Below are 57,671 nucleotides of genomic sequence, written 5' to 3' on the forward strand. Positions count from 1 at the left end.
TCCAGCCGAATCGGGCTGCGTTTCCGTCAGGGTCAGGCCACTGCGAAGCGGCAGGTCTACACGGTGGTGGACCGGCGGCAGCCTGTCCTGACCGTCGGCATCCAGCCGGCGGACAAGCTCGCCCATCGCCCGGCTGCGAAACAGGCCGGCATTGGGCAAGGCGAGATAGGGCTCCTCCCAGAAAAGCACCGTCTGCATGGTTCGTTGGACGGCCGCGTAGTCGAGTTCGCCGGGGCGAACCGGCACGATGACGAGATCGGCGGCGTTCATGGCCTTTGCGATGTACTCGCTGTGGCCCGGCGGCGTATCGATGAAGACGTATCGCACGCCCTTGCGGTTGAGGGCGTAGAGCCTAAGGGAAAGTGTGCGCAGCATCGGGGCAACGAGGATCGGACCGTCCCGCTGGCGGGCGTTGTACCACGCCGTCAGGCTGCCTTGCGGGTCGAGGTCGAACATGGCGACCTTGCCCTTGCCGGCCTCGCCCTCCTCCGTCTCGCAGTCCTGCTGCGCCAGCACCGCCAGCGAGGCGGTCAGCAACGTCTTGCCCACGCCGCCCTTGTGGGCGGCAAGGCTGATTATCTTCATGTCGGGAACTCCGCGCTCGGTTGCGCACCCGCGCAAAGCGCGCGCGGATGCTCAATCGAGTGTTCGCGAGAGGCTCACTGGAGCGGCGTGGATTGTCCGATAACGGACTCCGTTCCTAAAATTCCCGACACTTAACAATGATCGACAAACCGAACCAAGCGACCAAGTGTTAAGTTTTACTGAGTGGCGTCGTCCCAACCGCACTCGTTACATTTTATCAGATACCACTGCTTATCGCGTCCATCGACATGCGACCCGCGCTTGAAATCATCCGATCCGCAACTTGGGCAGATGATGATTCCGAATGGATCGTAAGGATGGATGTTGGCGGCCGTAATCTCCTGCAGCCGTGCTTGCAGGCGCTTGGCAAGCTCGACGTCTCGGGGGTGACCGGTCATCTCGTTCACCACATCGTCGAGTTCCATCTCGCCCCCGCTCAGGTCGAAGCCCCGGAAGTCCGCGACGAGGGTCGGCAACGGTGTGCCGTCCATGATCAAAGGAATGATCCGCAAGCTCTGGTCATCAACCCGGCGCCTGACCGTGGCCCGCAGTTCCATCCCCACCCAATTGGACTTATGCGCGTGTTCGGACCAGATCAGCACGAACACGTCCGCGCCATTTAGGCCTTCTTCAATGCCGCCGGTCAGCGAATCTCCCGGCTTGATGTCCCATTCGTCAAACCAGACGCCTTCACCTTGCTCTGTCAGCATCGTCGCGAGGGTTCTAGCGGTGAACTTGTCCGCTTTGTTGTGGCTAATAAACGCTTTCATGAGACCTCAGAATGGAATGTCCTCATCTATCGACCATGGGGCGACAACGTTTGGTTCGGCCGGGCTCGGTAGGTCAAGTCGATGTCCGATGTAGAGCTTCTAAACGTGCTCGCGATCCATGAAAATGATCAGTTACGCGCGCTGGCGGCCCGTGCTCGAGCAATGATTAACCACGGCCAGCGCTGCCGCGATGCCCACCCGGAATTGACTAACGACCGGAATTCAGTCGACATCTGCCGAGCCCGCATCGTCTTCTGCCGAGCATCGCAACTCGAGGATTGGATTGTCGCCCCATTCGAAGCATTGGCGGAAGGTGGCCACTAGCCGGCCCTGCAATCCGTCGTCGGTTGTCGGAGTCCAACCGAGCGCGATCCTGTCTTGATCGACTGGGAGGAACCCGATGCTCCTCAGGTGCCTACCCGAGAAGAGCCACGCGGTCCCGGCGGCCACATCGGTCGCAAAGACGTCTACCCCCTCAATCCTGGCGATGTGCCAACCACGGGAGCGAGGCAGCCGGTCGTAAACGACGTCGAGCCCCGCGAGCGGTCCGTCGCGCATGTGCCTGCGCCGAAGAAGGCCTTCGGATTCATCGCGGCTTACTAAGAGCGTTGGTGCCTCCCCCACCGGGGCCGCCATCGCTGGCAGCGACTTCCAGAAAGCGGGATCATCGAGCCATGCATCCACGGTGAGCCCCTCGCGCGGACGACGGGCGAACTGCCACACTGCGCGGCGACCGGCCTCGCCAAGCACACTATTCGAGAGGACGTCGTCCCAGTTCACACTCGGCGGCTCCATGATCGGGCGGACAAGACGGGCCTTCGGAACGTCATCGAAGCCGATCTCCCCCAACTCACCTTCGCCACCGTCGGGAGCGAAGACCTCGACTTCGGCGAAAAACGGGATGTCGGCAGGGGACCTCAGCAAGTCGTCTTCGATCCTTTGTCGCAAGGCCTCCATGGCGTCCACATCTACTGGCTTGGCCTTCAGCGTCTCGGTCCGGAAGGCTTCGATCGCGGCACTCGCCGCGTCGATAGAGCTGGTGAGCGCCTGGATTCCTGTCTGAGGATCCAACTGAGGAGCCAGCCCCAAGAGCGCCTTTTGCAGCGCGCCACCCTCCTCACCGACTACAGTCCGGTAGTGGTTGAGCTGGAACAGTACCGACCGAAGCGAAACGTCGCCATCCGGCGGTTCGACACGACCGCTGATCAGCTTGGTCACGATCTCCGGGGTGCCGCCACTGTCGCGGCCAGCGAGGGCGGCGAGTACCGCCACCTCTCCAACGATGAGCTCTTCGCGATCATTCATCGTGCTCGGCGCGAAGATCCGGCCTGGGACGACGCGGCGCTCCCGCATGCCATCCATTTGGCTGACGAGGCGGTCGAGCCAAGCTCCGTAAGTGGTGGTCTGAAAGCGCTCGCCCGCCATCTGGAGGCGAATAGCGGCCGTCATGGCCGCCTTGAAATCGAGACCGGCCGGTCTCTCGCCCAAATCCTCCGCTCCCGAGCCTGCGAGGAGTTCGCCCGCTGTCGTGGAAGCGAGCGCCGCTGCTGGTCCGTCAGCCGCGCCCCACAGTGCCAGCATGGAGGCAGTGATCAGCACTACATCGACCCGTGCTTCCTCGACGATTTCGCGGAACACCCCACCGGGCGTTCCCTCCGGCAAGAACTCGCTGTCCAGTGCTTGCGCCTTGTTGCGCGCCTCGGCCCAGCTTCCATCCATCAGGTCGGGAAACATCAGCCATGATGCGTCGTGATAGTCATGCGCGACGTTCATTAATGCCGAGGAAGGCCATCGTACGAGTGCTTCTCGGAAGAGGCGGGCTCCGGTGCGGTCTCCGTTCCATACTGACGCGGCAAGGCAGTAGGCTGTGTTGGCGAGATGCTGACGCAGAAAGGGCCATGCGGCCACGTATGTCGACCAGCCCGCCTCGTCGCCATCCGCCCGATCCCAACGGAAGAGGTGCGGAGCCCTATCAACCAAGGTTTCCCAAGCGCCCACGACACGGGGCATCACGTCGGCAAGGGCGCGGGCGTCCGACCCGCCTAACTCCCCAGGCTTCACTTCGCTACCTCGCGCCGCGATCGCAAGCGAACTGCGGGTTACCCAAGCCTCGATGGCGTGGACGAGCGACGGGCCCAAGTCGAGGATGCCCTCCAGCATCGCCCGTGAAAGCCGAACTCCGGGTTCCGGCTCGAGCAGACGAAGGGGAACGTGGGCCAGCTTCTCCAAGAATCGTGGTTCGTCTGGAATGAGTTCGGCCGCCCTCTCGTAGAGCCGACGATACTGTACCAACCAATCGCGGAATGGAGGACGCCAGCCAAGTCCGTCGACCTCGGCGTAGCTGAAGGCCGCACCTGTCCCATCGATCGCGGCATGCAATCCGATCAGGAGCCGGTGATAGCGGACCATCTCGCCCAAAGCCCCGTCGAATGCGACTGGTGCGCGCTTTCCGATGCGCGCCGCGACCCGTTCGGCCAGTTCCTCTAGGATCTCCTCGGGTGTCGGCAATTCCTCAGTCAATGCGAGACCTCCTGATCACGAAGGCGCGACGCAGGATCCAGCGCTCAAACGCGGTCAGCGGCACTCCGCCGCTTCGGCGACACCATACGATCCGGCCTTCCAGAGGCTGGTCGAGAAGTGGAGCGAACCAGAGTGTCGGGCCTACCGAGGTCATCGTTGTTCCGGCGGGCGCTGCACCGCACCTCTTTGACCACCGTGCGACTACCCAGGTCAGAAGGCCGGATCGCAGGTCGACCACCGCCGAGCGCGCGCGGAAGTCGTCCTCCAACTCCACCTGCCTAGCTAAGCCGGAGTCGAAACCGAAGCCGAAGCCAAGGAACGCCTTCGCGCCGTCGCTGCGGGTGGCGCCTCCGGCCGCTGCATAGAGGTTCGAGCGCACCCGCTGCAGCAGATCGCGGGGAACGACGACGTTGGCGGTGTAACGCTCGCGGAGTCGCTCCCGAGCGTCGCGTTGGACAAAGCCGAATGTAGTGGAGATGAAGTGCGCCACGGCCGCGAGATTGAGGACGAGCCAGACAACCTCGGCCGAGACCAGAACGGAGCGGTAGAAAAGCGATGTCGTTCCGCCACCTGCGGCGTGCAGGAGAGACTGCAATGGCCAGAGGAACTGGATCGAGACAACTGCCGACAGCGCGACCCCGCTAGCGGCGATTCCGAGGAACATCGACTCATGATAGTAAACTTTCACGTCGATGGCCGCCTCCTCGTTCTGCGCGACCAGGGTCACTAGTGCGAGAGCAAGCGATATGACGCCGAGAAGGCCGATTTGCGCACCGAGGACGTAGCTCGACAAATAGAGGATTACGTCCTCCTCGAACGATGGAAGCGCGAAATCCGTTGGCGGGAAATGCGGGCGAAGCGCCTCAACCATCACAACCACCAGATCCAGCACGACATACCAAGCGATGAACCGCGCGAAGGTGCCGCGGTGGAACAGCGCATGCAGAAAGCGGTGCAAGAGTGGGTAGCGGTTACGACACGCGACGGGGTTTCCCGCTAACAGCGCGCTGACTTCAGCGTTGGCGCTGCGTCCGACGCGTTTCCGGTATGCAAGCAACGCCTTGGCTAGCGAGCGCACATCACTCCACACCGCGGCGCACCGGGCCTTTACGACCCCACAGGTCCAAACAAGCACCTCATACCAAGTGACGAACCGCGCAAACAGCGCGCCGACTTTGGCCTTGGCGCTGCGCTCTACGTGTTCCCCGCACGCGCGCAACCTCTCGGCCAGCGAGCGCACATTACTGTACACCGCAGCGAGCCGGGCCTTCACGACCCCACCAAGCCGAACACGACAGGGCTCACTCGCGCGGCCACCAGGCTTTGTCGGCCGGAACGGTCCAGCTGAGACCGCTCGATCCAAGAGCGACGACGAAAAAAAGGAAGCAACATCAGGGACAACATTGCTCCTTTCTTAGCCCACGGCCCAACATAGGCAAGGGTGACTGACGCCATTTGGATGAACATCAGCTTTCGGAACTTCCCCTGAGACCGTCGTCCACCAAGCCGGCCGCAAGCCACCCAGCCATGATCCGCGAAAAAGGGGAATACGGTGGGAAGCGTTCTGCGCTTCCCGCTCATCTGTGCCAGAAATGTTGGAAAAGGTGGTGAGCCCTGCTGGGTTCGAACCAGCGACCTACTGATTAAAAGTCAGTTGCTCTACCGACTGAGCTAAGGGCCCCCGTTGCCGGGCGCGGCCGTGAAAGGCTGCGGAAGGGGTCACCTAGGGGTAGGGAAAGCCTTGGTCAAGCGGGCATGAAGCTGGTTTATCGTCAGACCCGTCAATGGATCGCGCCAGGTGCCCGCAATCCTGCGCGCGGGGCCCAGCACGAAGTCGCGCGAACGGAAGGCCGGATGCGGGATAACCAGGCTTTCATCACCTTCACCCGCGGCCCAGGGACCGCCATTCCACAGCACGATATCGAGATCGAGCACCCGCGAGCCCCAGGCTGCGCCGCGGCGCCGACGACCGAACTTGTGCTCGACCTTCTGTAACTTGTGCAAAACCTCGTCAGGCTCGCGCTTGGTGCGGATCAGCGCCACGCCGTTGGCATAGCGGCGCCGAGACGGGCCGAGCGGCGCGCTGTCGATCACCGGCGAGGCGGCCAGCACCTCGTACTTGCCGTTATCCAGCGAATCCAGTGCAGCGGCGAGCACCTTGCGCGGGGCGCCATGGCGCGGATGACGCATGTTGGAGCCGAGCGCAATCAGATAGGTGTGCTTCGCCAAGGTACCCGGCTCCCCCCGTGTTGTTCGGATGTGGCGGCTTAAATGTCCTGCACGATACGCGTGTAGAGCTGCGGGCGCCGGTCACGGAAAAAGCCCATGCCAGCCCGGTGCTTGGCGGCGCGTGCAAGGTCCAGCGTGGAAACCAGCACGCCGGTTTCGTCCCGTCCGAACTCGGCGACGTAATCGCCCCATTCGTCGGTGATGAAGGAGTGGCCGTAGAAGGTCTGCTCCGTCCCGCATTCCGATTCGATGCCGATGCGGTTGGCGGCGATCACCGGCATGCAGTTCGATACCGAGTGGCCCACCATCGCCCGGCGCCACATCCGGCTGGTATCGAGCGCGGCATCGTAAGGCTCGGAGCCGATGGCGGTGGGGTAGAACAGCAGTTCCGCCCCCATCAGCGCCATCACGCGGGCGCATTCGGGATACCACTGGTCCCAGCACACGCCGATACCGACCCTGGTGCCGAGAACGTCCCACACCTTGAATCCGTCGTTTCCGGGGCGGAAGTAGTACTTCTCCTCGTAGCCGGGACCATCGGGGATGTGGCTCTTGCGATAGGTGCCGATGATCTCGCCATCGGTGCCGATCATCGCCAGCGTATTATAATAGTGGTGGCCGTCGCGCTCGAAGAAGCTGGTGGGGATCACCACCTTCAGCTTCGCGGCCAGCGCCTTCATCGCGATCACCGAGGGATGCTCGTTTGTCGGGCGGGCGATCGCGAAGAGTTCCTCTTCCTCGGTCTTGCAGAAGTAAGGGCCAGAGAACAGCTCGGGCGGCAGCACGATCTGCGCCCCCTTGGCGGCAGCTTCCTCCACCAGCGTGGAGACGGCGGCGATGTTCTCGCCCTCATCGGCGGAATTGAGCGCGAGCTGGAGCGCGGCAACGGTAATTTCGGTCATGAGGCGGCCCCTATCAGCCTCGCTTGCGGAACAGAAGCGTCATCCGGTCGCTCTCGCCGATGGAGAGGTACTTGGCGCGGTCCTGGTCCTTCAGCGCCAGCGTGGGGGGCAGCGTCCAGACCCCGCCCGGCCAGTCGGCGCTGTCCTTGGGATTGGCACTGATCTCGGACTGGCCGACGAGGTCGAAGCCCTGCGCCTGCATGAACCGGATGACGTCCGCCTGCTTGAGATAGCCCTTCGATCCATCGGCATAGGCATCGGCCGCATCGGCCTTGGCGCGGTGCTGCTCGATGCCGATCAGGCCGCCGGGCTTGAGCAGATCGCGCATCGCCGCAAATTCGCTGGCGGCGATGTTCCAGCGCAGCAGGTTGTGCAGCATGCGCGGCACGATGATGACATCGAAAGTGCCCTTCTCGCCCGCCGGGATCGCACCGGTGGTATAGGCCGCGAAGCGATCCGCCGGCAGGCCGGTGAACTTCGCCACGTCTGCTGCGTACTCGCCTGCGTTCTTGCGGATATTCGCCTGAGTCTCGGGCTTGAAGGCCGGGCTGTCGGGATTGTAGAACAGGCCCACCAGATGGCCTTGCTGGCCGAGATAGAGCCCCAGCAGGCGCGAATACCACTCACCGCCCGGCGCATATTCGCCGACCTTCATGGTCGGGCCGACACGGAAGAAGCTGAGCGTTTCCACCGGATGGCGATACTTATCGCGCGCGCGGTCTGCCTCGCGCAACGGATTGGCGGCGGCGAGTTCCAGCAGCGCCTCGCAGCCCTTGCAGGCCTGCGCTTCGGTCTTTTCTTCCGCCGCAGTCGCAGAAATCGGTGCGGCAAGCACGCCGAGAAACGTCGAAAGGGCGATCAGGGCGCGGCGCATGGCGAGTCTCCGGTAACGAGGCTGTCGATGCCGGGAAGGTAGTTGCCTCTCGCACAATAACAAGGCGCCCAATGACAAGTCGTTCGAGCATGCCTATCTAGCGGCCAAACTTCCCCTCATGAGGATCAAGCTACCAATGGAAACGGCAATCGTTGCAGGCGGATGCTTCTGGTGCACCGAAGCGGTGTTCCGCGATGTCATCGGCGTCGACTCGGTCGAAAGCGGCTATATCGGCGGCACTGTCGCCAACCCCACCTACAAGCAGGTCTGCAAAGGCACTACCGGCCATGCAGAGGCGATCCGGGTGAACTACGACCCCTCGGTCCTGTCCTACGGCGACCTGCTCGACGTGTTCATGGGCACCCATGACCCGACGCAGCTCAACCGCCAGGGCAACGACGTGGGCACGCAGTACCGCTCCGCCATCTTCCCGCTGGACGACGCGCAGGCCACCGAGGCCGAAGCCGCCATCGCCCGTTCGAACGAGGACAACGGCGGCAAGGTCGTCACCACCATCGAAGGCTTTGCAGACGGCAAACAGAACGAGGCATGGTATCCGGCCGAAGACTATCACCAGGAATACTGGGACGGCGAAGGCCAGCGTAACCCTTATTGCCTGGCGGTGATCCCGCCCAAGCTGATGAAGCTGCGCAAGAGCTTCCAGAACAAGGTGAAGGGCTGAAACAGGCCCGCGCGGCTTCCCCGGTCATGCGCGGCCCGCCGCGCATCTGCGGGAAAGCATTGGCGGTCGCCATGTCTCATTTCGAGACATGGCGAAACCGTCGTTTCCCAACACGCCAAGTATAGCTAAGTAATTCTATGAAGTATTTTTCAACTTGGCGAATCTTACCATGACCCGTGTGCGCACCAAAATCGGCAAGTTCTCGCTGTCCGTCGCTGTCGCCGCCTTTGCGCTGACAGCCGCCCCCGTGCTGGCCTCATCGGACATCGCCGGGATCGACGTTTTGAAGACCTGGAACCTCGTGGTGCTGGGCGATCTCACCTCCTCCTCGGAAGTGGAGGGACGCACGTTTGTCGGCGGCAATCTCGACGGCAATGCCTCGAACTACCAGATCACCGCCCTGCCCGCGTCCAGCACCGGCACGCCGGGCCTGACCGTGGTGGGCGATGTCAACGGCGGCTACAAGAACCTCAACAACGGGTCTGGCGCGATCGTCGGCGGCAGCGTCAACAGCGGCCTCAACCTCAACGGCGCGGCGCAGACGGTGCTGGTGGGCGGCACGATCAGCAACACCAACGTCAACAACAACACCGTCACCTCGGGCCTTGCCGCCAGCGACCCGCAGTTCGTGCAGGACCTCAACCAGCAAAAGAGCCTGATCACCACCTCGATGGAGAGCCTCAGCCACTCCATGAGCACGGAGACGGCGAACAGCCAGCTCTCGATCAGCGGCAATACCGGCACGTTCAACGCGCAGCCCGATGCCAACGGCGTCGCCGTGTTCAACATCTCGGCGGCCGACCTCGACAAGATCGGCGAGATCAAGTTCAACCTGAACGGCGCGGATACCGCCATCGTCAATGTCTCGGGCAGCTCGATCAAGCTCGATGACAATTTCCTCGGCGGCACCAGCAACCTTGGCGAGCATGTCGTCTGGAACTTCTACGAAGCCGACGACCTGTCGCTGACCACGGCATGGGGCGGTTCGGTGCTGGCACCCGGCGCGGCGGCAACGACCGGAAACTACATCCAGGGTTCGGCCGTGTTCGGCAGCCTCGTCCAGAACGGCGAGATGCACGTAGGCACGTATACCGGAGGCTACACCCCGCCGAGCGGCTCCAATCCGCCCTCGAGTTCGGGCGGCAGCACCGACGTGCCGGAACCGGGCATGATGGCTCTCTTCGCGCTCGGCCTCGGTGCACTGCTGTTCTGGCGCCGCCGCAGCCGCACGGCCTGAAGATCCGCTGCGAAACCACGATCCGCGCATAAATAGCGCACCGACAGGGGCCGCCAGATTGCCTGGACGGCCGCGGTTGGTGCACTATTGGCAGGCCTCGTCCGGAGTCGCTGCCCATGCGCGCAAGCCACGCTATTCTTTCGCTTACTCTGACCGGACTGCCGGCACTTTCCGCCGCTGCGCCGCAGCCGCTCCTGCAGAGCGCCGGCGGAGAAATCATCATCACCGAGTGCCCGCCCGGCGGCGACGATGACCCGTTCTGCCGCGCGGTCGCCGCAAGCGGCCCGGAGGGACAAGTCCGCCTCGGCGGCGGCTACATGCAGGTCTCCCTGCTGTGGGCGCACAAGAGCGATCCCGGCCAGCCCGACGCCCTTGTCCTGGGCGACTACGGCGGCTCGGGCGGCAGGGCCGATCTCTATGCGGTGACGTTTACGCCGCATCTCAGCTACCGCCGTATCGGCGGCGAGCGTTTTGACAGCGTCACCGTCGACGAAACCCCCGGCCCCTTGCGCCTCAGCCTTCCCTTCGACGTCGAGTTCTTCAACGGCGCCCCGCACGCCGGCGCCATCGTCGTTCCGCTGCCGGTGATCTGGAGCGACGGGGACTTTGCCCTCGACTTCGCGCAGTTGACGCACCGGACCTACTCACCCAGCGAATTCGACTTCCGCGTCCTTGCCGTCGGCGCGGAACTCGCGGCCTGGCAGGACAAGGCATACCCTGCAAAGCACCTCTATCCGCCGGAAGCAGTCGGCGGGACGCCCGTCGCTGCCACGGCGCTTGTCGAGATGATGCTGACCGGCCACGCCGATCAGGCGCGCGACCTTTTGGACCGCAGCTGGCCCCGCGACCGGGAGCAGGCCGACAAGCCGGTGGAGGGCAAGGCAGCGTTCTGGGCCGCATTGTGCAAGGCCGTCGTGGAGGAACCATCGTGGAAGCGCTTCAGGCTCGATCGCCTGCCGCACGCGGACCTGATCGAATTGGCGGCACAGGCCTCGTGACCTGTGCCTTTAATAGTTCCTGCGCCACCTGGTGATTAGAAAACGCGCAAGACCAAAGTCGAACCACTAGAGCATTTTCTCGTCAGGGGACGTCACCTGCCCGGAGTCCGGCAACCAGTCCCGGCGCCAGACACCATGCTTCTCGCGCCGGACCGCCATCCCGCACGAACTGCAATGGCCGACAAAATGGCCACCGTCCCACGCCACGTGTTTTCGGTCGGGCTCATGGCGGCCAAGCCGGCATTGCAGGAACTGAGGTAAAAACCGCACCATCGCGACTGCTTCCACAAAGAGAGCAGCAGCCCGCGCGGCACTTTATTGCAGCGCGGAACCAGCCATGCTCGCATCACCCTTGATGCCAAGGATGCCTGAGACTTGCGAGTCGTTGCAATGCAAAACATACGTAGTTTACCGGAGGCACGGCACGCCTCCTCCGGCTGCGGTTAAAGGCATGGGACGGACCGTTTTTTCCGGCCCGCCCACATCCGCAAAACCGAACTTGTAGCAAGCTGCGTTGAGCCTGGGCGTTCAAGGCTGCTGATGCGTCCGCATCACTGCGGCTTGGTGTTACGCGCGGATCCAGCGCGCCACGAAGAAGCCGTCGAGACCGCCCTCACCCGCCAGCATGCCCGGATCGGTGCGCAGCCAGCCCTCCGCCGTCGGCGCGAGGCCGGCGGGAAGCTCCTCGGGCCTCACCGGTGCGGGAGCCAATGCAACCTTGGGAGCCTGCTCCTCACCCTCTTGCGGCTCCATCGAGCAGACCGCGTAGACCAGCGTGCCGCCCGGCTTCAGCCAGCCGGCCGCGCGTTCGAGCATCGCCGACTGGATCTCCACCATCTCATCGATCTGGCGTGCGCCGATACGGTGCAGCACGTCGGGATGGCGGCGTGCGGTGCCGGTGGCAGTGCACGGCGCGTCGAGCAGGATCGCATCGAACTTCTCTTCCGGCGCCCACTTGAGCGCATCGGCCTGGACGATCTCGGCAGCAAGGCCAGTACGCTTGAGGTTGTCGCCCAGACGTTCGAGGCGGCGCTTGGACAAATCGAGCGCGGTGACGTCCCAACCGGCAGCGGCCAGTTGCAGCGTCTTGCCGCCGGGCGCAGCGCAGAGATCGAGCGCCTTGCGCCCCTCGCCAGCCCCCAGCAGGCGGGCGGGAAGGCTGGCGGCCAGATCCTGCACCCACCAGGCCCCATCGCGGAAACCTTCGAGATGCTCGACCGCCGTACCGCGCGACAGGCGGACATGGCCGGACATCAGCGAGATGCCGCCCAGTCGCTCCGCCCACGCGGCCGTTTCCGCCGGATCGCGCAGCGCGAGATCGAGCGGCGGCGGCGCGGCCAGACCGCCAGCGATGTCGACCACACGCTCGCCCCACGCGGCGGACCAGCGTTCGATCGCGGCTTCGGGCAGCGTCGGCACGGCGGGCAGCACGGCTTCACGCCGGGTCACTGCCGAGAACACGCCGTGCGCGAGACGGCGCGGGCCGCCCATGAGCAACGGCAAGCCGGTGGCGATGACCGCGTGGGCCGGGGTTTCCAGACGCAGGACCTGCGCCAGCATGATTTCCAGCACGGCGCGAGCCTTGGCATCGTCGGCCAGCGGCAGGCGGGTGGCGGAATCGATCAGATCGTCAAGGTCGGCCCGCCAGCGCAGCACTTCGCCGGCAATGGCCCGGGCGAGCGCCCGGTCCGCGTCACCGCTCACGCGGGCAAGCGCCGAACCGGCCGCCTGGTCGAGCGTTTCGCCACGCCGCAGCACGGCATCGATAAGGTTGAGCGCGGCACGGCGCGCCGGAAGGCCGGGAATATCCATCGCCGCCCCCTTATAGACGATTGCGTTTTGACGCCACCCACACCACATGGCTGCCATGACCGAACGCGCCACAAAACGTCCCGAAGGCTTCGCCAAGCCCGCCCACTGGACGAACGAGCCCGCGCCCCAGCCTTCTTCGCAGGAAGCGGCGAAGCCGGATGAGGACGCCGATCCCGACGGCATTTCGCCCACCCGCTACGGCGACTGGGTCCGCAACGGGATTGCCGTAGATTTCTGAATAGACGCGCGCGCCGGGATCACCAGTCGCGCGCCATGGACGGCAGACGCCTGACCAGGAAGTCGATCCATGCCCGTGTCTTGGCCGCAGGCCGGCGGGACCGGTGGGTGACGGCATGGACGGCACCGAGGTCGATCAGTTCGGCGCCAAGGTCGAGTTCGACCAGGCGTCCCTCGGCAATCGCCCGGTCCACGAAAAAACGCGGCCCGTAGACCAGCCCCATTCCCGCTATCGCCGCCTGCGCTAGGACCTGCCCGTTGTTGGCATGGAGCGAGCCGCGTACCGCCACTGCCCGGCTGCCATCGGCACCAAACCCCCAGCGGGTAGTCCCGGCCTCCCCGCTCAGGGTATAGCCCAGGCATTCATGCGCAGCGAGATCCTCGATCGATTGCGGTGTGCCGCGCCGCGCGAGATAGGCTGGCGATGCGCAGATGCACAGTCGCACCGGCGCGATCCGGCGGGCGACAAGGTTGCTGTCCGCCAGCTTGCCGATCCGCACTGCCACGTCCCAGCGTTCTTCCAGCAGGTCGACCACGCGGTCGTTGAGGCCCAGTTCGATCGTCACCGCCGGATAGAGCGCATGAAACTCGGTGACGAGATCGACCAGATAGGCGCTGCCGAAAGCGGCCGGCCCCGAGACCCGCAAAAGCCCTTCCACTGAGGCGGAACGCGCCATCGTCTCGGCATCGGCTTCCTCCAGTTCGGCAAGCACCCGCTCGGCCCGATCGAGATAGGCTGCCCCGGCCTCGGTCAGTGCCAGACGGCGCGTAGTGCGGTTCACCAGAGTCACGCCAAGGCGCTGTTCAAGCGCATTCAGGTGCTTGGCCGCCATCGCCGGAGACATCGACAATTCACGCGCTGCGGCGGAAAGGCCGCCCAGCCGTATCGCCCGCACAAATACCTCGATGCCCTTCAGACGGTCCATGCCATGCCCCTATTTGACACCATAGGTATAAATTAATTCAACGAATCTCGGTATTATCACCAATGAGGCAAAGGTCTAGATCGGCACGCGAAAGGAAGCCCCCATGACCTCACCTTCTTCCCCTGCCATTTCCGCCTCGACCGCCCCTTACGGCGCCTTTGTCCTGCGGGTTACCCTTGGCGTCACGTTCCTCGCGCACTTCGCGCTGAAGCTGTTTGTCTTCACTCCTGCCGGAACCGCCGCCTATTTCGGCAGCCTCGGCTTGCCGCCTGCGCTCGCCTATGCGTCGATGGCCGCCGAATTCCTTGGCGGCCTGGCGCTCATCACCGGCTTCAAGGCCCGCGCCGTGGCCCTGGCACTGATCCCGCTGCTGGTCGGCACGATCGTCACCGTACACGGCGCCAACGGCTTCTTCTTCAACGCCCCCGGCGGCGGCTGGGAATACCCCGCCTTCTGGTCGATCGCTCTCCTTGTCCAGGCCCTGATCGGCGACGGCGCCTTTGCGCTCTCGCCCACGCTCCGCAAGGCCTGAACCACCGCCCCGCAAAGGATCCTGTCCCATGACCCGCCAACCCAGCTTCTACATTCCCCACGGCGGCGGCCCCTGCTTCTTCATGCCCGATCCGCAGGGCAACTGGACCTCGATGGCCGAGTTCCTGCGCTCGCTGCCCGCCCGCCTGCCTGAGCCGCCCAAGGCCATCCTGGTGGTTTCAGGCCACTGGGAAACCGAGGGCTTCGCCTTTACCGGCGCCGAAACCCCCGCGCTGCTGTTCGACTATTACGGCTTCCCGCAGCACACCTACGAGCTGCGCTTCGACGCCCCCGGCGCTCCCGATCTGGCAAGCGAAGCGGCACGGCTGCTGCGCGAGGCAGGCTTCGCCGCCGGTCTCGACAGCCAGCGCGGCTACGACCACGGTGTTTTCGTCCCGCTCAAGGTATCCTGGCCCGAGGCCGAGGTGCCGGTCGTCGAGATGTCGCTCGACCGTTCGCTCGATCCGGCCCTGCACCTCGCCGCCGGCAAGGCGCTCGCGCCGCTGCGCGATCAGGGCGTTCTGATCCTGGGTTCAGGCATGAGCTTCCACAATATGCGCGGCTACGGCAATCCCGCCTCCACCGCGCCCTCGCAGACGTTCGACGCCTGGCTCACCGCCGCCGCGACGAGCGATGCCGAAGCCCGCGCCGCAGCGCTTGCCCGGTGGGCCGAGGCTCCGGCCGGCCGCTTCTCGCACCCCCGCGAGGAACACCTCTTGCCGCTGATGGTGGCCGCCGGGGCATCGGATGAGGCGGGCGAGAAGGTCTATTCCGATCTCGTGCTAGGCACCGCGATCTCGGCCTTCCAGTTCAACTGAACCCGGGAGCGGGCAGGCTTGAACCTGCCCGCTTCCTTCAATCCGGCACTTCGCGGCGGCGGCGCGATGGCTCAGGGCAGGATCTCGATCGGTGTGCCATCGCCCACCGACTGCCAGAGCATCTCGATCTGGGCGTTGGACACGGCGATGCAACCATCGGTCCAATCGCCCGCAGGACGGCGATCCGACCCGTTCGGCTGACCATGGATCATGATCATCCCGCCCGGCGAACGCCCCTGCCCGGCCGCATATTCGCGGTCCGCCGTATTGGGGTACGAGATGTGGAGCGAGAGGTGATAGGCGCTGTCCGGGTTGCCCCAGTCGATCTGGTAGCGGCCTTCGGGCGTGCGCTCATCGCCTTCGAAACGCTTGGGACCAAGGGGCTGATCACCCAGCTGGATATGCTCGATCACGCTGACTACGCGGCCGCCGGACCAAAGCTCCATACGCCGCTCCGACTTGTCGACGCGGATCAGGTCTATCGGCGCAAGCGGTTCGGCCCGCAGCGCCGACGCCCCCAGCAAAAGCAAAAGCGGCGCGAGAATAATCCCGCACCGCTTTTCGGCTTGCGCGAAGATGCCGAGACATCTCCGCAAGGCGGCGCTCAAACGCCGCGCCGGACTGGTCAGGGTTCGCCGAGTTTCCCTCAACGAACCCACGGCATCAGTCCTGGAAAGGATCGCGAACGAGGATGGTGTCCTCGCGCTCGGGGCTGGTCGAGACCAGGGCCACCGGGGTTTCGATCAGTTCCTGCACGCGCTGGATGTACTTGATCGCCTGCGCGGGCAGATCGGCCCAGGAACGGGCACCGGCAGTGGTGCCCTGCCAGCCGTCCATTTCCTCGTAGATCGGCTCGACCTTGGCCTGATCGGCGGCGTGGCTGGGGAAGTAGTCCAGAACCTTGCCACTCAGACGATAGCCGGTGCAGATCTTCACCTTCTCGAAGCCGTCGAGAACGTCGAGCTTGGTCAGCGCAATGCCGGTCACACCCGAGATCGCGCAGGACTGGCGCGTCAGCACGGCATCGAACCAGCCGCAGCGGCGCTTGCGGCCGGTGACGGTGCCGAATTCATGACCACGCTCGCCAAGGCGCTGGCCGGTCTCGTCTTCCAGCTCGGTCGGGAACGGGCCCGAACCGACGCGGGTGGTGTAAGCCTTGACGATGCCCAGCACGAAGCCGGTGGCCGAGGGGCCGAGGCCCGAACCCGAAGCCGCCGTGCCCGAAACCGTGTTCGAACTGGTGACGAAGGGATAAGTGCCGTGATCGACGTCGAGCAGCACGCCTTGCGCGCCTTCGAACAGGATGCGGGCGCCGGCCTTGCGGACCTTGTTGAGGCGCTTCCACACCGGCTGGGCGAACTGGAGCACGAAAGGCGCGATCTCGCGCAGTTCGTTGATCAGCGCCTCACGGTCGACCGGCGGCTGGTTGAAACCGGCGCGCAGCGCATCGTGGTGGGCGCAAAGGCGGTCAAGCTGCGGCTCAAGCGCATCGAGGTGTGCGAGGTCGCAGACGCGGATGGCGCGGCGGCCGACCTTGTCTTCATAAGCCGGGCCGATGCCGCGGCCGGTGGTGCCGATCTTGCCCGAACCGGCCGCCGTCTCGCGCAGGCCGTCGAGGTCGCGGTGGAGCGGCAGGATCAGCGGGCAGTTGTCGGCAATCGCGAAGTTCTCGGGATTGATCTCGACGCCCTGGCCGCGCAGCTTCTCGACTTCCGACTTGAGGTGCCAGGGATCCAGCACCACGCCGTTGCCGACGATCGACAGCGTGCCGGTGACGATGCCCGAAGGCAGCAGGCTCAGCTTGTAGACCTGGTCGCCGACGACCAGCGTGTGGCCGGCATTGTGGCCGCCCTGGAAACGGACGACGGCATCGGCGCGGCTTGCCAGCCAGTCGACGATCTTGCCCTTGCCCTCATCGCCCCACTGGGCACCGATCACGGTTACGTTGGCCATGGATATACTCCTCCACCCTGCCACGGTGGATCCAATAACGCCCTTCGACAGGACTCGGCGATATGGATTTGTGGTGAGGCAATCGCGCCCCGGCTTTTCGTGCGCGCCCTAAGAGGAAGGCGGGGGCCTAGTCAAGCACTGCGTGGCGCGCGCGTGTGCGGTCTTGATGCGGTGTGTTCATGACGGAACATTACAGTGCCATTTCATCCCGCCGCGATTCAGGACCTACGGAGTGTGCGACCATGATGAAGCTTCCCCTGCCTGCCTTGTCCCTCTGCGCCGCGCTCCTGCTGACGACGGCGGCCACCACGCCTGCCCGGCCGCAGGAAACCAGCATCAGCTACGGCACCGAGGCTCTGCAGACCCTCGATTTCTGGCCCGCCGCGACCAGGGGACCAGCCCCGCTGGTGCTCTTTGTCCATGGCGGCGGCTGGAAACGCGGCGACAAGGACAATGCGACCGGCCAATACAAGGTAGCCCACTACACCGGCGAGGGTTACGCCTTTGCCAGTCTCAACTATCGTCTCGTGCCTGACGCGACGGTGGAACAGCAGGCACAGGACATTGCCGATGGGCTCGCCGCGCTGCTCAAGCGCGCCGATGCGCTGGGTATCGCGCGCGGCAAGGTCGTGCTGATGGGGCACAGCGCCGGGGCGCAACTGGTCGCGCTGGTCGGCACCGATCCGCAATATCTGCGCAAGGCCGGGCTTTCCTATGCCGATCTCGCGGGCGTCATTCCCATCGACGGCGCCGCTTACGACGTGCCTTCGCAGATGACGGACGGTCCGCGAATCATGCAGCGCACGTACGCGCAGGCCTTCGGCACCGAGCCCGCCCGCCAGCGCGCGCTATCCCCTACCGATCAGGCGGCCGCACCCAATGCACCGGCCTTCCTGCTGCTCCATGTGCAGCGACCGGACGGCGTGCGCCAGGCAGAAGCGCTCGAAGCGGCGCTGCGCAAGGGCGGCACCCGGGTGGAGCGCAAGGGCTTTCCCGGCGACGGGCTGCGCGGGCACATGGAAATCAACCGGGAACTGGGCAATCCCGCCTATCCGGCGACCGCCCCGGTCGATGCCTGGCTGAAGCAGGCGTTCGGGAAGGGTTGAACCCTTCCCGCCCCGATCAGACCGCCACCGCCTCGCCGCCCTGAAGGATGTGCGAGCAGCCGAGCGCGATCGGATCGTCGCTTTCGGACAGCGCCGCCACCGTCACCCAGCCAACCGCACGCTGCCGCGCGGCCAGCGCCGCATCGTGACCCAGCGGCAGGAACAGGCGCTGCGGCGCCTCGGCCTTGGTGGCCAGCAGGTCCACCAGCAGGTCGGGATAGAGCGAGAACCCCGTCGCCGATTCGGGATGGTGGCCGGTCTGGCCGAGAATGCGGTAGGTACCGCCGCGGCCAAGGCTTCCGGCGATGCCCTCGGCATAGATCGTGAAGCCGAACCACGACTGGTATTCGAAGCCATGACGCTCAGACGGATCCAGCGTCAGGCGCGCCTTGCCGCCGACACGCGCGGCGATCTCGCGAAGACCGGCGATGCGGCCCGCCAATGCGCCGCTGGCGTCGAACGCCGCGAGGCGCTCGATCGCGCTCTCGAACGGGCCGACGGCATAGAGCAGCGGCAGGTAGCCCTCGCCGCCCACATCGACCAGACCGCCCGCGTCCTTGGCGTCGAGCATCTGGCGCACCGCCTCGATCCGGCCAGCGGGCAGCGGCAGCGCTTCAGCCGAAAGCGTATCGACCAGGTCGGGCAGCGTGAAGTCTACCGAAATGCCGGTGGCCCCGGCCGAAGTCAGCGTCGCGATCGCGAGTTCGACGATCTCGGCAGCGGCGGCCACCGAATCGGTGCCGATCAGTTCGGCGCCAAGCTGCAGCCGCTCGCGGCGCGGGTCGAGGCCATCCCCCTTGATGGTGCAGACCTGCCCCGAATAGGACAGGCGCAGCGGACGCGGCGCTTCGGCCAGGCCGGTGGCGGCAATCCGCGCGACTTGCGCGGTCATGTCCGAACGCAGCGCCAGCATGCGCATGGACACCGGATCGACGAAACGGAACATGCGGCGCACCTGCACGCCCGCCATGCGGTGCGCGAGCGCCTTCTCGAATTCGATCAGCGGCGTCTCGACGCGCTCGTAGCCATGGCTGGCCAGCACGTCATGCGCGGCGCGGCGCACGGTTTGCGAGGCCCAGGCCTGCTGCTGAAGACGGTCGCCCAGTCCTTCGGGCAAGAGATCGCGGTCGTTATCCTGCATAGCGAGGGCGCCCTTAGCCCGCCGAACGCCGAATGTCGAATGCGCTTAGACGTGTTTGGAAAATGCCTTCGGGCATTTTTAGAGCGGCGCCGGTCCTCTCCCGTCCCGAAGAACACGAAAAGGTCCGGGGAACCTTTTCGCTGAGGGGGCCGACCACCCGACAATAGTACCCTATGGGTGGTTGGGTGGGGGAGAGAGCCAGCGCCGCGAAATCCGCCTGCTGCGGATTTTCAAACCAATATCAACCTGCACAGGCCTGCGCGAACAGATCGCAATCCGCCGCGTAGAAATCACGCACGAAGGCTTCCTGCCGCGCGCTCAGTCCGCAAGGCCGCCGCTTCGAGGTGTTGAGGCGCGGAATGCCGCCAAGCCGTTCCAGCCCGGGCATATCGGCAATCTCGTCGAGCCGCTCGTAAGGCACCAGCCGGTCGACCGCGAGCGTGCCGTCCGGGCCTTGCAGATACCACGCCTGCGGCCGGAAGATATGGTCGAGATGGAACGGCGAACGCGCCCGTCTCAGATGACCAATCGCGCAATCGACATCGCGAAATGCCTCGTAGCGCTGCCGGAACGGCTCGGACACCACCCGGTCGCGGGTGCCGCCAGTGCGGGCGTAGGCGAAGGCCGAAAGGAAGCGCTCCACCGGATCGCGAACGACCGCGAAGCTCGGCAGATCCAGCATCCCGGGCGCAACTTTGGCGTAATAGCGCGCCGTCGCATGCTTGACCTGCGTGCCGTAGAGCATGTGCGAAACCGATGTGCCCGCATTCTTGGGCACGTGAACGAACAGCACCCCGCGCTCGCGAATGCGCGAGAGTCGCTCCCGCCGCTTGGCGTCGAGGCGCGGCGCGATGCCCCAGCGGCACAGCCGCTCCGGCACATCGCTCACCAGCCGCACGCCGAACGCGTGGGCCACCAGCTTGTTCACTCCGGTCGTTCCGGTACTGCTTGCGCTGATTTCGAGCATGGCTGCAACCATGCCGCCCCCATGTAATGGGCGAATTGCAGCATGTTGCAGCTATGCGTCAGGCCGTACCGGAAGCACGGCGGCCTGCCTGAAACGGAAAAGGGCCGGCATCCGAAGATACCGGCCCTTTTCGTTGGGGGCTTTAGAGCGTTTTCTAATCAGGTGGAATCACCTGATGACTCGGAAACTGCTCTAAATCCGCCTTGTCAGACGAACTTGAGTGCCTTGACCGTCTTCACGCCCGGAAGCGCGGTGGCCGCCTTGAGGACCTCCTCCGGCACGGCGCTGTCGACCGAGAGCAGCAGCACGGCTTCGCCGCCAGCTTCACGGCGCCCCAAGTTGAAGGTGCCGATGTTGATCGCGTTCTCGCCCAGAAGGGTGCCGATGCGGCCGATGAAGCCCGGCGCGTCCTCGTTGACGATATACATCATGTGGCCATCGAGCTCGGCCTCGACCTTGATGCCGAAGAGTTCGACCAGACGCGGTTCGCCGTTGTTGAACAGCGTGCCGGCCACCGAACGCTCGCCCGCCTCGGTCTTCACCGAAACGCGGACCAGCGTGTGGTAGTCGCCCTCGCGCTCGGTCTTCACTTCGCGCACTTCAAGGCCGCGCTCCTTGGCGAGGAACGGCGCGTTGACCATGTTCACGGTGTCCGACTGGACGCGCAGAAAACCGGCCAGCACCGCGGCAGTGATCGGCTTCTGGTTCAGCTCGGCAGCGGCGCCCTCGACGTGGATCGAGATGCGGGGAACCGAATCGCGGGTCAGCTGGCCGACCATCGAACCCAGCATTTCAGCCAGCTTCATGTAGGGCTTCAGCTTCGGCGCTTCCTCGGCCGAGAGCGAGGGCATGTTGAGCGCGTTGGTGACGCCGCCGTTGACCAGGAAGTCGGCCAGTTGCTCGGCAACCTGAAGCGCCACGTTGACCTGCGCTTCGGTGGTCGAGGCGCCGAGGTGCGGGGTGCAGATGAAGTTCGGCGTGCCGAACAGCGGCGAGTCCTTGGCGGGCTCGGTCTGGAACACGTCGAGCGCGGCACCAGCGACGTGGCCATTGTCGAGCATGGTCTTGAGCGCGGCTTCGTCGATCAGGCCGCCGCGGGCGCAGTTGACGATGCGCACGCCCTTCTTGGTCTTGGCCAGGTTCTCGGCCGAGAGGATGTTGCGGGTCTGGTCGGTCAGCGGCGTGTGCAGCGTGATGAAGTCCGCCTTTTCGAGCAGGGTGTCGAGATCGGCCTTCTCCACGCCCATTTCCACGGCGCGTTCCGGGGTGAGGAACGGGTCGAACGCAACGACCTTCATCTTGAGGCCCAGCGCGCGGCTGGCAACGATCGAACCGATGTTGCCGGCGCCGATCAGGCCAAGCGTCTTGCCGGTGACTTCAACGCCCATGAAGCCGTTCTTCGGCCACAGGCCCTGCTGGGTCTGCGCGTTGGCTTCGGGGATCTGGCGGGCCAGAGCGAAGATCATGGCGATGGCGTGTTCGGCGGTGGTGATCGAGTTGCCGAACGGCGTGTTCATGACAACGACGCCCTGGGCCGAAGCGGCCGGAATATCGACGTTGTCGACGCCGATACCGGCGCGGCCGATCACCTTCAGGTTCTTCGCCGCGGCGAGGATTTCCTTGGTGACCTTGGTCGACGAGCGGATCGCGAGGCCATCATAGTCGCCGATGCGGGCGATCAGCTGCTCGGGGGTTTCGCCGGTGATGACGTCTACGTCGCAGCCGCGGATCTCGAAGATGCGGGCGGCATTGGGGTCCATCTTGTCCGAAATGAGGACGCGGGGCTTGGTCATGTCAAATTCTCTTTCGCTACAACGTCCGCGCGGGCTGAGCTTGTCGAAGCCCTTTGTCCGCGCGGGTTCAGTTGCCAGTGCCCTTCGACAAGCTCAGGGCGAGCGGGAATGGTTTTTAGCCGGCCTTGACGGTCGCGTAGGCCCAGTCGAGCCACGGTCCCAGCGCCTCGACGTCGGCCGTGTCCACGGTCGCACCGCACCAGATGCGCAGGCCCGGAGGGGCATCGCGGTATCCGGCGACATCGTAGGCCGCGCCTTCCTTTTCGAGCAGGCCGGCGAACTTCTTGATGAAGTCGGCATCGGCGCCTTCGACGGAGAGGCAGACCGAGGTCTTGGAGCGCGTGCCGCTGTCGACTGCCAGATGGCTCAGCCAGTCACGCTCGGCCACGATCTTGTCCAGCGCGTGGGCATTGGCGTTCGAACGGGCCTTCAGCCCTTCGAGACCGCCCAGACCCTTGGCCCATTCCAGCGCGAAGATCGCGTCCTCGACGGCGAGCATCGAGGGGGTGTTGATGGTTTCGCCCTTGAACACGCCCTCTGCCAGCTTGCCCTTCGAGACAAGGCGGAACACCTTGGGAAGCGGCCAGCTGGGGGTGTAGTTTTCAAGGCGTTCGACGGCGCGGGGGCCGAGGATCAGGACGCCGTGGCCGCCCTCGCCGCCCAGGACCTTCTGCCAGGAGAAGGTGGCAACGTCGATCTTGGACCAGTCGATGTCGTAGGCGAAGACAGCCGAAGTGGCGTCGGCGAAGGACAGGCCTTCACGGTCGGCCGGGATCCACTCGGCGTCCGGAACGCGCACGCCCGAGGTGGTGCCGTTCCAGGTGAAGAGCACGTCGTCGGACCAGTCGATCTTGTCGAGGTCTGGCAGCTGGCCGTAGTCGGCGCGGAACACGGTGGGTTCCAGCTTCAGCTGCTTGACGGCGTCGGTGACCCAACCCTCACCGAAGCTTTCCCAGGCCAGCGCGGTCACGCCGCGGGCGCCGAGCATGGTCCACATGGCCATCTCGAAGGCGCCGGTGTCGGAGCCGGGGACGATACCGATGCGGTGCGTGTCGGGCAGCTGCAGAACTTCGCGCATCAGATCGATGCAATAGGCAAGGCGCGTCTTGCCGATCTTGGCGCGGTGCGAGCGGCCGAGTGCTTCGGTGTTCAGCTTTTCGGGGGCATATCCGGGCGGCTTGGCGCAAGGACCGGACGAGAAGTGCGGACGCGCAGGCTTGCGCGCGGGAACGCTAATAATATCAGTCATTTCTGACTCTCCTTACAGAGAGCACGCGCGGCGTTGGGACCGCGTGGCCCGGAGCCGCGTCTAAAGTCCCCAAGAAATTTGTCAAACGATTCTCCGCAGCACTGCGACAGATCGTTGCGCCGGCCCGGCAGTCCGGAGCGAATGCGCACGAAAATCAGCCCATTCTGCGCGACGGAGACAGGCGCAATACCCGGTGGATAACTCGAACCACCGGATTTCGAAGCCACCTACCGCAAGGCTAATCTGACGTTCACCAAAGCATCGGATGTTAGGCGGGACCATGAAAGCCCTCCCCAGACTGATACTTGCGCTGCCCCCGCTCGCGCTCCTTGCCGGGTGCATCGGCGAACCGGACAAACCGCAGCGCCGCCCGACCCAGGCCGCGCGGCCAGCCATCACCGTGCCCTCCCCGGCGGCACGCCAGTGCATGGCGACGCTCGGCAGCCAGCATGCCGTCTTTTCGCCGGTGGCGGATCGCTACTACGGCAGCGGCTGCTCGACGGTCGGCACGGTGAAGCTTTCCGCGCTCAATACCGATTCGTCGACCGTCAGCATCACCAATCTCGGCCCGGTCACCTGCAACACTGCCACCCCCTTTGCGGCCTGGGCCCGCTTCGGCGTGGACCGCGCGGCGCAGCAGATCCTCGGCAGCCGGATCATCAGTATCGAGACCTACGGCAGCTACAATTGCCGCAATGTCGCCGGAACCGCCCGGCGCTCGGGCCATGCGACTGCCAATGCCATCGACGTTTCCGGCTTCGTGCTGGCGGACGGGCGCCGCGTCTCGGTACTGGATGACTGGAACGGCGGCTCTCCCGCCGAGCGCCGCTTCCTGCGCGTGGTCCATGAAAGCGCCTGCAAGCGCTTCGGCACGACGCTGGGTCCGGACTACAACGCCGCCCATGCCAACCACTTCCATCTGGAAGCGGACGGCAAGAGCTTCTGTCGGTGAGGATCCGGGCGGGCCTGCGTGCGCCTGCCCGCCCCGTCTGACCCGCGGTTACGCGGCAGGCTCACCCACTTTGAGCACGCCGCGACGGATCTGGTCGCGTTCCATGCTTTCGAACAGCGCCTTGAAATTGCCGTTGCCGAAGCCGTCGTCGCCCTTGCGCTGGATGAATTCGAAGAACACCGGCCCCACCCGTGCTTCGGCGAAGATCTGGAGCAGCAGACGCGGTTGGCCACCATCGGTCGTCCCATCGAGCAGGATGCCGCGCATCTTCAATTCCTCGGCAGGCTCGCCGTGGCCGGGCAGACGCTCGTCCAGCATCTCGTAATAGGTTTCCGGCGGCGCGGTCATGAACGGCACGCCGAGCGCCTTGAGCTTGTCCCATGCAGCCACGAGATCGTTGCAGATCAGCGCGATATGCTGGATGCCCTCGCCGTTGAAGGCGCGCAGGAATTCGTCGATCTGGCCCTTCCCGCCTTCCGCTTCCTCGTTGAGCGGAATGCGGATCTTGCCGTCCGGTGCAGTGAGCGCCTTGGAGGTCAGGCCGGTATATTCGCCCTTGATGTCGAAGAAGCGGATCTCGCGGAAGTTGAACAGCTTCTCGTAATAGTCCGCCCAATAGGCCATGCGGCCGCCGTAGACGTTGTGGGTCAGGTGATCGATCAGATCGAAGCCCGCGCCCACCGGGTGACGGTCCACCCCCGGCAGATAGTCGAAGTCGATGTCATAGATCGACAGGGCGCCGTCGCCGTTCCGTTCATAGCGATCGATGAGATAGATGATGGAGTTGCCGATGCCGCGAATGCCGGGAAGGTGCAGTTCCATCGGCCCCGTCGCCACCTGCACCGGCTCGGCCGAGCGGGCGAGCAGTTCGGCATAGGCGGCGCGCGCATCCTTCACCCGGAACCCCATGCCGCAGGCCGAGGGCCCATGCTCGCGGCTGAAGAACCAGGCCGGGCTGTGCGGCTCGTAATTGGTGATGAAGTTGATCCCGCCCTGGCGCCAGAGCTCCACGTCCTTCGAGCGGTGGCGGGCGATCTTCGTGAAACCCATCGCTTCGAACACCGGCTCCAGCACGCCCTTTTCAGGGGCGGAGAACTCGACGAACTCGAAGCCGTCGAGGCCGATGGGATTGTCGAAGATATCGGTCATGGAATCATTTCTCCGAAGGGGGCTTCACCGGGCAGCAAGGCACCGGCGGGGATTGGCGTCTCGGCGCGCCATTTTTCGTAAACCGGGCCGAAATCGAGCCCGACAAGGTCCTCGATCAGCTGCGGCAGGCTCTCGAGGACAAAATAGGTCTTCTGGAAGGCATCGATCATGTAGCCGGTGCGCATCACCCGCTCTGCATCGAAGGGCAGGCGCAGCACCGCGCGGTCTTCCAGCGCGTAACGGGTTTCACCCGAGGACGAGATGATCCCCGCGCCAAACACGCGCAGGCCGCCATCCTCGCGCACGAGGCCGAATTCGATCGTGTACCAGTAGATCCGCGCCAGCATCGGCAGCGCGTCCATTGCCATCGCCCGTTCTCCGGCCTTGCCGTAAAGCTCGAGGAAATCGGCGATCGTGGGATCGAGCAACATCGGCACATGGCCGAAGAAGTCGTGAAACACGTCCGGCTCGACCAGATAGTCGAGTTCATGCTCCTCGCGCAGCCAGCGGGTCACCGGAAAGCGGCGATGCGCAAGATGATCGAAAAACACCGCGTCGGGAATGAACCCGGGCACCCCCACCAGCGTCCAGCCCGTCGCCGCTTCGAGGATCGCATTGGCATCCTCGAAACGGGGTATGCCACCGGCGCAGTCGAGCCGCTTCAAACCCTCACGGAAAGCCGCGCAGGCATGGGTTTCGACCAGCGCCGATTGCCGCGCATAAAGGCGGCGCCAGCGATCGTGCATCTCAGGGGTATAGGCATGCCAGTGCTGGCCGACGGTATAGTCGTCGCCCGCGCCTTCATACTCTCCCCGAAGGCCGCTCGTGGTTGTCTGGGTGGACGGCGTCTTCATGACCGGAACCATATCACGAGCACCGCGTCAGTTCCGTGCGATTGCACCCTCCATTTGCAGTGCTATTAGTGAAATCGACCAAGAATACGAACGCAGATAGGGGATTCATGCAGCTCGACACATTCGACCGCAAGATCATCGCCGCCTTGCAGGAAGACGCCCGCATGCCGGTCGCGCAAGTCGCCGAACAGACCGCGCTTTCCGCCACCCCGGTCAGCCGCCGCATCAAGCGGCTCGAGGACGAGGGCGTGATCCGCGGCTATGTGCCGGTGCTTGACCCGCGCAAGCTGGGTTTCGAACTGGAAGCCTATGTGCTGATCAACCTCAACGCCCATGTCGACGAGATCATCCAGCGCTTCGAACAGGCGATCCGCGAGCATCCTTACGTCATCGCCTGTAATGCGGTGACGGGCGACATGGACTACCTCGTCCATGTGGTCGCCCGGAACGTGGACCATCTCTCGCAGATCACGCTCAAGACCTTGCTGCGCATTCCCGGCGTGCGCGACGTGAAGTCGATCATCGTGCTGGAAGCGGTGAAGGAAGCGCACGGGCTGCCGCTGGAATGACCGCAAGGCCCCGGATCGCCTGAGCCCCTCAACAAGAAAGGGGGCCCGCAGGCCCCCTCCCCGTCATCTGGCGACGCCGATCAGCGGCCGAGCAGGTTGCGCGCCTGGCTGGCGATCTGCGCGAGCATCGCCGGCGTCAGCGGCACCGTCTTCTCCGCGCGCTGGACCATGCCGCGGAAAGTGCGGATCGCGGCCGTGTGCGCACGGGCCCACTCTTCCGCCGCCGCAGCCGGATCGGCCTTGCCGGCCTCGGTACGCGACAGCGCCTTGAGGAAGTCGAGCCGCATCTGCTGGAAGTCCCGCGCGAGCCCGGCAACGAGCAAGCGCTCCCAGGGATCGGAGGGGTTCATCGTTGCCGCATTGGCCTGCGCCCAGTCGAGCCCGAGTCCCGCGCCGATACGCGAGAAGGCGCCGACAAGGCGGCGGGCATCCAGCCCGGTCTCCGCCGCGAGATCGGCAATGCCGACCGCGCCGTCGAGATCGTAGAGGTTGGCAACCAGTGCCGCTTCCGCTTCCGGCGCGCCCAGTTCGAGCAAGCCCTGACGCAGCTTCTGCGAGTGCTGCGCGACACGTTCGCCCAGCAGTTCCTCGGTATCGACCGAAAGCGCCGCGACCTGACCGCCGATGCGGGCGATCACTTCCGACGGCGTGCTGCGTCCGGCACCGGCGCGCAGCAGGTCGGCCATGTGGCTCCGCACCGCACCCGCCGCCTTGCTGAAGAGCGCCAGGCGGGCCTCTTCGCTCATCGGCGCGGTTTCGAGCCGTGCCCAGAGCGCGTCGAGGTCGAACAACTGCACCGCCAGCGCGAAGGCCGCAGCAACCTGCGCAAGCTCGGCGCCTTCCTCTTCGGCCAGTTCGAAGGGATGGACGATACCGAGACGGTTGACGATGCGGTTGGCAAGCTTGGTCGCGACGATCTGCGGGGCCAGGCGGTGGCCTTCGATGAAGGCGGCGAAACGCTCCTGCATGGGCTGCGGGAACGAGGCCAGCAGCAGCGCCTGAAGGCTGGCATCGCTGGCAAGCGCGCTCTTCTCGATGGCGTCCTGCAGCACCAGCTTGCCGCTGGAAAGCAGCACCGCCAGTTCGGGGCGGGTCAGCCCGCGACCGTCCTGCACGCGGCGGGCCAGCGCCTCGTTGTCGGCAAGGCCCTCGGTCTTGCGGTCGAGATTGCCGCCTTCCTCCAGCGTCTCGATCAGGCGCACTTGCGCCGGGATCGCCGCGGCGCCGCCGCGTTCGGCAATCGAGAGCGCCAGCGCCTGGAGCCGGTTGTCTTCGAGCACGAGGTGGGCCACCTCGTCGGTCATGTCGCGCAGAAGTTCGACGCGCTGCTCTTCGCTGAGGACGCCCGCGCGCTTGGCCGCTGCCAGCGCGATCTTGATGTTGACCTCGTTGTCCGAGCAGTCGACGCCCGCCGAATTGTCGATGAAGTCGGCATTGATGCGGCCGCCGCGCGCCGCGAACTCGATGCGCGCGGCCTGGGTAACGCCAAGGTTGGCGCCTTCGCCGATGACCCTGGCGCCCACTTCGTTGGCGCTGACACGCAGCGCATCGTTGGCCGGATCGCCGACATCGGCGTTGTTCTCGCTCGACGCCTTCACATAGGTGCCGATGCCGCCGAACCACAGCAGGTCGACCTTGGCCCAGAGGATCGCCGAGATCAGCGAATCCGGGTCCATCTCCTCAAGGCCGATACCCAGCGCCTCGCGCACTTCGGCGCTCAGCGGGATCGACTTGGACTTGCGCGAGAACACCCCGCCGCCCGCGGAGATCAGCGACTTGTCATAGTCGTCCCAGCTCGAATGCGGCAGGTCGAACATGCGCTTGCGCTCATCCCAGCTGGCCGCCGGATCGGGGTTGGGGTCGAGGAAGATATGGCGGTGATCGAAGGCGGCGACGATCTTGAGCGCTTTCGAGAGCAGCATGCCGTTGCCGAACACGTCGCCCGACATGTCGCCGCAACCGACCACGCGAACCGGATCGACCTGGACGTCCACCCCCTGTTCCAGGAAGTGGCGCTGAACCGAGAGCCAGGCGCCCTTGGCAGTGATGCCCATGGCCTTGTGGTCGTAGCCGTTGGAGCCGCCGCTGGCGAAGGCATCGTCCAGCCAGAAGTCGCGCGATTCGGCGATGCCGTTGGCCACGTCGGAGAACTTGGCCGTGCCCTTGTCGGCTGCGACCACGAAGTACGGATCCTCACCGTCGAGGATCGTCACGCCTTCGGGATGGACAACCGTGTCGGCCACGATGTTGTCGGTGATCGACAGCAGCGTGCCGATGAAGATCTCGTAGCTGGCCTGCCCTTCGGCGGCCCAGCCGGCACGATCGAGCGCGGGGTCGGGAAGCTGCTTGGGATAGAAACCGCCCTTCGCGCCGGTCGGCACGATCACCGCGTTCTTCACGCGCTGCGCCTTCATCAGGCCAAGGATTTCGGTGCGATAGTCGTCGCGGCGGTCGGACCAGCGCAGGCCGCCACGGGCGACCGGTCCGGCACGCAAGTGGATGCCCTCCACGCGGCGCGAATAGACGAAGATCTCGCGCCAGGGCAGCGGCTTGGGCAGCCCCGGAACCAGCGCGGAATCGAACTTGAAGGCAAGCGCCAGTTGCCCTGCCTCGGCAAAGGCATTGGTGCGCAGCATCGCCCCGACCAGATCGCGGTAAGCGCGCAGCAGACGGTCGTCGTTGATCGCGCTGACCCCGGCGAGACCGGTGCGGATCGCCTCCTGCGCAGCGGCGCGGGCCTTGCCGCGATCGCCGGTGTAGGCCGGATCATGAATCACGCGAAACAGATCAATGAGGCCCAGCGTCACCGTCGGCGCGCCCTGCAAGGCGTCAACGGCGGTGGCGATGCCGAAGTTCATGCCGGCCTGACGCAGATAACGATACCAGGCGCGCAGCCAGTTCGCCTCGCGCTTGGACAGGCCAAGGCCGGGAACCAGGCGGTTGAACGGATCGTCCTCGCTGCGGCCATTGAGCACACCGACCAGCGCATTCTCGATCATCGGCGCGAGCTTCAGCACGTCACCCGCATCGCGTCCGGCGGGCAGCGCCAGGGTGAAGTCGTGGATCGTGCCGATGCGGCCCTTTTCCAGCGGGGTCGGCATTTCCGCGATCACCCGGAAGCCGAAATTCTCCAGCGCCGGCACCGCGTCGGACAGCGGCAGGCTGCCTTCGGCCTGGTAGATCTTGAGGCGCAGCTGTCCGGCCTCGTCGCCGTCGCCGCCATAGAGGCGCACGTCGCGCAGCGCCTGCGTGCGGGCGTTGTCGCCCGCTTCCTCGACCACCAGCTTGCGCATGTGGGCGATGTCGACCGCGGCTTCGGCGGGGCCGTAATCACTGCGGTAGACCATCGGGAAGGCATCGGCATAACGCGAGGCGATCGCAGCCGCGCGCGCCGGTTCGAACGACTGCGCCAGCGCCGCTTCCACCGCCTCGCCCCAGCCGCGCAGCATGACCTGCAGACGGTGGTCGAGCGCGGCCTCGTCGAGCGAGCCTGCGCCTTCCCGGATGTCGAGCGTGTAGCGCAGCATGGCAAGGTTGCCCGCCTCGACGCTGAGCGCCCAGTCCAGCGTCGTGCCTTGCGCGGCTTCCTCGATCATCGCCTGAATACGCTTGCGCATCTGCGTGGAAAGAGTGTCGCGGGTGATCCACACAAAGGCGAAAAGGTGACGCGAAAGCGGCGAGGTGGTGACGATCAGGCGCGGACGCGGACGGTCGACCAGGCCGGTCATCGTCGTCGCGAGGCGCTCAACATCGTCATCCGGGAAGCCCAGCACGAGGTCGTGCGGCAGGCTGGTCAGGGCATGGGCCAGTGCCTTGCCGGTGTGGCCGCCCGGATCGAAGCCAAGCTTGCCGGCCAGCCCCGCCATCGCCGTGCGCAGGCGCGGAACGCGGTCGGGCGTCGCGGCCAGCGCGGCGCTCGTCCAGATCCCGGCATGGACCGACAGCGCAGTGACCTTGCCGTCCTCGACCAGCGGCACGAGGAACAGGTCGAGCGGCACGCGGCGGTGCACGGTGGCGATGCGGTTCGCCTTGATGACCATCGGCGCCCGCACCGAGCCCTCGGCAAGCTGGGCATCGAACGCAGCGAAGGCGCGGGCATAGCTGGCCTCGGACAGCAAATCGCGCTGATCGCGGCGGCAGACACCAAGCAGGTCGGAATGGCTGCCGTCGCGGTGCTGGGTGACATGGCCGAGCTGGGTGAGCATGCCGCTGGCAAACCAGCGCAGCAGCTCCGCGCCCTCGGCATCGCCGACCAGCGCGGAATCGGCGGTCATCGCCGCGACCATCTGCGGCCAGTCCGCCACGGCGATCCGCACGTCGGCCAGCGTGGTTTCCAGCATGCGCTGCAGCTCGCCGCGCTGGCGCGCATCGATGCGGGCGGTCTCGATGTAGATCATCGATTCGCGCAGCGCACCTTCGACACTGTTTTCGGGCAGGGCAACCAGGTGCCCTTCGTCGTCACGCTCGACCGTGACGACCGGGTGGGCCAGACGGTCGATCACGAGACCGGCCTCGGCAATGGCGGCGGCCACCGAATCGACCAGGAACGGCATGTCGTCGTTGATGAGCGCAATGCGCAGGTAACGACGGTCCTCGCTGGCCGAGACCAGCTCGATCACCGCTTCGCCCCGCTGGCGCGTCGCTGCGGTTTCCAGGAGTACCCGCGCGGCCTCGTCGACCCAGGCGCGGTCGTCCACCGGGGCATCGCCGGGCAGCAGGGAATCGCTGATGCGCGATACGATCGCCGCGTGAAGTGCCGCTCCTCCGGGCCCTTCGTCCGTTCGGGCCTGTGCTGCGATCTTCACTTCATCTGCGCTCATAACGTGCTCCCGCATTCCTTACGGCTTGCGGCGTCTGCGCTCGATGGGGCGCGCAGCGCCTGCCTTCGACATATAGGACCGGTCATGCTTTCCGGCATCCATCTTCCCCCGTAAATTCACGCAGGGAAAGGTTCGGCCCTTTCAACGATGCAATGCAGCATCGCCGCGTTCCGGACGACCGGTCGCGAGCCCGGAAACGCAGACCCAGCGTTGTAACGGGGTTTCTCAGTTGCGCAATATTCGATTAACGGGAGGAAATTGCATAATTTGCACCAACGACCGATTCCCCGGATCCCGTCACGGACAGCCGCACGATCCTTACGACAGGTCCGCCGATTTCGCCCGGTTCCGGCCGGATCGTCACCACCACCTGCCCCTGTGCCAGAAGGGCCCGATAGGCCCGGCAAGCTTGCGCAAAGCGCGCGCATTCCCGGGCGTAACGGTCGTACTGGGTGAGAATCGCATAGTCGGCACGGCAGGTCGCGCGAAGGACTGCCGGCATCGTGCCGTAATCGAGATTGCTGCGGCCGCCGCGCGCCGCCGCGATCGCACGGTAGTCCATCCGGGCCGAGAGCCGCGCTCGCACGTCGATGCACCCCGCTTCGCCCATCGGAAACCGCTCGGCCCAGGGCTGGCGCAGCATGTCGAACGCAAAGTGCTCGACAAGGATCGTGCGCCCCGGCGGGATATGCGCGATTGCCCAGGCCGTGGCGCGCTGGCGCGTATCGTCCGCGCGCTCACGCGCCCGTTCCATCACCGTCAGCATCGGCGCGAGGCAAGCCGCGATGAGGATGATCACGGTGGCGCACAGGGCAGCCGGGCTGTTCGCCGGCCGCATGGGTGAAAGCGAGGGGGCATCGCGAAATCCCCGCAGCACCGCCATGGTCCCCAGTCCGGCAAGCGCGGCCAGCACCGGTAGCAGCGGGATCGCCCAGCGCTCCCACACCAGTCCCTGAAACCCCAGCGCCAGCCCTTGTGCGAGCGTGTACGGCACCAGCACAGCCAACGCGCCCCGGCCGCGCGCCAGCCGCTCAGCATCGCCCAGCGATCCAGCCAGCGCCGCCAGGCCGGCAAAAGCCAGCAGCAGCCCCACCCCACCGAAGCCCGCCAGCAATGGGCCTTGTGCATACCACAAGAGGTTGCCGAAAAACCCATGCCCGGTCGCCTCGAGATGACGCACCTGCACCTCGCCGCCGAGATCGCGCAGAACCCGCGCGGGGGCCAGCACCAGCACCGGCGCGACCAGTGCAAAGCAGCACAGGCTCATTCCCCCCGCCCCGACCAGCCGACGGACCATGCCGCCCAGCGATTCCCGTCGAGACCGGCCGGAGGCAATCACCGCCCCGGCAATGGCCGCTGCGGCCAGCGCTGCGGGCCATTTGGTCGCTGCCGCGCAGGCCAACCAGAAGGAGGCCCGGGCAAGATCCCGGCGCCCCCCGCCTTGCACCACCCGAAGGCTCGCCAGCAGGACAAGCTGCAGGAACGCGGCTGCCATCACGTCGCTGCGGATCACTTGCGACCAGGTTACATGGACCGGACAGATCGCCAGCAGCAGTGCGGCGACAAGGCCCGCGCCGATACCGCCCAGCGCCCGTCCCAACTGCCAGCACAGCCAGACCGACCATCCCCCGACCAGCGCCATCGCGGCCCGTCCCGGCAGCACGATGATCCCGGGATCGAGCCAGACTTGTCCGGCAAAGTCCGCAGCATCGGCAAAGCGCCCGCTTAACCGCCCGGTCGCCAGCACCCCCGCATCGACAAGCGCCAGCAGATACATCGTGAGGGTTGCCGGATGTCCGTACCAACCGGGATCGAGCGTCCCGGTTCGCAGCATTCGCAGCGCACCAAGCTCGAAGATCAACTCGTCCGGATCATTAAGCGCGGGTAGACCGAAGGCGATGCCGCGCAGGCGCAGGCCAAAAGCCAGAACCATGATCGCCGTCAACGCCGCTACGCCGGTGCGGCCCATGGCGTGACTGTTCATGAACGGCCAGCCCGATGACGATACGGCAGCCGCACGAACCGCCGGGGCTGGGCCCAGCCGCCTGCACGAATGTCTGCCAGTACCGCCCGGATGGTCTCGCCCGAGAGCCCCCATGCCACGGTCATGATCATCAGCGGCCGCACGAACGAGCCCAACACCACCTGATAGGTCACCATCACCGTGCTACCGGTAAAATAGGAATCGCGGGGAACTTCAGCCATGCGGTCGAGCGGTATGTCGAGTGGCACCGCCAGCAGATAACACATGAAGATCGCCCAGCTTCGGCCCACCCCGCGCCGCGCCTCCAGCATCACGAAATAGAGCAGCAGGACCTGCGCATAGGCGCCCGGCTCCGAACTGATCAGCGCCATCGTCATGCCGAGGTTGACCGCGCGAAACGGGGGAACTGCCTCAGGGCGCAGCCAGGTCGCCGCCGCCGCCAGCACGATCAGCAACTGGGTGAATTGCTGCAATGCCGGCAGCAACATCGCCAGTCCCTCCACCACCCGCGAACCAAGGATGCCGACCAGCGGGAAGTTGTCCCCTTCCAGCAAGGCGACAAACGTCTGGTACGTGGTCGAATACCAGACATCGAGGATATTGGCGGGTTGCAGCTTGCCGAAACTGCGCACATTCTCGACAATCTCGACCGGGCTGCCGCGCCCCAGCATGGCATAACTGACGAGATAGACGACCACCGCCGCCAGCAAGGCAGCCTCCGCGCGGGCCCAGCGGCGCACCAGCAGCAAGCCGAATATCGAGCCGATCAGGTAAACCTTAAGATTGACGGCAAAACCCGCCGCAAGCGCCTTGAGCCTGACATTGCGCAATACCGGGCCAAATGCGAGCACCATCGCCGGAAACGCCAGCAGGATGAGGTTGCCTCGCTCCAGCCCGCAGAGCATCGGCATCCCCAGCCCCACGCAGATCGTGCGCGGCAGCGCGGTGCGCGGCTCCATCTTCGCGAAACTTTTCCAGCAAAGCCAGACATTCAACAGGTAGAGTCCGAAAATGCAGGCCAGCCCCACCCAGTCGCAATCGCGCGCGGCAAGGCCGGATCCGGCATCCCACTCGCCGCGGATCGCGTAGCAGGAATCGATCCCGAACAGCTTGAGCAGCACAAAGGAGAGCGGCGGATAGATCGATAACCAGGCATCATACGTGCCTGGATTACGGGCCCATATCGCCGGATTGAACCAGTCCGCGAAAACGTCGCTCGGCTCGTAGAAAAACGGTGCGGGCAAGTAGCCCCAGATCGTCACATGCCATACGCAATAGGCAAGGCCACCAAGGATCAGCGCGGCCATCGTCCATTCGGCACGCTCGCCAGGATTCATGCCGCCCCCACCCCCGCGCCAGCAGCCGTGCCGTTTGTCCATGGAGATCATGGCATCGGCGGGAAATTGACCCGCTCCCGCTCGATCACCAGAGGCTGATTGCGTGTCCGGTCGGCAACCAGCTGGACCTGCACGCCGATCAAGCCAAGAAACAGGAACAGCAGCGCCGACTGCCCTTCCAGCACCGCCGCCAGCAGCCAGAGCTGAACCGAATGCCCTGTGAGCCCCGCCCATACCGCGCCGCCCAGCGAGCACAGGGTCAGCATGGCAATCGCGAAAGCCAGATAGAGCGGCGCGCGCAGCAGCCGCTTGGACGATGCGGCAAGCCCGTTCAGCGCAAAGTCGAGCAGCGCAAAGACGTGATTGTTCGAACGTCCGCCGGCGCGCGCGGGACGTGAATAGCCGATCGTCTCGAGATCATGGCCGGTCTCCACCAGCAGCGCGCGGAAGAACGGCTCCGGCTCGTTGAGTGCGGCGATCGCGGCCACAACGCGGCGGTCGTAGAGCCCGAACCCGGTCGCCCCCGGCACGATCGGATGATCGGCGATGGCCCGCTGCGTGCGATAGGCAAGAGCCCGCACCGCCGCGAGCAGGGGACGGCCGTGCTCCGCCTCGCGTACACCCAGTACGATCGCCGTTCCCGCTCTCCAGCGCGCCACAAATTCGGGAAGCAAGGCGGGCGGATCCTGGAAGTCGGCACACATGCCGATGACCGCCCGCCCCCGCGCCGCAAAGATCCCGTATGTAGGCGAGCGCATCTGCCCGAAATTGCGGGTATTGACGATAAGACGCACGCGCGGCTCGCGCCGACAGAGGTCGCGCAGGATCGCCACGGTGCGGTCCTGCGAACCATTGTCGATGAAAATGATCTCGAAATCGGCGACCAGCGGCTCCAGAACGGCGATCACCGCCTGGGCAATGGCCTCGGCATTGGCTTCCTCGTTGCGGCACGGGATCACGACCGAAATTTCGGGAATACGTTCAACGCCATCCTCGGCGCAGCCTGACAAGGGCGCATCATGCACCGTGCGGCTCCTGCTCGCCCGCCTTGTGCGGACGCGGTGCGAGCGGCGGACGCAAGCGGTAAAATTCTATGGCCAGCCAAACCAGCAGCGCCGCGCCCCCCACCGCCGCCGCCGGCCACCAGACCTGCCGTGCGGTCTCGATATGCGGAGGCTCCAGCACGCGCACCGCCGCCGTCGAAGTCATGTCCTCGACCGCCGTGCCCTGGAGATAGCGCAAATAGCCCTCGTACAAAGTCTTGGCCACGGCCAGCTCCCGCTCGCGCCGGTAGAGTTCGCTTGATTCCGCCACGACCTGGCCAACCGTGCCATCGCCGCCCCGGCCAGTTGCGCGCAGCCTCCCCAACTGCCCCTGCAGCGCCGCGATCTCCGCCCGCAGGCGCTTCACGCTCAGGTGATCGTCCGTGTAGGTCTGCCGCGCGGTCTGCAGTTCGACCGTGCGCGCCTGGATCGTCGCCTCGATGTCGGCGACTTGCGAAGAAAGTAGCGCGGCCTTCACGTCGGGCATCGCCGCCCGGGTGCCAAGGCGAAAGCGGTCGTAGGCGACTTGCGCCTTGTCCAGCCGATCGTTGGCCGCGCCGACCAGTTCGAGCAGGACCTGTCGCTTGTAGGCAGTCTGCCGACGGGCGATCTTGGCCAGATCATCACGGATCGCGGTGACATAGGCGCCAACCACGTCCTGCGCGAGCCGGGGGTCCGCATCGTCGAGCGTGACCAGGATGATCCCGCCACGCAACGAACGCACCGTCACCCGCCGCTCCAGCCAGCGCTGCGCGGCAATGCGATCCCCCAGGTCGATCCGCTCGACCAGGCCCAGCCGGGCGATCACCCGGTCACGCACCGATACGCTGCGCCCCACCCTTAGTGCCACCTCGATGGCAGCCTGGTTGCCGAAGACGTTGTTGATCGCGCCGAGCTGTCCCAGCGTTCCGCCCAGCCCCAGCGAATCCGGATCGGTCGGCGTCAGTGAGGCCGCGGCCAGGTAACGCTGCGGAAAGAGCGCCAGCAAGACGGCCACAAGGCACAGCGTCCCGAACAGCGCCGCACGCGCCCAGGCCGTGGCCAGCACCCGCGAGGCGGCGAGCATGCCGATCAGCGAGGGCATCAGTTGGCCAATGCCGCGACGGCGGCACCGGTGATGCCGAGTTGGAACACTACGGTCGAAATGTCGCGCAGCTTCGACCAGAAGCTGGAATTGCTGGTCTTGACCGGAACGAAGATCACGTCACCGGGCAGTGCCCTTTCGTCCATTCCGCCCGCCTTGCGGGTCAAAACCTGTCCATTGGCGCGCACGACAAACGCGTGGGACAGGTCCGCCGCACGCTGCGGCCCGCCGGCCTGCTGGATATAGTCCTTCACCCGTACCGGCTCCCCGCTGATCAGGAACGAGGATGGACGGTAGACAGCGCCGAACACGCCCACTGTCGTAGCGCGCGGCGGAATGTAGATGCGATCGTTGTTCTCCAGCTGGATCGCTCCCGGCAGCGCCGAGTCCAGCGGGCCGATGTCGAGAACGACGCGCCCGTCAGGCTGAGCCTCGCGCAGCTTGTCCAGCACCGCGCGGGCGCTGGCGAGTTCCGCCGTGCTGCGATCCGAACTGCCCATACCATCGGCAGTGAGCGGCGCCGAGGCGATGGTCAGCTCCAGTTGATCGACCGCTTCCTCGAAACCCTGCCGCTGCTGCTGACGCACCGATTGTCGCTCGAACCGGGCGCCGAACGGGAAGGCACGCGCGGTGAGACCGCCAGCCATCGCCAGCACCTGCTCCATCGGCGTACCCGGCGCGACGAAGTAATTGCCGGGGTGCGCAACCTCTCCTTCGATCCGCACCACGACCGACTGGCGGTCCATCGGCTGAACCAGGCTGGCGCCAGAAAGCACCTGCAGGATGTCCGCCGGTTCGACCGCCATAGTGGCCGCAGCCTGACGCGAGACCTCGTGCGGGCCGGGCGGCGTGCCGGGAACATTGCGATAGAGGATGAGCCTGCTGCCGTCTGCCAGCGTATTGGGGCCTCCCGCCACTGCCAGTGCCTGCTCCACCGTCTCGCCCGGCTTCATCTCGTAGATCGCCTCGTGCTGGACACTGCCAATCACCGCCACTTGCTCACCCGCCGGAGGGATGAACAGCACGTCCTCGTTGCGCAGCACCGCGTCGCCCACGCGGTTGCCGCCGCGCAGCAGGTCATAAAGGTCAAGCTCGCCAGCGACGCGGCCATCACGGTAAAGCACGATACGGCGGAAGCTGCCGCCAGCGGTCGGGCCGCCCGCCTGGAACACGGCGCTGGCCATCGTCGACAGGCTGTTGACAGTGAACTGCCCGGGATTGTTGGCGAACCCGGTCACGTAGACACGGACCCCCGCCATATCCTTGAGCTCGACCGCAACCCCGTAATCGCGATAACTCGTACCGATCGCGGCCGAGATACGGTCCTTCACGTCCGCAAAACGCACGCCTGCCAGATGGACCGGACCGACCTGCGCCAGCACGATGTTGCCCGAACTGTCCACCCGCCGCTCGACACTGCCCTCGATCGAGCCCTTGAGCGAAATCGCAATCACGTCGCCCACGTTGATCAGGTAATCGGGCGGCACCGTGGCGGTGGCGGGAAGAGCGAATTCACGGGAAGATGGCAGAAGCAGGTCGGCGCCGTACCGCTCAAGCTTGCGGCCCACCAGGGTCTGCACGAAATCCTCGAACTCACCGGGCTTGGGCGGGGCCTTCATGCGACGGGCAGCATCAAGGCCCGGTTCGGCACGCAGCAGTTCATCCCTCCCGTAAGAGCGCAATGAAGCGCTGCCAATCGAATCCGGGTGCCACTGGGGGCTTTGCTGGCTTTCGCCGGTGGCCTGCGGCATCACCATATCGCTTCGGCGCAGGCGCATCGTATCGATCGCCCCGCTGCCCACGCCATAGGTGCCAAGATCGGAATCGAGCGGGCTTCCCGACGGCACGCTGGTTGCCGCCTGCGTAGTCTGGGCCCAGGCTGCGACCGTCGGTTGCGCCGCTAGCAGCGCCGCCAGTGCCAGGCCGCCCGCTCGCCAGTCCCGATGCAGCGGACGCATAGAGCCGCTTGCGGCCAAGCCGCCCCCTCGCCAGCCACCCTCGCTCATCGACCCATTCCCCTCCGTTGCGCGCTACCGTCCGTGCCCGGAGAACGCCACGTTCCCCCCGGGCGTCGCCGCGCTGCCATGGCGCGCCAGCCAATCCGCCGTTTCGGCCACCTGTTCCGCGAGCGGCACGGCCGCCACGCCGTAGTGCTCCAGAAGATACGCGTAGGCGGCGCCATCCCCGTGATAGCGATCCACCGCCGGATCGGTGACCGGCGCGCGCAGGTACGTCACCCCTGGCCAGCCGGAGGCCACCGTACGCGCCACCGTTTCCAGTTCGCACGGCTCGCCCCCGCTTTCGAACACCGTCACCGCTGCCCCCCGCGTGTCGCCAAGCAAGGCGATGGCCAGCGACAGCAGTTCGCGAATGGCGACATAAGAACGGACCACCAGGCGCGGGCTGCGCACCACCACCGGCCGCCCGGCCAAGGCATCACCGATCAGCCCCGCAAGCGCGTATCGATCGTGCTTGTTGATGTAAGGCCCGGAAAGACTGAAGATCCGCGCGATCGCCGCTCGGCGACGCTGGTGCGCATCCTGCTCCGATTGCGGTCCGCGGCCATAGACCCAGTCTACGAAGCGCTCCTCCTCCTCGCGCTTCATCGCCCCGTAGAGACCGAGCGGACTTTCCCCTTCCGCGTCGGCAGCAGCCAGACCCGCCGCGCCGGAACTTGCCACGAACACCGCTTCGCAGCCGATCGCATCCAGGCTTCCCAGCACCATCCCGGTGATCTTGCGGCAGGCCGCGCGGTAATCCTGCGCCGACATCGCCTCGGCCCGCTCGCGCGTGAGGAAGGCATAGTGTAGCAACCAGGTGGGCTGCGATGCAATCGTGGTGAGAGCGCGCAAGGGCAGCTGCGTCACCTTGCGCCCGCTGCGCAATGTCAACGTGCGCCTGCCCGAGCCGAAGGCCAGTACGCGCCCCGCAAAGGCCCCGCCCAGCACCGCTTCCAGCAGTTCCAGCGTAGCCAGTCCCAGCCATCCGCCCGCCCCTGTCACAACGATCCGCCGCCCGCTCGCCAGCAGCGTTTCGGCCGCAGCCATGTCGAGCCCCGGGAACACGCGGGGAGCCGGCACGAAATCAGCCATAGCGCCGTGCCTCCTCCGGCTCGAGCAGCGCGATGATGGCCCGCGTCACATCGCCAAAGGTCGCAAAACGCGGGCTCGGATGGGGATCCCACCCCTCCTGCGCATACCCCCAGGCGGCAAACAGGAACGGCATCGCCAGCGCATGGGCCACTTCGTGATCGACCTCGCTGTCGCCCACGAACAGGCACTGCGAGGCACTTGCCCCCAGCCGGTCGAGCGCCAACCCCAGCAGGTCGGGCTCGGGCTTGGCACGCAGCCCCTCACGCCCGCCCACCACGCAATCGAACAGCGGCGCTATCCCGGTATCGCGCAGGACCGCATCGCACAGGTTCTGCGGCTTGTTGGTGCAGATCGCCAAAGACAGCCCGGCCTGGACCAGTTGCTCCAGCCCTTGCCGCACCTGCGGATAGAGATCCGTTTCCGGCGTCCGGGAGTGGGCATAACGGCGGCGGAATTCGGCGAGATCGGCATCGGCGTCGAGGCAGGCATCCCCCATCAGCCCCCGCACCAGCGGTTTGCCGCCACGACTGATCAGGGTGCGGGCGCGGCGCTCATCAAGGCGGCGCGGCACGCCGCGGTCGGCCAGCATCTGCTCGACGATGGTCATGCAGGCGCGGCAGGAATCGACAAGCGTTCCATCCAGATCGAAGATCACATGGCGGATCATGCCGCACCCTCCGCCAGCGGCGCATGCAGGCCCATGGCACGAGCCAGTTCCTCACGCGGGAGGAACGGCGAGAGGTCTTCGAGCGCAGGCGATTCCATCGTCCCGTCGGCGAGACGGCGCGACGACAATTTCGGCGCGAAGTCCTGTCGCTTGTCGAGCATGACCTCGCACAATCGCGGCCCATCCCCCTCCAGCACCGCACGGATCGCTCCGGCAAGCTCGCCATGCGTGTCCACTCGCCGCGCCGGGATGCCGAACGCCTCTGCCACGCGGGGGAAGTCGGGGAAAGTCAGGCCGCTGTCGGGCCCGCAGCCCACCACCCGGTCCGGGAAGTGGTTCTGCTGCGACTGGCGGATCGAATGATACCCTTCGTTGTTAAGCACGAAGAGCTTGATCGGCAGGCGCAGCCCGCCGATCGTCTGCAATTCCTGCAGGTTCATCATGATCGACCCGTCTCCGGCCAGACAGACCACCCGCCGCGCACCGGAGGCAACGCAGGCGCCGATCGCCGCCGGCAAATCGTAACCCATCGAGGCGCAGCCCGAATTGGTATAAAGCCGCTGACCCGCCTGCAACCGCGCGGCCTGGAACACGGTGACGCAGGCCGTGCCGTCGGCAGTCACGACAATCTCGTCCCCGGCCAGTTCCTCGAACAGAATTTGCGTGAAGACGTAAGGATTGATCGGGCTTTGCCAGTCCCGATACTCGGGCAAGACCACCGGGTAGCGCGCGGCCCGTTCACGGCTCCACCTCAGGAACCGCGCCCGCTCGGCACTGCGGTCCATTTGATGCCCCGGCTCCGGCAGGCCGATGCGCGCTGCCGCCGCAAAAAAGTCGCGCAGATCGGCGTGGACCGGGCGGTGCAGGGAAAGCGTGGGCTTGGCCAGTTCGGCGCGGTCGATCTCGACCATGGCCACGCGCGCGTGGCGCGCCCAGGCCTTCCAGTTGTAGCTGATCTGGCGAATGTTGAGACGGCAGCCAAGCACCAGAACATAGTCTGCCGTCTGCACCGCAAAGTTGCCGCCCCGGTCTCCCACCGTGCCCGGCCGTCCGACATAGAGCGGATGGTCGTCGGGCACCGCATCATGCGCGTTCCAGCCGGTCACCACCGGCACCCCGCGTTGCTCTAGGAACTCGAGGAATTCCTGGTGCACACCGGCGATGCGCACGCCGCTTCCGACCAGCACGACCGGCCGCTCGGCCCCGTGCAGTTCCTCCAGCAACACCTCCACCTCGCGCTCCAGCGGCTCCCCGCGCAAGGCACCGCATTCGGCGGTGGTATTGGCCGCCTCTCCCCAGTCTTCCTGCTCAGCCGGATCGTATCCGACCAACGCATCGGGATCGACGGGAGCGGCCTGCACGTCGATCGGCACATCGATCCAGACCGGCCCCGGTCGGCCCCGCCGAGCCAGATACAGCGCCTTTTCCACCACCTTGCGGGTCTGCAGAGGATCGTCGAGCCGCACCGCAAACTTGGTGATCGGCCGCACCATCGAAACGATGTCGACTTCCTGATCGCCCAGTTGCCGCAGAGCGATCGGATAGCGATTCGCACATGTCTCGCGCTTCACCTGCCCCGAGACGACCACCATCGCGATGGAATCGACATAAGCGCCATAAACCCCGTTAAGCGCGTTAACCCCGCCCGGGCCGGTCGTGACATTCAGCGCAGCCGGACGTCCCGAAAGCCGGCAATAGCTTTCTGCCGCGATCGCCGCAGCCTGCTCGTGATGGCAGAAATGCAAGGCCAGCCCCGGCGCCCGCCCGAAAGCATCGTTGAGGTGCATCGCCCCCCCGCCGGTGAGCATGAACATGTCGGCGATACCATGCTCGACCAGCAGGCGGGCGATCAGATCGGCAACGCGGACCTGCCCCATGGTTCAGGCCACCGCGGAACGCGGAGCAACCAGCGGTCCGGTGTGCGTACCAGCCACGTGCACGGCTTGGGCTTCGTCCGGGATGGCCGCCTGGCGCGCTTCCATCATAGCGATGCGCGAGAGGTCTTCGCCGGCGATCATGCCGTAGAAGTCCCGCTTGTTGCGAAGCCAATCGAGTTCGAACGCGATCGCCAGCTCCATTCCGCGCGCCGCATCGCGTCCGTCGAGAACGGCCGCATCGAAGATGACCTTTCGTGTCTCGAAACGGTCCAGCCGAACCTCGCGGACCCGGCGCAGCGGCTCGATCGCCTCTGGGTTGACCCCGCCCCCGACCACCAGTTCCACCCCGCGCCGCCGTGCCTCCTCGGCGACCTCCACGACATAGCGGGTCATCTCGTCGCTGTTCACGAAGTCCCGCTTGAAACCCATCGACCCGGCAAAATCGACCCGTCCGAACACCATGCCGACCCGGCCGACTTCCGCCTTGGCGCCGATCTCGTCGAGATGGCCGAAGGCGTAGCGGGTCTCAACATTGAACAGGAAGCGGGTGTCGGCCTGTTCATCGCGCGCGAAGACCTTGTCCTTGGCAGCGACGTACTTCGACAGCGCATAAGGCGTCTCGACCATGGGGGCGATAACGTAGTCGACGCCGAACTGCCGCGCCTCGATCAGGTCGCGCACCGCTTCGCAGCCGCCGATCTTGAGGCCGACACCCAGGTCCGCCCGCCGTGCGATCTCCAGCAGCCGCAGCAATTCATCGCTGCGGGTGCCTTCGGCCTCAAACTCCGCCTTGACCGCAATGACGCCATGGTCGCGCGCAGCCTTGAGGGTTTCGAACATCGCTCTTTCGGTCTGGTTCACTGTGCTCTCCTCTCGTCATGGGCTTGGCGGCCCCGTTGCGATGAGCCGGCAACCTTCCCGCAGCCGCGCAGGAAAGCCGCCATGGTCTCGACGGTGTAATGGAGGTGCGCCGGTTCAAGCCCGGGATAGAGGCCGATCCAGAAGCAGTTGGTGGTGACGAGATCGGCATTCGCCAGGCTGCCCGAGACCCGGTAATTTCGGCCCTTCATGTAAGGCTGCCGCAGCAGGTTACCGCCGAACAGCAGCCGCGTACCGATCCGGTGCGCGTCGAGATGCTTGACCAGGTCATCGCGTGCCACGCCGCTTTCCGGACGAATGGTAATCGGATAGCCGAACCACGAAGGGTCGCTGCCCGGCGTTGCGCGGGGGAGGATGAAGACATCCTCGAAGGGCGTGAGCATTTCGGTCAGCAGCGCGAAATTGGCGCGCCGCGCGGCGATGAAATCCTCAAGCCGATCCAGTTGTGCCAGCCCGACGGCCGCCTGCATGTCGGTGATCTTCAGATTGTAGCCCGCATGGCTGTAGGTATACTTGTGGTCGTAACCCGCCGGCAGGCTGCCAAGCCGGCGCGCGAAGCGCTTGCCGCAGGTATTGTCCATGCCCGGCGCGCACCAGCAATCACGTCCCCAGTCGCGCATGGATTCGATCACCCGCTTCAACCGGGGCTTCTGCGTGAACACCGCGCCGCCCTCGCCCATGGTGATATGGTGCGCGGGATAGAAGCTGAGTGTGCCGATATCGCCGAAGGTACCGACCCCGCGCCCCTGCTCCTTCAAGCCGTCTCCATGCCATGTCGCGCCGAGGGCATCGCAGCAGTCCTCCACTACAAAGAGCCCGTACTTGCGCGCCACCCGCATAACTTCATCGAGGTCGAACGGGTTGCCCAGCGTATGCGCCAGCATGATGGCGCGGGTGCGGTCGCTGACCGCCGCCTCGATGCGTTCCGACAGGACGTTGTAGGTAGGCACGTCGAGGTCCACGAAGACCGGCACCAGCCCATATTGCAACGCGGGGTTCACCGTGGTCGGAAACCCGGTGGCAACGGTGATGACTTCGTCACCGGGCTTCAGTGCCTCGTCCCTCAGATAGTGCGAGGTCAGGCTGGACAGTGCCAGAAGGTTGGCCGAGGAGCCCGAATTGGTCGTGAGCACATGAGCCACCCCCAGTTGCCTGGCCAGACGTTCCTCGAAGGCGCTGTTGAACCGTCCGGTCGTCAACCAGAAGTCGAGCGCGGATTCGACAAGGAACTGCATCTCCTGCGCTCCGTAGACCTTGCCCGAAACGGGAACCGGGCTCTGTCCGGGAACGAACGGACGCGGCGCGTGGAAGCGGCGGGCATAGTCGCCAGTGAGGGCAAGAATGCGCGCGCGCAGTTCCGCTTCATTGCCGCCGCCATCACCGCCGCCATCACCGCCGTCGTCGTTGCCCTCATTGCACCGACCCTCGACACGCTCCGCTTCCCGCGAGGTCACTTCGCAAGGCGCACCTTCTTGGGCAAAAAACATCCCGGATACAGCTGTGCCATCGCTGCGCGCCAGGTCGTTCACGGGCTCCGTCAGCGGATTGGTCATGACAGGTATCCTTCCACGATCGCTTCGCCCCCGCCGTGCGCGCCCTCGGGCACGCTGCCGGTTCCGTGGCCGACCTCGGCGCAGGGCACCGGGGCGATCTTCCCCTCGGGCAATCCGGAATGGCGGCAAAAGCTCTCGATCTGCCCCAGCATGATCTCGCAGGCATCACCGCCGCCCCACACCAAACGATGCCAGTCCACCACGAAATCCAGTGCCGCAGCGAGATCGAGCCGGGGATGCCAGCCTAGTTCGCTGCGGGCCCGCGCACAGTCGAGCTTGAGCACTCCCGCCTCGTGCGGCGTGGTGCCCGCCGCTACTATGGGCGTGTCCCAGCCAGGCGCACCCCAACGCTCGGTCAGGCGATCCGCCACCCAGGCAACCGGGCGAACGTCGGTCTCTGCCGGGCCGAAATTCCATCCCGTCGCCACCTGCGCGTCCCCTGCCAGCATCCTTTCGGCAAGGATCAGGTACCCGTGAAGCGCATCGAGTACGTGCTGCCAGGGCCGGATCGCCGCCGGGTTGCGGATCATCGGTCGCCGTCCCGCCGCCAGAGCACGCAAGATGTCCGGCACCAGCCGGTCCTGCGCCCAGTCGCCGCCGCCGATCACGTTGCCGGCCCGCGCTGAGGCGACCAGCACCTGAAGGCCTGACGCACTGTCTCTGCCAAAGAAGCTGCGCCGCCACGCCGAGATCGCCAGTTCGGCGGCGCCCTTGCTGCTGGAATAGGGATCGTGTCCGCCCATCGCGTCGTTTTCACGATAGGGCCAAGGCCACTCGTTGTTCTCGTAGCATTTGTCGCTCGTCACGCAAAGTACCGCGCGCAGCGAAGGAAGATCACGGCATGCGTCGAGCAGATGAACGGTGCCCTGCACATTGGTGGCCCATGTCTCCACGGGCGTGCGATAGCTTTCGCGCACCAAGGGCTGCGCGGCGAGATGGAATACCAGTTCCGGATCTGCCGTGCGCAAGGCCATGCCAAGCCCCTCGCGGTCGCGCAGGTCACCCTCGACATGATCGATCCGGCTTTCCAGCCCCGCCTGCCGGAACAGCGCGTCCCCTTGCGCCGGCAGCGCAAAGCCGGAAACCTTCGCTCCCATCGCATGGAGCCAGAGCGCCAGCCAGGCGCCCTTGAAGCCCGTATGCCCGGTCACCAAAACCCGGCGGCCGTGCCACGCCGACGGCATCACCAGCGCTTCCATGGGGCACCTTTCTGCCAGTGATCCTCCAGCGTCTGACGATCGCGCAGCGTATCCATCGGTTGCCAGAAGCCGCGGTGGACATAGGCGGCAAGATCACCATCCTGGGCGAGCGTTTCCAGCGGCTCCCGCTCCCACAAGGTATCCTCGCCATCGATCAGGTCGATCACTTCGGGCTGCAACACGAAAAAGCCGCCATTGATCAGCCCGCCGTCCCCTTCAGGCTTTTCGCGAAAGCCGGTGACGCGCGCGCTGCCCAGCGCAGCATCGAATTCCAGCGCACCGAAGCGTCCTGGCGGCGCCACGGCGGTGATCGTGGCCCGGCGTCCATGAGTCCGGTGAAAATCGATCAGCGCACCGATATCGACATCGGAGACACCATCACCATACGTGAAGCAGAACGGTTCCTCATCCTCGAGGTAGTGGCGCACGGCACGCAGCCTGCCGCCGGTCTGGGTATGGGCGCCGGTATCGACCAAGGTAATCCGCCAGGGCTCACACCAGTTTCGATGAACAGCCACATGGTTGTTCGCGAGATTTATCGTCACATCCGAGGCGTGAAGAAAGTAATTCGCGAAAAATTCCTTGATTACGTATCCCTTGTAGCCAAGGCAGATTATGAAATCATCGACACCGAAGCTCGAATATATTTTCATGATGTGCCAGATGATCGGCATCCCGCCGATTTCGACCATCGGCTTGGGCCTGACGACGGTTTCCTCCCCCAGTCGTGTGCCCAGTCCGCCTGCAAGAATGACAGCTTTCAACGAACCGCCCCCGCCGAAGACGGGCTGAACACGCCAAGTAAATCCCTGAATGGAATTCCGCTTTTTCAGCCCTCAGGCACAAAAGCTATCGGCAAGCGTGGAAACGACTCAATCGACAGTTCATCCGAATTGAGGCTAACAGCCACCTTTCCAACCAAGCCCCGCCGCATTGATTGCTGCACGGCAGCATGGCGCTGCCGCCAGCGCGGAAGTCCAGGCAACCTCCGTTACGGATATATTTGGCACCGCTGGACACCATTCGCCCCTTCCCCGAGGCGAATCAGGCTGCCGCCCCCACGATGAGCGCGCCCATCGGCCCGGCATCGTCGCCCAGTGCCGGCGGCACGCAGATCCGTTCCAGCGCCTCGGCCGTGCAATCGCGCAGATAACCGCCCAGCAGCGCCGGCATCAGCGCCCGGGCCGCAGGCAGGAGATGCGGCTGGCGATTGGCCACGCCGCCGCCGACAACGATGCGCTGCGCGGAAAGCGTCAGCACCAGCATGGCCAGAAGCTCCGCCAGGTCACTGGCCGCTGCCCCCCATGCCGGATCGTCAGGCCGAACCGCGCCGGGATGGCGGCCGAACCGTGCCGACAGCGCCGGACCGCTCAGCAGCCCTTCGATGCAGTCGCCATGGAACGGGCAGGCCCCGGCGAACCCGTCGCCCGCCGCACGGCGCAGGCGCACATGGCCGACTTCGGGATGAAGCAGTCCGTGGACCGGCGAGCCATTGACCAGCACCCCGACGCCGACGCCGGTGCCCACGGTGATGTAGACTGCCGTCGGACAGTCAAGCGCCGCGCCGAAGCGATACTCCGCCAGCGCTGCGGCATTGACGTCGGTATCGAGACCGACCGGACATCCGAGCGCACGCTGCAGCACGCCAGCAACATCCGCCCCCGCCCAGCCGGGCTTCGGGGTGTCCAGCATGAAACCAAAGTCGCGCGCCTCGCGGGCAACGCGAATCGGCCCGAAACTGGCGATGCCCAAGGCAGAAACCTGACCCGCCTGGCGCCATGGCCGGATCGTCTCGATCGCACGGCCCAGCGTCTCATCCGGCGTAGTGGTCGGATATTCGATCCGCCGTTCGATCGCCCCGGGACAGCCAAGCACGACGACCGTCTTGGTGCCCCCCAGTTCGATCCCGGCGACCGTATCCACGCGGCCCGGCTCTCCATTGATACCTGTCATGCCCGCGCTCCTGCCAGCGTCCACGTCCACTCACAAGCCGCCCTACGAGCAGGCGCGTGAAACCGCGCCCTTTCCGCATCTCCACCTAGCATGCAAGGAGCGCGCTGCTGACGGTTTTCTGGCAGGGAAGCGCGATGAAGCCCCGACTTCCCCTTGTTCGCATTCTCGAAATGAACCTGGGCTTTTTCGGCGTGCAGTTCAGCTTCGGACTGCAACAGGCCAACATGGGGCCGATCTACGCCTATCTCGGCGCCAGCGAGGCGGCGATGCCACTGTTATGGCTGGCAGGCCCGATGACCGGCCTGCTTGTCCAGCCACTCGTCGGAGCGCTCAGCGACCGTACGGTCTCGCCGCTCGGCAAGCGGGCACCCTGGTTCCTGCTCGGCGCGGCGATCTGTTCGGCCTGCCTTTTCGCGATGCCCTACAGTTCTGCGTTATGGATGGCGGCGGGGCTGCTGTGGCTGCTCGATGCCGGCAACAACATCACCATGGAACCCTACCGCGCCTATGTCGCCGACCGGCTCGACGCGGAACAGCAGGCGCTCGGCTTTCTCACCCAGAGCGCCTTCACCGGCCTCGCCCAGACGCTGGCCTATCTTACCCCGTCCCTGCTTTCCGCAATGCTCGACCGTGCCTTGCTGGATGCCAATGGCGTTCCCACCGCCGTTCGTCTGGCCTTCGCGCTCGGCGCGCTGATCTCGCTGACGAGCGTGCTCTATTCGATATGGCGCGTACCCGAATTGCCCGTGCCGGCACCGCCCGACGACATGAAAGCCACCTGGCGCCCGCTGCTGGCCGAGATCACCGACGCCCTGCGCGAGATGCCGCCCGCACTGCGGCAGCTGGCGCTTGCGATGCTGTTTCAATGGTATGCGATGTTCGCCTACTGGCAATATGTGCCCTTTGCGCTGGCCCGCTCGCTCCATGGCACTTCGGATGCGCATTCCCCGGCTTTCCGCGCTGCCGTGATGACTGCCCAGCAACTCGGCGCCTTGTACAACTTCGTCGCCTTCGCCGCCGCGCTTGCCATGGCCCCCGCGGTAGGCCGCTACGGCGCGCGCGGTGTCCAGACCATCTGCCTGGCCGCTGCGGGACTGGCCATGCTGGCGCTGCCGTCGATCACCTCCCCGGTATGGCTCATCGCCCCGATGCTGGGGATCGGCCTGGGGTGGGCAGGCATGATGGGCAACAACTACGTCCTGCTGGCCGCCGCGATTCCCGCCCGCCGGACCGGGGTCTACATGGGTCTTTGCAATATTTTAATTGTCCTCCCGATGCTGTTGGAGACAGTGACCCTGCCCCTGCTCTACGAGCCGGTCCTGCGCGGGGATCCTCGCAAGGTGCTGGTTCTGGCGGGGCTGCTCCTGCTTGCCGGGGCGCTGGCGATGCGTTTCGTGGGCACGAAACCGGATCCAGCCGAACGACACCAGGCCTGAACCACCGCCGGAAGTTCTTCCGGGCGGCGTTTCAAGCTGTTAAGATCGAACTATACGGAAAATTGGGGGATATGGCAGGACACAACGATCGCGACCGGCGCAGCGACGCACCTCGCGCGGAAACCGGCGCCCGGGGCGAAGTGCGCACCCTGGCCGACATCGCGCGGCTGGCTGGCGTATCCGCGGGCACGGTATCGCGCGCGCTGGCCGGCAAGTCGCTGGTCAATGTCGAAACCCGCGAACGAATTCGCGCGCTGGCACGTCAGCACGGCTTCCGCCCCAATCAGATGGCCAGCAAGCTGCGCTCGCGCCGCACCGGTGTGATCGGCGTGGTGATCCCGCTCGGCCATGAAAAGCGCCAGCACATCTCCGATCCGTTCTTCCTCACCCTGCTCGGCCATCTGGCCGACGAACTGACCGAAAGCGGCTACGACCTCATGCTGAGCCGTGCGATCCCCGACGGGACAAGCGACTGGCTGGAACGCATGACCGGTTCCGGCATGGTCGACGGGGTCATCATCATCGGCCAGTCGAACCAGTTCGATGTGATCGAACTGGTCGCCGCCACCTATCGCCCGCTGGTGGTCTGGGGTCACTGCCGCAAGGGCCAGACCCACTGCGTGGTCGGCACCGACAACGAGGCCGGCGGGCGCCTTGCCGCCAGGCACCTGATCGAGGCCGGCGCACGGCGATTGATCTTCCTGGGCGATACCTCCGGGATCGAGATCGCCACCCGCTTTCGCGGCGCCGCCGCCGCCGCCCAGCAGGCCGGCGTGCCGTTATCGCATGTCTCGGCGGGGCTGGCGGGCGAGGAGATGGGCCCCCAGATCCGCGCCGCGCTTGCGGAAATGGACCTTGGCATCGACGGAATCGTCGCCGCTACCGACCTTATCGCCATGTCGGCGCTGCGCACGCTGCATGAAACCGGACGCAGCGTACCGGACGATGTCCAGATCATCGGCTTCGACGATCTCCCGCTCGCCGCGCAGACGATGCCACCGCTGACCACGATCCGGCAGGAAATCGCGCTTGGCGCCAGGCGCATGGTCGAACGGCTCAAGGCCCGGATCGAAGGCGAAGGCGCCCACAGCCTCGTCATGGAACCCCGACTGGTGCGCAGGGCCAGCACGCGCGGGTAATGAAGCCACTCCCACTCCAATGCCCACCGCATGCGTCATTTTCGTTCGTCTTTTCAGTGTGCTTGCAGGAATTCGCCACTTGCCCCTTTCGAACCTCCAACCTTGCCGCTAAGCATTTCGGATGAGGGCGGGCGCCCCCGCTGCGGCTTGGCGGCCGTGCCGGGCAAGGCAACCGGGAAATGACGACATAGAGGGAAGGACGAGCGTGACTCGGGACCTTGGCGGCGAGGCGCAATGCTGATCGGCATCGATCTCGGGACGACCAACAGTGCAGCGGCAATCTGGCGCGACGGCGAAGCGCAGCTGGTGCCCAATGCCCTGGGCGATCTCCTGACCCCTTCCGCCGTCAGCATCGCGCGGGACGGCCAGGTGTGGATCGGCCGCGCCGCGCTCGACCGGCTGGCGACCTCGCCCGATGATACCGCCACGAGCTTCAAGCGACGAATGGGCACTGCCGCCAGCACCCGCCTCGGCGGCAAGGACTATGGCGCTGAGGACCTTTCGGCGCTGGTGCTCGAAGCGCTGGTCAAGGATGTCGAGGCGCTGACCGGCGAGAAGCCGACCGAGGCGGTCATCACCGTCCCGGCCTATTTCAATGACCGCCAGCGCAAGGCCACCCGCCGCGCCGGCGAACTGGCGGGGCTGACCGTGCGCCGCCTGATCAACGAGCCGACCGCCGCCGCACTCGCCTTCGGCCTGCAGGACAAGGGCGACCGCGAACCGTTCCTGGTGTTCGACCTGGGCGGCGGCACGTTCGACGTCTCGGTGGTCGAGATGTTCGACGGCATCATCGAAGTGCGCGCCTCGGCAGGCGACAATCGCCTCGGCGGCGACGATTTCGACGAAGCGCTGATCGCCCATGTGCTGCCCCGCCTCGATCCCGACGAACGCCTCACCGCCCTGCCCGCCGACCATCGTGACACCTTGCTCAAGCGCGCTGCCGAGATCTGCCGGCGCGCACTCACCACGGCTGCCGAGGCGGAATTCACGGTGGTAGTTGGCGACAGCCGGCTTACCGCCAGCGTAACCGAAGCCGCGTTCGAGACGGCCTGCGAGCCGCTGCTGCGGCGGCTGCGCGAACCGGTGGTGCGGGCCCTGCGCGACTGCGCGATCGACGCTGCCGAACTGTCCGAGATCGTGCTGGTCGGCGGTGCCACCCGCATGCCGGTGGTGCGCCGCGCGATCACCCGCCTCTTCGGACGCTTCCCCAACTCCTCGGTCCATCCCGACCATGCCGTGGCGCTCGGGGCGACGATCCAGGCCGGACTTGCCGCGCGCGATGCCGCGCTCGACGAGATCCGCATCACCGACGTCTGTCCCTTCACGCTGGGCATCGAAGTGGCCGAACAGGACGGCCACGGCGGTCTCCAGCGCGGCCTGTTCTCACCGATCATCGAACGCAACACACCGGTGCCGGTCTCGCGCGTGAACACTTATTCGACGCTGGCGGACAACCAGAAGAAGCTGGAATTCGGCATCTACCAGGGCGAGGCGCGCGAAGTGCGCAACAACGTCAAGCTGGGTGACATGACCATCCCGGTACCGCCGCGTCCGGCCGGCGCGATCTCGGTGGAAGTGCGCTTCTCCTACGACAGTTCCGGCCTGCTGGAAATCGACGTCCACGTTCCCGAGAACGGCGCATCGCGCAATCTCGTGATCGTTGACGAGGAAGACCGGCCCGACCGCAAGGACATCGAGAAACGCCGCGCCGCGCTGGCCGCGCTCAAGCACCACCCACGCGAAGAAGCCGCCAACGTCGCCCTGATCGCCCGCGCCGAACGCTGCTACGAGGACCACATCGGCGATGTCCGGCAGGCAATCGGCCACTGGATCACCCAGTTCCTCGGCGCACTCGACAGCCAGGACCCGCGCCGCATCGCCGATGCCGGGGCGATGCTGGGCAGCCGTCTCGACGAAGTCGAAAGCGTCACCCCGTTATGAGCGGCCGCCCTCCCTGGTCCCTGCTCGGCATCGGACCGACGGCCGATACTTCCGCGATCCGCAAGGCCTATGCCGAGAAGCTGAAGGCAATGGACGTCGATGCCGACGTTTCCGGCTTCGCGCAGCTGCGCCAGGCCCGCGACCTCGCCTTGCGGCTGGCGCGCTCGCTGGAGGAAATTGCACCGGACGGGGACGCACAACCCGCCGGAGGCGACGACAGCGACGGGATTGAGGACGCCGCAACCGATGCGCCCGAAGCCGCCGCCGCTCCGGCACGCTGGACGTTTGCGGCGCCCGAGCTGCCCGGCGCCTGGCAGGAAGATCCGTTCTTCCCCGCCTCATCGCTCGCCACCCGCCCGGCCGAGCCCGATGCCTCGACGATGCTCGAACGCATGGCCTGGGCTGCTGCTGCCGCGCGCGAGGCAGGACACGGCGGCGTCAGCGGCGCCGGCATCCCGCTCACCACCATCGACCCCTTCACCGCGCCGCTGCTGTCGGGAAGCCTCGTCGGCGACGATGCACTGGGCCTGCGCCCCGGCGAAACGCCCGCCGAGCGCCTCTCCATCCTGCTCGATCCGGAGCGCGAGGATGCCGGCGAACCGCTGAGCGAGTCGGAGGCCCGCCAGGCCACCCGCGCCTTGCGTGCGATCCTCGACGAAGCGACCCACGCGCACATCACCCGCCAGCAACAGATCGAGGACTGGCTGGCCGAGATCCTGGCCCGGGGCTGGCCGCGTTCGGCGCCGCTGCTCGAGGATGCCAATCAGGCTTTCGGTTGGGAACGCGAATGGAGCGCCCACGATGCCCGCCCCGCCGTGCAGTTCCTCGGCGCACGGCTGCGCGGCTACCGCTTCCAGCAGAACGTGCTCCAGCCCGGCCACAAGTTCCACAAGGCCTGGAACGAACTGGTCCGCCCCGGCAAGGCAGGCCCGCTGCGCATGCTGGGCGGCCCCGCGCAGGGCGACGTCGACGCCCTGCTGCGCGGCGTGCGCAAGCATTTCCCCGAACTGGAATCGCACTTCGCACCGGAACGCGTGGCCTCCTGGGAAGGAGGGAATCCGATGCTCACCGGCCTGCTGGTGCTGCTGGGCATCATCGCCTTTGCCATCATCGTCGCCATTGCCGACAGCAAGTCGCCCTCACCTTCCGCCTCGCCCGCGCAGCAGAGCACCCCGCTCGGGGCCGCAAACGAGACCCAGGACGGGCCTGCCCGCGACGTGATGCAGTCCTCGGTCAAAGCAGCCTTCGGGCCGGGCCATGACCCGGCCTGGCTGTGGAAGACCCAGCCCGAACTGGCGCAGACCTTCACCGCCAACGTGATGAGCGGGCTGCGGGCCGACGAGGATCCCGCGACCATCGTCGACAAGACCGTCGCGATCGTCCGCCTGCGCGGCTACCTGAACGGCCGCGAACTGGACGGGCCGTTGTTCGAACAGACCATGCACTTGCGGCTGGCCCAGTTGCGTGCGGCCCAGAAGGATGGCGAGAGCACCTGCCAGCAACTCGGCGATTCCGGCTGGTTCGATGGCGCCCTGCCGCTCTCCGCCAGCGAGCGCGAGGCCGAGCGTGTCTTTTCCGCGCGCATGGCCGAGGAAAACAAGCTCATCCAGCCGTCGAAGTCCCGACAGCGCACCGCGATGGTACCGGGTGAACTCATCGGCAGGGTCATCAAGGCAACCGGCCTCACCCAGACCAAGGTGGCCGCCGCCATGCAAGGCCGGGGCACCAATGCCAATCGCTGCGCGGTGGCCGTCGCCCTGCTCGATGCGACGCTGGAGTGGAAGGAGATGAACAAGAAAGGCGGCGACCGCCGGGCGATCCTCCAGACGCTTTAGAGCGTTTTTCCGAGACACTGCGTGTTCCACTCCGTTCGAAAAACGCTCTAGGCCATCTGTAACCGGATGGCCGAGCCAGGCGAATTCCGGTGACGCAGAAGCCGGGAGTCGCTGCGATGCCGTTTCGCCCTGCCCAATTCGTTTCCGTTATCGCCCTGCCGCTCGCCGCGCTTGCGCTGAGTTTCGCAGCGCCGCACGGCGAGCCTGCAGCCGCAGCCCCGCTACCGGCGCCGCCTGCCGAGGCACTGCGGCCCTCAGGCCGGCAGGTCGCGGTTCTGGCGGGCGGCTGCTTCTGGGGCATGGAAGGCCTGTTCGAGCATGTCCGCGGGGTAATTTCGGTAACCTCGGGTTATGCTGGAGGCCCGCGCGACAAGGCGAACTACGCGGCTGTCTCCAGCGAGACGACCGGTCATGCCGAGGCGGTGCGGATCGTCTACGATCCCGCAAGGATCAGCTACGGCCAATTGCTGCAGATCTTCTTTGCCGCCGCGCACGACCCCACGCAAGTGAACGGCCAGTATCCGGACCGGGGGCCCAGCTACCGCTCGGCGATCTTCCCGCAAAGCCCGGCGCAGCGCCAGCTCGCCGCCGCCTATATCGTCGAATTGGGCAAGGCCCGCGCCTTCGCCCGCCCGATCGCCACCCGCATCGAGAACGGCGCCTTCTACCCCGCCGAAAGCTGGCACCAGGATTTCATGCGCAGGAACCCGGACAACAGCTATATCCAGCGCTGGGACAAGCCGCGCGTGGCGCAGCTAAAGGCGAAATTCCCTCAGTTCTACGTGAGTTAGAGCGTTTTCTAATCAGGTGGAATCGCCTGATGACTCGGAAAACGCGTAAAACCAAAATTTTGGAGCAGTTGATCCAATGCAATCGGATCGGAAACTGCTCTAAATCGCGAGTCCTGCCGCACGGGCGCTCGCCCAGGCCCACTGGAAGTTGTAGCCACCCAGCCAGCCGGTGACGTCCACCGCCTCGCCGATGGCAAAGAGACCGGGCACCTTGCCCGCCTCCATCGTCTTCGAGGACAGTCCGGCGGTGTCGATGCCGCCCGCCGTCACTTCCGCCTTGGCAAACCCTTCCGAGCCATCGGGCAGGAACGGCCAGCGCGCCAGCCGGGCTTCGGCGGCGGCCAGGGCTTTGTCGGTCATCGCCCCCAGTTCGCCGGTCAGGCCAAGTTTCTCGCAAAGCACATCGGCCAGCCGCTCCGGCAGGCCTTCGGACAAGACCTTGCGCAAAGTGGTGCGCGGGCGTTCGCGCTTGAGATCCCGCAACCAGCCCTCGCCGCGATCTGGAAGGAACTGCGTGGTCACGGTGTCGCCGCGCTTCCAGTAGCTCGAGATCTGGAGGATCGAGGGGCCCGAAAGCCCCCGGTGGGTGAACAGCGCGGCCTCCCGGAACGCCGCCCTGCCGGCGCGTGCGATCACTTCGGTGGAAACGCCCGAGAGATCGCGGAACAGCGCCTCCTCGCCCGGCAGGGTCAGCGGCACCAGCGCCGGGCGCGGCTGGACAACCTTGAGGCCGAACTTGCGCGCCAGATCGTAGGCGAACCCGGTCGCCCCCATCTTCGGGATCGACGGCCCGCCGGTGGCGATCACCAGCGCCTTTGCGCGCGCGCTCCGCTCGCCGAAATCGACGCGGTAGAGCCCATCCGCGTGGCCGATCTCGCCCAGCGCCTCGCCGCAGACCAGTTCGACATCGCCCTTGGCACATTCCTCTAGCAGCATGGCAACGATCTGGCGGGCCGAGCCGTCGCAGAACAGCTGGCCCAGCGTCTTCTCGTGCCAGGCGATGCCGTAGGCTTCCACCATCTCGATGAAATCGGCAGGCCGGTAGCGGCTCAGCGCCGACTTGGCGAAATGGGCGTTACTGGAAAGATAGCGGTCGGGCGCGGTATCGACATTGGTGAAGTTGCAGCGCCCACCACCGGAAATCAGGATCTTCTTGCCCGGCTGCTCGGCATGGTCGAGCAGCAGCACGCGCTTGCCGCGCTGCCCCGCCGTCGCCGCGCAGAACAGACCCGCCGCACCAGCACCCAGCACGATGGCATCGTAAGGCTCATGGCCGTGAAGCGGCGTCATTGTGCGACGGGAACCAGTTCCAGCGCCAGTGCCTCGGCCACGCGAATGCCGTCGACAGCGGCGGAGAGAATGCCGCCTGCATAACCAGCACCCTCGCCCGCCGGATAGAGCCCGCGGGTGTTGAGGCTCTGGCAATCCTTGCCGCGGGTGATGCGCACGGGCGAGGAGGTGCGCGTCTCCACGCCGGTCATCACCACGTCAGGGTGGTCGTAACCGGGAACCTGGCGGCCGAATACCGGCAGCGCCTCGCGGATCGCCTCGACCACGAAGTCGGGCAGGCACTGCTTGAGGTCGGTCAGGTGCACGCCGGGCTGATAGCTCGGGGTAACGACGCCGAATTCGCTCGAAGGCCGGTCGGCCAGGAAGTCGCCCAGCTTCTGGCCCGGCGCCTTGTAGTTGGAGCCGCCCGCCTTGAAGGCCAGTTCCTCGAACTTGCGCTGGAACGCGATGCCCGCCAGCGGATCGCCGGGGTAATCCTCCTCGGGGTTGATATCGACCACGAGGCCGGAATTGGCATTGAACTCGGCGCGCGAATACTGGCTCATGCCGTTGGTGACGACGCGGCCTTCCTCACTGGCAGCAGCCACCACGCGCCCGCCCGGACACATGCAGAAGCTGTAGACGGTGCGCCCGTTGGAAGCCTTGTGGGCAATCGAATAGGCCGCCGCGCCAAGGATTTTGTTGCCCGCATTGGGGCCGTAGCGCGCGGTGTCGATCCAGCTTTGCGGGTGCTCGATACGCACACCGATGGCAAAGGGCTTGGCCTCGATATAGACACCGCGGTTGTGGAGCACTTCGAAGGTATCGCGTGCCGAATGGCCGACCGCCATGATGACGTGGCTGGCGGGCAGGAACTCCCCGTTCGAGAGGTGAAGGCCCTTGAGGCGGCGGGTGCCG

General features: G+C 65.8%; 47 protein-coding genes and 1 tRNA gene (1 of these 48 running past the window's edge). 14 read left to right on the plus strand and 34 right to left on the minus strand.

Going from position 1 to position 57,671, the window contains the following annotated elements; all coding sequences use genetic code 11:
• From OKA11_RS18985 to OKA11_RS19020, 8 genes are all read right to left on the minus strand, one after another.
• A partial coding sequence (locus OKA11_RS18985; RefSeq protein WP_267223226.1) for a ParA family protein occupies positions 1-585 on the minus strand: 585 nt, incomplete at its 3' end.
• Positions 586-761: 176 nt separating this feature from the next.
• A complete protein-coding gene (locus OKA11_RS18990) occupies positions 762-1,355 on the minus strand; it encodes a toll/interleukin-1 receptor domain-containing protein (protein WP_267223229.1) in 594 nt (197 codons plus the stop codon).
• Positions 1,356-1,577: 222 nt separating this feature from the next.
• Entirely contained in the window at positions 1,578-3,875 is a 2,298-nt protein-coding gene (locus tag OKA11_RS18995) for a hypothetical protein (protein ID WP_267223231.1), read from the minus strand.
• The gene (locus tag OKA11_RS19000; RefSeq protein WP_267223233.1) at positions 3,868-5,148 is read right to left on the minus strand and encodes a hypothetical protein; all 1,281 of its coding nucleotides are present in this window, start codon (positions 5,146-5,148) and stop codon (positions 3,868-3,870) included. The genes OKA11_RS18995 and OKA11_RS19000 overlap by 8 nt, the downstream gene beginning before the upstream one ends.
• Before the next feature lie 332 nt (positions 5,149-5,480).
• Positions 5,481-5,556: transfer RNA gene (locus OKA11_RS19005), tRNA-Lys, on the minus strand.
• Between the two features lie 38 nt (positions 5,557-5,594).
• A complete protein-coding gene (gene folK / locus OKA11_RS19010) occupies positions 5,595-6,104 on the minus strand; it encodes a 2-amino-4-hydroxy-6-hydroxymethyldihydropteridine diphosphokinase (protein WP_267223236.1) in 510 nt (169 codons plus the stop codon).
• Between the two features lie 38 nt (positions 6,105-6,142).
• On the minus strand, positions 6,143-7,006 hold the full coding sequence (gene aguB, locus OKA11_RS19015) for an N-carbamoylputrescine amidase (protein ID WP_267223237.1): 864 nt from the start codon (positions 7,004-7,006) through the stop codon (positions 6,143-6,145).
• A 13-nt stretch (positions 7,007-7,019) separates the two neighbouring features.
• Positions 7,020-7,880, minus strand: coding sequence for a class I SAM-dependent methyltransferase (locus OKA11_RS19020; protein WP_267223239.1), 861 nt, complete (start codon positions 7,878-7,880; stop codon positions 7,020-7,022).
• A 136-nt stretch (positions 7,881-8,016) separates the two neighbouring features.
• On the opposite strand from OKA11_RS19020, the gene msrA (OKA11_RS19025) reads away from it, so the two are divergent.
• The 3 genes from msrA (OKA11_RS19025) to OKA11_RS19035 all read left to right on the plus strand — a co-directional run bounded on the left by msrA (OKA11_RS19025) (position 8,017) and on the right by OKA11_RS19035 (position 10,797).
• Complete coding sequence (gene msrA / locus OKA11_RS19025) at positions 8,017-8,562, plus strand: peptide-methionine (S)-S-oxide reductase MsrA (protein ID WP_267223241.1); 546 nt, start codon at positions 8,017-8,019, stop codon at positions 8,560-8,562.
• Between the two features lie 169 nt (positions 8,563-8,731).
• On the plus strand, positions 8,732-9,799 hold the full coding sequence (locus OKA11_RS19030; protein WP_267223242.1) for a choice-of-anchor A family protein: 1,068 nt from the start codon (positions 8,732-8,734) through the stop codon (positions 9,797-9,799).
• 116 nt (positions 9,800-9,915) lie between these two features.
• Entirely contained in the window at positions 9,916-10,797 is an 882-nt protein-coding gene (locus OKA11_RS19035) for a hypothetical protein (protein WP_267223245.1), read from the plus strand.
• 567 nt (positions 10,798-11,364) lie between these two features.
• Here the strand turns inward: OKA11_RS19035 and OKA11_RS19040 are convergent.
• Positions 11,365-12,609 (minus strand): RsmB/NOP family class I SAM-dependent RNA methyltransferase, encoded by a 1,245-nt coding sequence (locus OKA11_RS19040; protein ID WP_267223246.1) that lies wholly within the window; start codon positions 12,607-12,609, stop codon positions 11,365-11,367.
• 55 nt (positions 12,610-12,664) lie between these two features.
• On the opposite strand from OKA11_RS19040, the gene OKA11_RS19045 reads away from it, so the two are divergent.
• Positions 12,665-12,847, plus strand: coding sequence for a DUF1674 domain-containing protein (locus OKA11_RS19045; RefSeq protein WP_267223249.1), 183 nt, complete (start codon positions 12,665-12,667; stop codon positions 12,845-12,847).
• A 19-nt stretch (positions 12,848-12,866) separates the two neighbouring features.
• Here OKA11_RS19045 and OKA11_RS19050 read toward each other — a convergent pair whose 3' ends face one another.
• A complete protein-coding gene (locus tag OKA11_RS19050; RefSeq protein WP_267223251.1) occupies positions 12,867-13,772 on the minus strand; it encodes a LysR family transcriptional regulator in 906 nt (301 codons plus the stop codon).
• Positions 13,773-13,875: 103 nt separating this feature from the next.
• On the opposite strand from OKA11_RS19050, the gene OKA11_RS19055 reads away from it, so the two are divergent.
• Positions 13,876-14,304 (plus strand): DoxX family protein, encoded by a 429-nt coding sequence (locus tag OKA11_RS19055; protein ID WP_267223253.1) that lies wholly within the window; start codon positions 13,876-13,878, stop codon positions 14,302-14,304.
• A 28-nt stretch (positions 14,305-14,332) separates the two neighbouring features.
• Positions 14,333-15,121: a DODA-type extradiol aromatic ring-opening family dioxygenase gene (locus tag OKA11_RS19060; protein ID WP_267223255.1), complete on the plus strand. Its 789-nt coding sequence runs from the start codon at positions 14,333-14,335 to the stop codon at positions 15,119-15,121.
• Between the two features lie 71 nt (positions 15,122-15,192).
• Here the strand turns inward: OKA11_RS19060 and OKA11_RS19065 are convergent, their stop codons facing one another.
• The gene (locus OKA11_RS19065; RefSeq protein ID WP_323748332.1) at positions 15,193-15,780 is read right to left on the minus strand and encodes a L,D-transpeptidase family protein; all 588 of its coding nucleotides are present in this window, start codon (positions 15,778-15,780) and stop codon (positions 15,193-15,195) included.
• A 4-nt stretch (positions 15,781-15,784) separates the two neighbouring features.
• Positions 15,785-17,074 carry an adenylosuccinate synthase gene (locus tag OKA11_RS19070; RefSeq protein WP_267223257.1) on the minus strand — a complete coding sequence of 430 codons (1,290 nt, stop codon included), beginning with the start codon at positions 17,072-17,074 and terminating at the stop codon, positions 15,785-15,787.
• A gap of 245 nt (positions 17,075-17,319) precedes the next feature.
• On the opposite strand from OKA11_RS19070, the gene OKA11_RS19075 reads away from it, so the two are divergent.
• Positions 17,320-18,180, plus strand: a complete 861-nt coding sequence (locus tag OKA11_RS19075) for an alpha/beta hydrolase (RefSeq protein ID WP_267223322.1) — start codon at positions 17,320-17,322, stop codon at positions 18,178-18,180.
• 16 nt (positions 18,181-18,196) lie between these two features.
• Here OKA11_RS19075 and OKA11_RS19080 read toward each other — a convergent pair whose 3' ends face one another.
• The 4 genes from OKA11_RS19080 to OKA11_RS19095 all read right to left on the minus strand — a co-directional run bounded on the left by OKA11_RS19080 (position 18,197) and on the right by OKA11_RS19095 (position 23,330).
• Positions 18,197-19,321 carry an ATP phosphoribosyltransferase regulatory subunit gene (locus OKA11_RS19080; RefSeq protein WP_267223258.1) on the minus strand — a complete coding sequence of 375 codons (1,125 nt, stop codon included), beginning with the start codon at positions 19,319-19,321 and terminating at the stop codon, positions 18,197-18,199.
• Between the two features lie 241 nt (positions 19,322-19,562).
• On the minus strand, positions 19,563-20,288 hold the full coding sequence (locus tag OKA11_RS19085) for a sulfotransferase family 2 domain-containing protein (protein ID WP_267223260.1): 726 nt from the start codon (positions 20,286-20,288) through the stop codon (positions 19,563-19,565).
• Between the two features lie 206 nt (positions 20,289-20,494).
• Entirely contained in the window at positions 20,495-22,081 is a 1,587-nt protein-coding gene (serA, locus tag OKA11_RS19090) for a phosphoglycerate dehydrogenase (protein WP_267223262.1), read from the minus strand.
• 115 nt (positions 22,082-22,196) lie between these two features.
• On the minus strand, positions 22,197-23,330 hold the full coding sequence (locus tag OKA11_RS19095; protein WP_267223263.1) for a phosphoserine transaminase: 1,134 nt from the start codon (positions 23,328-23,330) through the stop codon (positions 22,197-22,199).
• 280 nt (positions 23,331-23,610) lie between these two features.
• Between OKA11_RS19095 and OKA11_RS19100 the strand changes: the two genes are divergently transcribed.
• The gene (locus OKA11_RS19100; protein WP_267223265.1) at positions 23,611-24,282 is read left to right on the plus strand and encodes an extensin family protein; all 672 of its coding nucleotides are present in this window, start codon (positions 23,611-23,613) and stop codon (positions 24,280-24,282) included.
• Between the two features lie 48 nt (positions 24,283-24,330).
• On the opposite strand, the gene hppD is transcribed toward OKA11_RS19100, so the two are convergent.
• Positions 24,331-25,431, minus strand: a complete 1,101-nt coding sequence (gene hppD / locus OKA11_RS19105; RefSeq protein WP_267223267.1) for a 4-hydroxyphenylpyruvate dioxygenase — start codon at positions 25,429-25,431, stop codon at positions 24,331-24,333.
• Positions 25,428-26,285 carry a phenylalanine 4-monooxygenase gene (gene phhA / locus OKA11_RS19110; RefSeq protein WP_267223269.1) on the minus strand — a complete coding sequence of 286 codons (858 nt, stop codon included), beginning with the start codon at positions 26,283-26,285 and terminating at the stop codon, positions 25,428-25,430. The genes hppD and phhA overlap by 4 nt, the downstream gene beginning before the upstream one ends.
• 107 nt (positions 26,286-26,392) lie before the next feature.
• On the opposite strand from phhA, the gene OKA11_RS19115 reads away from it, so the two are divergent.
• A complete protein-coding gene (locus tag OKA11_RS19115) occupies positions 26,393-26,854 on the plus strand; it encodes an Lrp/AsnC family transcriptional regulator (RefSeq protein WP_267223271.1) in 462 nt (153 codons plus the stop codon).
• 80 nt (positions 26,855-26,934) lie between these two features.
• Here OKA11_RS19115 and OKA11_RS19120 read toward each other — a convergent pair whose 3' ends face one another.
• The 14 genes from OKA11_RS19120 to OKA11_RS19185 all read right to left on the minus strand — a co-directional run bounded on the left by OKA11_RS19120 (position 26,935) and on the right by OKA11_RS19185 (position 48,342).
• On the minus strand, positions 26,935-31,674 hold the full coding sequence (locus OKA11_RS19120; RefSeq protein WP_267223274.1) for an NAD-glutamate dehydrogenase domain-containing protein: 4,740 nt from the start codon (positions 31,672-31,674) through the stop codon (positions 26,935-26,937).
• A 244-nt stretch (positions 31,675-31,918) separates the two neighbouring features.
• Positions 31,919-33,658, minus strand: a complete 1,740-nt coding sequence (locus OKA11_RS19125; protein ID WP_267223276.1) for a glycosyltransferase family 39 protein — start codon at positions 33,656-33,658, stop codon at positions 31,919-31,921.
• Positions 33,655-34,995 (minus strand): hypothetical protein, encoded by a 1,341-nt coding sequence (locus tag OKA11_RS19130; protein WP_267223278.1) that lies wholly within the window; start codon positions 34,993-34,995, stop codon positions 33,655-33,657. The genes OKA11_RS19125 and OKA11_RS19130 overlap by 4 nt, the downstream gene beginning before the upstream one ends.
• Positions 34,996-35,042: 47 nt before the next feature.
• Positions 35,043-36,020 carry a glycosyltransferase family 2 protein gene (locus OKA11_RS19135; RefSeq protein WP_267223280.1) on the minus strand — a complete coding sequence of 326 codons (978 nt, stop codon included), beginning with the start codon at positions 36,018-36,020 and terminating at the stop codon, positions 35,043-35,045.
• Positions 36,013-37,122, minus strand: a complete 1,110-nt coding sequence (locus OKA11_RS19140) for a GumC domain-containing protein (protein WP_267223282.1) — start codon at positions 37,120-37,122, stop codon at positions 36,013-36,015. The genes OKA11_RS19135 and OKA11_RS19140 overlap by 8 nt, the downstream gene beginning before the upstream one ends.
• Entirely contained in the window at positions 37,122-39,080 is a 1,959-nt protein-coding gene (locus OKA11_RS19145; RefSeq protein WP_267223284.1) for an SLBB domain-containing protein, read from the minus strand. Before OKA11_RS19145 ends, OKA11_RS19140 begins: the two co-directional genes overlap by 1 nt.
• A gap of 72 nt (positions 39,081-39,152) precedes the next feature.
• Positions 39,153-40,214 (minus strand): NAD-dependent epimerase/dehydratase family protein, encoded by a 1,062-nt coding sequence (locus OKA11_RS19150; RefSeq protein ID WP_267223286.1) that lies wholly within the window; start codon positions 40,212-40,214, stop codon positions 39,153-39,155.
• Complete coding sequence (locus tag OKA11_RS19155) at positions 40,207-40,881, minus strand: HAD family hydrolase (RefSeq protein ID WP_267223288.1); 675 nt, start codon at positions 40,879-40,881, stop codon at positions 40,207-40,209. Before OKA11_RS19155 ends, OKA11_RS19150 begins: the two co-directional genes overlap by 8 nt.
• Positions 40,878-42,758 carry a thiamine pyrophosphate-binding protein gene (locus OKA11_RS19160; protein ID WP_267223290.1) on the minus strand — a complete coding sequence of 627 codons (1,881 nt, stop codon included), beginning with the start codon at positions 42,756-42,758 and terminating at the stop codon, positions 40,878-40,880. The genes OKA11_RS19155 and OKA11_RS19160 overlap by 4 nt, the downstream gene beginning before the upstream one ends.
• A gap of 3 nt (positions 42,759-42,761) precedes the next feature.
• Positions 42,762-43,619 carry an aldolase/citrate lyase family protein gene (locus OKA11_RS19165; protein WP_267223292.1) on the minus strand — a complete coding sequence of 286 codons (858 nt, stop codon included), beginning with the start codon at positions 43,617-43,619 and terminating at the stop codon, positions 42,762-42,764.
• Positions 43,616-45,190 (minus strand): lipopolysaccharide biosynthesis protein RfbH, encoded by a 1,575-nt coding sequence (rfbH, locus tag OKA11_RS19170; RefSeq protein WP_267223294.1) that lies wholly within the window; start codon positions 45,188-45,190, stop codon positions 43,616-43,618. The genes OKA11_RS19165 and rfbH overlap by 4 nt, the downstream gene beginning before the upstream one ends.
• Positions 45,187-46,374, minus strand: coding sequence for a CDP-glucose 4,6-dehydratase (gene rfbG / locus OKA11_RS19175; protein ID WP_267223324.1), 1,188 nt, complete (start codon positions 46,372-46,374; stop codon positions 45,187-45,189). The genes rfbH and rfbG overlap by 4 nt, the downstream gene beginning before the upstream one ends.
• Positions 46,374-47,153 carry a glucose-1-phosphate cytidylyltransferase gene (rfbF, locus tag OKA11_RS19180; RefSeq protein WP_142632621.1) on the minus strand — a complete coding sequence of 260 codons (780 nt, stop codon included), beginning with the start codon at positions 47,151-47,153 and terminating at the stop codon, positions 46,374-46,376. The genes rfbG and rfbF overlap by 1 nt, the downstream gene beginning before the upstream one ends.
• 280 nt (positions 47,154-47,433) lie before the next feature.
• Positions 47,434-48,342: an ROK family protein gene (locus OKA11_RS19185; RefSeq protein ID WP_267223297.1), complete on the minus strand. Its 909-nt coding sequence runs from the start codon at positions 48,340-48,342 to the stop codon at positions 47,434-47,436.
• Positions 48,343-48,476: 134 nt separating this feature from the next.
• Between OKA11_RS19185 and OKA11_RS19190 the strand changes: the two genes are divergently transcribed.
• The 5 genes from OKA11_RS19190 to msrA (OKA11_RS19210) all read left to right on the plus strand — a co-directional run bounded on the left by OKA11_RS19190 (position 48,477) and on the right by msrA (OKA11_RS19210) (position 55,484).
• Entirely contained in the window at positions 48,477-49,778 is a 1,302-nt protein-coding gene (locus OKA11_RS19190; RefSeq protein ID WP_267223299.1) for an MFS transporter, read from the plus strand.
• A 71-nt stretch (positions 49,779-49,849) separates the two neighbouring features.
• Positions 49,850-50,917, plus strand: a complete 1,068-nt coding sequence (locus OKA11_RS19195; protein ID WP_267223300.1) for a LacI family DNA-binding transcriptional regulator — start codon at positions 49,850-49,852, stop codon at positions 50,915-50,917.
• 234 nt (positions 50,918-51,151) lie between these two features.
• Entirely contained in the window at positions 51,152-52,858 is a 1,707-nt protein-coding gene (locus tag OKA11_RS19200) for an Hsp70 family protein (protein ID WP_267223301.1), read from the plus strand.
• Positions 52,855-54,693: a hypothetical protein gene (locus tag OKA11_RS19205; protein ID WP_267223303.1), complete on the plus strand. Its 1,839-nt coding sequence runs from the start codon at positions 52,855-52,857 to the stop codon at positions 54,691-54,693. The genes OKA11_RS19200 and OKA11_RS19205 overlap by 4 nt, the downstream gene beginning before the upstream one ends.
• A 116-nt stretch (positions 54,694-54,809) precedes the next feature.
• Positions 54,810-55,484, plus strand: coding sequence for a peptide-methionine (S)-S-oxide reductase MsrA (gene msrA / locus OKA11_RS19210; protein ID WP_267223305.1), 675 nt, complete (start codon positions 54,810-54,812; stop codon positions 55,482-55,484).
• A gap of 99 nt (positions 55,485-55,583) precedes the next feature.
• Here the strand turns inward: msrA (OKA11_RS19210) and OKA11_RS19215 are convergent, their stop codons facing one another.
• Positions 55,584-56,774, minus strand: a complete 1,191-nt coding sequence (locus OKA11_RS19215) for a BaiN/RdsA family NAD(P)/FAD-dependent oxidoreductase (RefSeq protein ID WP_267223307.1) — start codon at positions 56,772-56,774, stop codon at positions 55,584-55,586.
• Positions 56,771-57,671, minus strand: the 3' portion of a protein-coding gene (locus tag OKA11_RS19220; protein WP_267223309.1) for an NAD(P)/FAD-dependent oxidoreductase. 728 nt of this gene lie beyond the right edge of the window; 901 of the gene's 1,629 nt are visible here — the last part of the coding sequence; the start codon falls outside the window, past its right edge; it ends in the stop codon at positions 56,771-56,773. The genes OKA11_RS19215 and OKA11_RS19220 overlap by 4 nt, the downstream gene beginning before the upstream one ends.

It is taken from the genome of Novosphingobium clariflavum (genome assembly GCF_026420865.1).
GTDB lineage: Bacteria > Pseudomonadota > Alphaproteobacteria > Sphingomonadales > Sphingomonadaceae > Novosphingobium > Novosphingobium clariflavum.

Excerpts from the sequence above, each read along its gene's own strand:
- OKA11_RS19095 (WP_267223263.1), bottom strand. The coding sequence starts at position 23,330 with ATGACTGATATTATTAGCGTTCCCGCGCGCAAGCCTGCGCGTCCGCAC.
- OKA11_RS19045 (WP_267223249.1), top strand. The coding sequence starts at position 12,665 with ATGACCGAACGCGCCACAAAACGTCCCGAAGGCTTCGCCAAGCCCGCC.
- OKA11_RS19200 (WP_267223301.1), top strand. The coding sequence starts at position 51,152 with ATGCTGATCGGCATCGATCTCGGGACGACCAACAGTGCAGCGGCAATC.
- OKA11_RS19160 (WP_267223290.1), bottom strand. The coding sequence starts at position 42,758 with ATGGGGCAGGTCCGCGTTGCCGATCTGATCGCCCGCCTGCTGGTCGAG.
- rfbH (WP_267223294.1), bottom strand. The coding sequence starts at position 45,190 with ATGACCAATCCGCTGACGGAGCCCGTGAACGACCTGGCGCGCAGCGAT.
- OKA11_RS19085 (WP_267223260.1), bottom strand. The coding sequence starts at position 20,288 with ATGCTCGAAATCAGCGCAAGCAGTACCGGAACGACCGGAGTGAACAAG.
- OKA11_RS19145 (WP_267223284.1), bottom strand. The coding sequence starts at position 39,080 with ATGCGTCCGCTGCATCGGGACTGGCGAGCGGGCGGCCTGGCACTGGCG.
- OKA11_RS19020 (WP_267223239.1), bottom strand. The coding sequence starts at position 7,880 with ATGCGCCGCGCCCTGATCGCCCTTTCGACGTTTCTCGGCGTGCTTGCC.
- OKA11_RS19195 (WP_267223300.1), top strand. The coding sequence starts at position 49,850 with ATGGCAGGACACAACGATCGCGACCGGCGCAGCGACGCACCTCGCGCG.
- OKA11_RS19035 (WP_267223245.1), top strand. The coding sequence starts at position 9,916 with ATGCGCGCAAGCCACGCTATTCTTTCGCTTACTCTGACCGGACTGCCG.
- OKA11_RS19115 (WP_267223271.1), top strand. The coding sequence starts at position 26,393 with ATGCAGCTCGACACATTCGACCGCAAGATCATCGCCGCCTTGCAGGAA.
- OKA11_RS19190 (WP_267223299.1), top strand. The coding sequence starts at position 48,477 with ATGAAGCCCCGACTTCCCCTTGTTCGCATTCTCGAAATGAACCTGGGC.
- msrA (WP_267223241.1), top strand. The coding sequence starts at position 8,017 with ATGGAAACGGCAATCGTTGCAGGCGGATGCTTCTGGTGCACCGAAGCG.
- OKA11_RS19100 (WP_267223265.1), top strand. The coding sequence starts at position 23,611 with ATGAAAGCCCTCCCCAGACTGATACTTGCGCTGCCCCCGCTCGCGCTC.
- OKA11_RS19075 (WP_267223322.1), top strand. The coding sequence starts at position 17,320 with ATGAAGCTTCCCCTGCCTGCCTTGTCCCTCTGCGCCGCGCTCCTGCTG.
- OKA11_RS19120 (WP_267223274.1), bottom strand. The coding sequence starts at position 31,674 with ATGAGCGCAGATGAAGTGAAGATCGCAGCACAGGCCCGAACGGACGAA.
- OKA11_RS19185 (WP_267223297.1), bottom strand. The coding sequence starts at position 48,342 with ATGACAGGTATCAATGGAGAGCCGGGCCGCGTGGATACGGTCGCCGGG.
- OKA11_RS19050 (WP_267223251.1), bottom strand. The coding sequence starts at position 13,772 with ATGGACCGTCTGAAGGGCATCGAGGTATTTGTGCGGGCGATACGGCTG.
- OKA11_RS19140 (WP_267223282.1), bottom strand. The coding sequence starts at position 37,122 with ATGCCCTCGCTGATCGGCATGCTCGCCGCCTCGCGGGTGCTGGCCACG.
- OKA11_RS19130 (WP_267223278.1), bottom strand. The coding sequence starts at position 34,995 with ATGAATCCTGGCGAGCGTGCCGAATGGACGATGGCCGCGCTGATCCTT.
- hppD (WP_267223267.1), bottom strand. The coding sequence starts at position 25,431 with ATGACCGATATCTTCGACAATCCCATCGGCCTCGACGGCTTCGAGTTC.
- msrA (WP_267223305.1), top strand. The coding sequence starts at position 54,810 with ATGCCGTTTCGCCCTGCCCAATTCGTTTCCGTTATCGCCCTGCCGCTC.
- phhA (WP_267223269.1), bottom strand. The coding sequence starts at position 26,285 with ATGAAGACGCCGTCCACCCAGACAACCACGAGCGGCCTTCGGGGAGAG.
- OKA11_RS19215 (WP_267223307.1), bottom strand. The coding sequence starts at position 56,774 with ATGACGCCGCTTCACGGCCATGAGCCTTACGATGCCATCGTGCTGGGT.
- OKA11_RS19150 (WP_267223286.1), bottom strand. The coding sequence starts at position 40,214 with ATGGCTGATTTCGTGCCGGCTCCCCGCGTGTTCCCGGGGCTCGACATG.
- OKA11_RS19060 (WP_267223255.1), top strand. The coding sequence starts at position 14,333 with ATGACCCGCCAACCCAGCTTCTACATTCCCCACGGCGGCGGCCCCTGC.
- rfbG (WP_267223324.1), bottom strand. The coding sequence starts at position 46,374 with ATGCCGTCGGCGTGGCACGGCCGCCGGGTTTTGGTGACCGGGCATACG.
- OKA11_RS18990 (WP_267223229.1), bottom strand. The coding sequence starts at position 1,355 with ATGAAAGCGTTTATTAGCCACAACAAAGCGGACAAGTTCACCGCTAGA.
- OKA11_RS19055 (WP_267223253.1), top strand. The coding sequence starts at position 13,876 with ATGACCTCACCTTCTTCCCCTGCCATTTCCGCCTCGACCGCCCCTTAC.
- aguB (WP_267223237.1), bottom strand. The coding sequence starts at position 7,006 with ATGACCGAAATTACCGTTGCCGCGCTCCAGCTCGCGCTCAATTCCGCC.
- OKA11_RS19155 (WP_267223288.1), bottom strand. The coding sequence starts at position 40,881 with ATGATCCGCCATGTGATCTTCGATCTGGATGGAACGCTTGTCGATTCC.
- OKA11_RS19030 (WP_267223242.1), top strand. The coding sequence starts at position 8,732 with ATGACCCGTGTGCGCACCAAAATCGGCAAGTTCTCGCTGTCCGTCGCT.
- OKA11_RS19205 (WP_267223303.1), top strand. The coding sequence starts at position 52,855 with ATGAGCGGCCGCCCTCCCTGGTCCCTGCTCGGCATCGGACCGACGGCC.
- OKA11_RS19080 (WP_267223258.1), bottom strand. The coding sequence starts at position 19,321 with ATGCAGGATAACGACCGCGATCTCTTGCCCGAAGGACTGGGCGACCGT.
- OKA11_RS19070 (WP_267223257.1), bottom strand. The coding sequence starts at position 17,074 with ATGGCCAACGTAACCGTGATCGGTGCCCAGTGGGGCGATGAGGGCAAG.
- serA (WP_267223262.1), bottom strand. The coding sequence starts at position 22,081 with ATGACCAAGCCCCGCGTCCTCATTTCGGACAAGATGGACCCCAATGCC.
- OKA11_RS19125 (WP_267223276.1), bottom strand. The coding sequence starts at position 33,658 with ATGAACAGTCACGCCATGGGCCGCACCGGCGTAGCGGCGTTGACGGCG.
- OKA11_RS19040 (WP_267223246.1), bottom strand. The coding sequence starts at position 12,609 with ATGGATATTCCCGGCCTTCCGGCGCGCCGTGCCGCGCTCAACCTTATC.